This is a genomic window from Sphingomonas naasensis (genome assembly GCF_004792695.1).
Lineage (GTDB): Bacteria > Pseudomonadota > Alphaproteobacteria > Sphingomonadales > Sphingomonadaceae > Sphingomonas > Sphingomonas naasensis.
Map to the genome: position 1 here is coordinate 1 of NZ_SRXU01000010.1, position 55,493 is coordinate 55,493.

A 55,493-nucleotide genomic window follows, 5' to 3' on the forward strand; every position below is an offset into this window, starting at 1 on the left:
CCGTGCGCCGCCGCCCCCGCGCCGCGTCCCGAGCCGGCGGCCCCGCGCGTCTACGAGGATCCGATCGCCGACGCGCCGCCCGAATATGATCCTTTCGCGCCGCCGCCCTCGCGCCGGTCGCGCCCGCGGCGCAATCCCGCGCGCCGCTGGACCGCCGCGGCGGTGGTCGCCGGCGTCTCGATGCTGCTCGGTGCCGGCGCGATCCTCTATTCGGGCGCGCCCGGCATCGCCGCCGGCATCGCCTCGCATTTCGGGCTGGGCATCGGCGGCGAGGCGGAGACGCCGCTGCGCTTCACCGACAAGAGCGTCGAGCTTCGCCCGATGCCCAATGGCAGCGAGGCGTTCGTCGTCTCGGGCAAGGTGATGAACCCCACCGATGCGCAGCAGCGTATCCCCGACATCCGCGTCGAGCTGCGCGACGGCGCGGACCAGCTCGTTTATAGCTGGCGGATCACTCCGGAGAACCGCGCGCTCGGCCCCAAGGGCTCGCTCGACTTCACCGGCGCCAAGCTCGATGTGCCGCCGAACGCCAAGGTCGTCGAGCTCAGCTTCGCGAGCGAAATCGGCGGCTGACCCAGCCGAGCCGGAGGCCGTGCAGCAGCGCGGCCGCCACCATGCCGATCCCCGAGGCGAGGACGAGCCCGTTGGGGCCGTGCCCGCCATGGACGAGCAGCACGCCCAGCCCGCCGGTGACGAGGAAGAAGGCGATGATGCCGTTGACGCCGGCCGCGATCTGGTCGCCTAGCGAGCGCAGCGCATAGACGAACACCACCTGCACCCCGTCGAACAGGATGAACGGCGCCCAGAGCAGGAGCATCGTCGCGGCAAGGCGATGCACCGGCTCGGTGGCGGGGAAGACCGACACCACCGGCAGCGCGAGCGTCACCAGCAGCACCGAGAGCGTGCCGGTCGCCAGCGCGGCGAGCAGCGCTGCGATCGCCGTGCGTCGGGCCGCGTCGTGCGGCGCGCCCTCGCCCACGGCATTGCCGACGCGCACGCCCGCCGCCGAGCCGAGCCCGAGCGCCACGGCGAAAGTGACGTTGTGGATCGAGAAGACGATCTGGAAGGCATGCGCGGTGGTCGTGCCGAGCTGGGTCGATAGCGCGATCAGGATCGAGAAGCCGACCAGCTCGAGCCCCGAGGCGATCGCCGGCACCACTCCGAAGCACGCCAGCCGCCACGCCCCGGCCCAGGAATCGCGGCTGCCGAGCTCGGAAAGGTCGTGCACCCCGCGCTGGGCGGCGCGCGGCAGCGTCCATGCCGCGCCGACCATGCCGATCGCGCCCATCGCCGAGGCGATCGCCGTCGCGGCAGCAGCCCCGGCGGCGCCCATCGCCGGCAGGCCGAGCTGGCCGGTGGCGAAGATCCACGCCAGCAGCGCGTTGATCGGCAGGATCGCCAGATTGACCACGGTGACGCGGCGGGGCCGGCTGACACCTTCGAGGAAGAAGCTCGCCGCGATGATGACCAGCTGAAAGGGATAGGCGAGCGCCATGATCCGCACGACATGCGCCGCTTCGGGCGCGGTGCCGCGGGCGACGCCGAGCGCGATCAGCATCGGTTCGGGCCAGAGGAACAGCGTCAGTCCGCTGAGCAATCCGAGCACGAGCGCGAGCACCATCCCTTGATGGAGCACCCGGCCGGTCTCGCGCAGCGCGCCCGCGCCATCGGCGCGCGAGACGTAGACGAGGATTCCGGTCAGCCAGCCGAGCCCGACGACGATCCCGGGAAAGGTCAGCGATCGGCTCGCGCCGAGCGCCGCCGCCTCACTGGTGCTCACCAGCCCGACCACCGCCACGTCGGTGACGTGGAGGATCGTCCAGTTGAGGCTGGTCAGCACCACGGGCCACGCCAGAGCGAGGATGCGGCGCATCTCGGCGGAGAGGGCGGGGGAGAGCAGCATGGCGGACGCCGCGTGTACGGGCATAAGGCAAATTACGAAAGCGCATCGGAGTGGGTTGCGTGGGCCCAAACGCTTTGCTAGGGGCCGCGCCTTACCAGTCGCCGGGGACCTCCCGGTGAGTTTCACGTGCGGTCGTGGCGGAACTGGTAGACGCGCAACGTTGAGGTCGTTGTGGCCGAAAGGCCGTGGAAGTTCGAGTCTTCTCGACCGCACCAGAAACCCCCGGGCGCCGCAGCGCGGCCCCGATTTTCTCCAGCCCTGGCACAATTTTGCGACAAGTCGCTTGTAGCGAGCCAGTGAACGCGCGCCCGCTCCGGGTGCTGCAGTCGCGTATGGGGAGTGGGTCATGTTGAAATGGGGTTGCGCCGTGAGTGCGCTGATGATCGGCGCGTTGCCGATGACGGCGTACGCGCAGGATCAGGCGGCCCCTGCCGTGCCGGCCGACCCCGCTGCACTAACGCCCGCGCAGACCGCCGCGCAACAGACGCCGCCCCCTGAAGAGGAGGATGTGCCGGTCGAGGACGTGGTGGTGACCGGCCAGCTGCGCGGCGCCGTGCCCGGCGACGTCAAGCCCGAGGTCCAGCTCGGGCCGGCCGATATCCGGGCCTATGGCGCCTCGAACGTCACCGAATTGCTGGCGTCACTGTCGGCGCAGCTCGGCAGCGGTTCGGGCCGGGGCGACGAGCAGCCGGTGATCCTGCTCAGCGGCCGCCGCTCGAGCCTCGCCGAGATCCGCAACATCCCCACCGAAGCGATCGAGCGGATGGACATCCTGCCCGAGGAAGCTGCGCTCCAATATGGCTATGGCGCCAACCAGAAGGTCGTCAATTTCGTCCTGCGGCGCCGCTTCATGGGGCTCACCACCCTGCTCGAAGGCGCGATGCCCACTGCCGGCGGCAATTCGTGGCAGAACGGCAACATCAACCTGCAGAAGATCCGCCGCGACGAGCGGCTCGAGCTTGACGTCAAGTACAGCCAGAATTCGGGCATTCTCGAAAGCGAGCGCGGGGTGACGCGCGCCGGCACGTCACTGTTCGATACGCGGGGCAACATCGTCGGTATCAACGATGGTGAGATCGATCCCGCGCTGAGCGCGCTCGCCGGGACGCCGGTGACGGTGGCGGGCGTGCCCGACGGCGCGGCGGGCGCGATGCCGACGCTGGCGGGCTTCGCCGCCAATGCCAACACGGCCAATGTCGCCGATCTCACGCCATATCGAACGCTTTCCGGCGGCGGCGGCGGCGGTGGCGTGAACGGCGGGCCGGGCTTCTCGGCGACCCCGCAGAAGAAGCTCGAGATCAGCGGCAGCTACACGCCCAGGATTTCGGATAAGGTGAGCGCCAACGCCACCTTCGGGCTGGTGCTCAATCACAGCGATGCGCTGCTCGGCCTGCCCAGCGCGACGCTGCGGCTGCCGACGGGCAATCCGTTCTCGCCCTTCACGCAGGACGTGCGGCTGCTGCGCTATTACGACAATCTCGACCCGCTCGCGCGCAGCACCGACAACCGCGCGCTCAGCGGCGGCCTGACCTTCAACAGCCAGACCTCGCCCTGGCTGGCGAGCTGGGGCTGGTCGCTCCAGGCCAACTATGCGTATGGCGAGAACAATTCGGTCACCACCACCGGGATCGATGCCGCCCAGGCGCAGACGCTGCTCGACGCGCGCGATCCCGGCTTCAATCCGTTCGGGCCGCTGCCGATGTCGCTGGCGGTCAACCGCCCCGACCAGATCTCCAAAGCGGTCACCAACAACGCCAGCATCGATTTCACGACCTTCGGCGCGCTGTTCAAGCTCCCCGCCGGCGATGTCCGCGCCACCTTGCGCGTGCTCGGGCGAAGCGAGGATCAGGACAGTCGATCGTGGATCGCCGGCCGGTTTCAGGCGGGCGACATCTCGCGCGATACGGGCAGTCTGCGCGGCAATATCAGCGTGCCGCTGACCAGCAGCTCGCGCGGCGTGCTCGGCGCGATCGGCGACTTGTCGCTCAACGGCAATGTCGAAATCGAGCAGCTCTCCGATTTCGGCCGGTTGGTCAGCACCGGATACGGCCTCAACTGGTCGCCGATCCGGCAGGTGCGCGCCAATATCAGCGTCACCAACGATCGCGGCGCGCCCACGCCGGCGCAGCTGGGCAACCCGGTGCTGGTGACGCCGAACCGGCGCGTCTTCGATTTCGTGCGCAACGAGAGCGTCGACATCACCGCGATCACCGGCGGCAATCCGCTGCTGCAGGCGGACAATCGTCGGGTGTTCAGGGCAGGCCTCAGAATACGGCCGCTCGACGAAACCAATCTGACGATCAACGCCAACTATACCGAACAGCATTTCCGCAACTATGTGGACTCCTTCCCGGGCGCGACCGTGGAGATCGAGGCCGCCTTCCCGGATCGCTTCGAGCGCGATCTCGACGATCGGCTGATCAGCATCGACTATCGACCGGTCAATTTCGCGCGCCGCGATACATCGCAGCTACGCTGGGGCATCGACTTTTCGATCCCGATCTCCTCACCGCAGGCCAAGCGCATGCAGGAGCGGCGCACCGCCTTCCAGGCGGCGATGGCCGAATCGCGCCGGACCGGCCAGCCGCTGCCGCCCGAATTCACTGCGCAGCTCGAGCAGTTCCGCCGCCTTGGCCAGCAGCAGAGCTTGTTTGGCGGCAACCAGCGTCGCTTCGGGCAGGGGCAAGGCCAGGGCCAAGGGCAGGGCGCAGGCCAGCAACAGGGGCAGGGACAGCAGCAGGGGCAGGGCCAGCCGCCGCAGGATCAGACCCGCGCGCGGGGTGAAGGGCAGGGACCCGGTGCCGGTGGCGGCGGGTTCCGCGGCCCCGGCGGTGGCGGCGGGCGTGGCTTCGGCGGCGGACGCGGCGGCTTTGGCGGCGGCAATATCGTCCGCTTCACGCTCAATCACACCTGGATCTTCAAGGACGAGGTGCTGATCCGACCCGGCCTGCCGGTCATCGACCGGCTCGACGGCTCGTCGGGCCAGAGCATCGCCGCGCATCGGATCGACGCTCTCGCCGCCGTCAAGCGCGACGCCTGGCTGCTCCAGGCCACTGCCTATTGGCAGAGCGGATCGGAGCGGATGACCGGCCCGATCGGCAGCCAGACGAAGCTGAACATGGGCAGCCTCGCCAAGGTCGGTCTGCTCACCGAGTTCAATCCCGGCCAGAACATCGATTTCCTGCTCAGGAACCCGTGGCTGCGCGGATCGCGCATCCAGCTCCGCGTCGACAATCTGTTCGATGCGCGGCAGCGCGTGACCGACGAGAATGGCGAGGTTCCGGCGGCCTTCGCGCCCAATCTGATCGATCCGCTCGGCCGGGTCGTTCGGCTGACCTTCCGCAAGCAGTTCTTCTAGAATGCGGGTGGCCTAGCGTGCCGCCAGCACCGGCTGGCGGATCGGCCGCCCGAAGCGCTCGCCCTTGTCCTGGTCCATGATCCGCCGGTAGAGCAGCGTGATCGACACGCGGCGGTTGCGCGGGTCGGTCGGGGTCTCGACGATCAACGGCTCGCGGTCCGCGACGCCTTCGATCCGCTCGAAGCGCGTCTCGGGCACGCCGCCGCCGAACAGCCGGCGGCGCGTCGCCTCGGCGCGGCCGCTCGACAGCATCCAATTGTTCATGTTGCGCGGGTCGCCATAGCCGAGGCTGTCGGTATGGCCGCGGATCATGATCGGGTTTTCCATCCCGGCGATGCTCTCGCCGATCATCCCGATCAGCGTGCTCGCATCGGGGACCAGCGCGGTCGTGCCGAGATCGAACATCGAATAATTTGCGTCGTCGAGCAGGTCGATGCGCATCCCGTCGCGGGTCGCGACGAAGCGGATATGCTTGGCCAGCTTGGCGAGCTGCTGGTGCGTCCGCATCTTGCTCTGGATCGCCTTGGCGGTCTCGCTGAAATTCTTCTGGTCCTGCGCGGTCAGCGCGCGCTGGTCCTTGAGCGTGCCCTTTTGCCCGGTGCCGACATCGTTGCCGCCGGTCGCGCCGGCGGGGATCGTCATCGATCGCGTGCCGGTCTGCGCCGCTTTGGTCGGATAATTGTCGCGGGAATTGATCGCATCGCCGCCGAGCAGCCCGTTCGAGCCGGCGCTGTTCTGCTTGAAGTCGATCAGCGTCGGCGCGAAATAATCGGCGAGCGCCTTGCGCTGCTTCTCGGTGGTCGCGCCGAGCAGCCAGAGCAGCAGGAAGAACGCCATCATCGCAGTCACGAAATCGGCATAGGCGACCTTCCACGCGCCGCCGTGATGGCCGCCATGGCCCTCGACGAAGATCTTCTTGACGATGATCTTCGGCGGTTGGTTCGATCCGTGGGGCGCACGCGCTGCAGCCATGACGTCAACGCCCGCGCAGGCCGTCGAACACTTCGCCGAAGCCCGGCTGGTTGGCGTGGGCGATGCCCGAGCGCGCCGCCTCGATCACCAGAGGCTGCGGATGGCCGTGGAGCGAGGCGATGATGATCTGCTTGACCGTGTGGTAGATCGCCGCATCGGCATCGATCACCTGCTGGAGCCGGGTCGCGAGCGGTCCGACGATGCCATAAGCGAGCAGCACGCCGAGAAAGGTGCCGACCAGCGCCGAGCCGATCATCCCGCCGAGGATCGTCGGCGGCTTGTCGATCGAGCCCATCGTCTTCACCACGCCGAGCACGGCAGCGACGATGCCGAGCGCGGGCAAGGCGTCCGCGAGGCCCTGCAGCGTCGACTGCGGCCCCTGGACGTCGTGGTGGTGCGTCTTGATCGCGTTATCCATCACTTCCTCGACCGCGTGCACGTCGAGCGTGCCCGACGAGACGACGACGAGACGCAGCGTGTCGGTGATCAGGTTGATCAAGGTGTGATCGGCGAGCAGCCGCGGATATTCGGCGAAGATCGCGGAGGATTTCGGATCCTCGACATGCGGCTCGAGCGCGATCGGCCCTTCGGTGCGCAGCATCTTCATCAGCTTGGAGACGAGGAAGATCGTGTCGAGATAGTCCTGCTTCTTGTATTTCGGGCCCTTGACGACCTTCATGAAGCCGCCGCCCAGCGCCTTCAGCTCCTTCATCGAATTGCCGATGATGAGCGCGCCCAGGGCCGCGCCGCCGATGATCAGCATCTCGTGCGGGAGTGCGTGCATCACCGGGCCGAGCGCGCCGCCGGTGATGACGAATCCGCCGAACACCATGGCGATGAGGACGACGAAGCCGATCACTACAAACATGCGACTGAACTTTCCCCCATGGCCGCGGACCGGCACTCGATTTGGTAAACGACCGCTTCGCCGTGTCTTTCAGCGGAAAAGCGCGGAAAATCCGCGCGCCGCCCGAATCACTTCAGATAATCGAACAGCGACAGGCTGGTGAGCTTGGTGAAGCTCGCCTGAGTCGCCTGCAGGATCGTCAGCGTCTTCTGCAGCTCGGTCGCCGCGGTCGGAATGTCCGTTTCCTCGAGCGATTTGCGCGTCGTCTCGCGCGCCTCGCCGGCGTCGACGAGCCGATCGGCGTCGAGCTCGAGCCGCGCCGCGCGCGCGCCTACCGAGGCGCGGGCGAGCCCGACGGTCTCGATCGACGCATTGATGCCGTTGAGTGCGGCTTCGCCTGCCGCCTTGACGTCGCCGCCGGCGTCGAGCGCATCGGCGAAGGCGCCGATCACCGCGAAGATGTCGCTGGAACCGGCGGCGAAGGCGCGCGGGCCGGTCACGCCCGCCTGGATGCCGATGCCCTCGCCGATCGGGATCGGCGACGGTTCGCCGGTGCCGGCGAAGCTGATCGTGCCGTCGGCCGCCTCGACATAGGCGACGTCGCCGGTCGCGCCGCCGAACAGCGGCTGGCCGCGCACGTCCTTGGTGTTCGCCAGCGCGAACAGCGAATCGCGGATCGCGTTCAATTCCTCGCTGACCGCCTTGCGATTGGCGTCGGACAGGGTGCCCGTCTTGGCCTGGGTGGCGAGCTCGAGCGCGCGCTGGAGCTGCGATTCGACGCTGTCGAGCGCGGTGTCGGTCTGATCGAGCAGCCCCTGCGCCATGTCGATGTTCGCCGCATAGGCACCGTCGTTGGCGGTCTGCTGCTTCAGCCCCTGGAGCCGCAGCCACGTGGCGGGGTCTTCCGACGCGGTCTGGATCCGCTTGCCGGTGGCGATCTGCGTCTGGACCTTGTCGGCCTGCGCGGTCAGCTGCGCCATCAGCGAGGCGGGGCGGCTGTAGAGCTGCGAAGTGGCGATGCGCATGGTCGGCCTCAGCGGATGTCGAGGATGGATTGCAGCGTTTCGCGCGCGACCTGGATCACGCGGGTCGACGCCTGATAGGCTTGCTGGAAGCGGATCAGATCGACCGCTTCCTCGTCGATATTGACCCCCACCGCGGCGCTGCGCTCGGCAATGGCGGAGTCGCGCATCGCGGTCTGCGCCTCGGCGACCGCGGTCCGCGCCGACAGAGCGGCGGCGTTGGCGGTGGTCAGGCTGGCGACGCCGTCCTCGCTCCGCGCGGTGCTGCGCAGCGTCTCGAACCCGGCGAGATTGCCATTGTCGCGCACCCCCGCGCCGCGGCCGGCCGCGGCGATGCCGCGCGGATCGTCGAGGACGAGGCTGAGCTGCGAGGCCGGATCGCCGATCGCGAACATCGGCGCGCCGGGGTTGCCGTCGAGATCGTCGCCCGCGGCTTGCACGGCGTTGACGCCATTGGCGAAGTCGGTGGCGAGCCGGTTGATCTCGGCATGCGCGTCGGCGATGCGCTGCGCGCCCTCGGCGAGGCCGGCAAGCGTGCCGCCGCTGGGCGACACCGCGCTGCTCTGCCCCTGGAAATGCACGGCATAGGCGACCAGCCCCGCATCGCTGCGCGCATAGGTTACCGCACCGGCATTCTCGCCCTCGACCAGCACCGGACCGGCGACGCCGCCGACGCGCACGGTCGCCTTGCCGAAGTCGTCGGTGGTCACCGAGACGTCGGCGATCGCGCTCATCTCCTCGAGCAGCTTGTCGCGCTGATCGAGCAGCGCTGCCTGTCCGCTGGTCCCCGGCGCCGAGCGGCCGAGCCCGGCATTGACCTTGCCCAATGCGCTGGCCAGCCCGTTGAGTTGGGTCGCCGCGGCGCCGGCGCTCGCGTCGAGATCGGCCATCGCGCCGTCGAGCGCGGCGCCGGTCGCGGCGAAGGACGCGGCGACGCTCGACGCGGCCTCGAGCATCGTCGCGCGCGGGGCGCTCGACGCCGGGTCGGCGGCCACCTTCTTGGCGGCGTTGAAAAAGGCCGTCAGCCGCTCGCCGAGCTGGTTGCCGCTCAGCGAGCCCTCGATCCGCTCGAGCCATGTCGCGCCGGTCTCGGTGCGCGCGAGCTCGGCGGTCGCGGTGCGGACCGCGGCGGTCTTGTAGATGTCGGTGGCGCGCGCGATCCCGTTGACCACCACGCCCATGCCCTGCGCGTTGCCGGTGGCCAGCCCGCCGGGCGCAACCACCTCGCGCACCGGCGCGGTGCGGCGCGAGTAGCCGGCCTGGCCGGCATTGGCGATGTTCTCCGAAGTGGTGGTCAGCGCGGTCTGATATGCCCTGAGGCTCGACGCGCCGATCGACAGCATGTCGCTCATGGCGTGCTCCCGTCGGTTGCCGGCGCGGCGGCCTCGACCGGCTGCGCCTTCGAGAGGAATTCGGTCATTGCCTTGCCGATCCCGATCGGCGCGTGCGCGGCCATGCTCTGGGCGAGCTGCTGGTCCTGCATGTCGCGGAACTGCTGGCTCGCCTTGCTGTCGAACAGCCCTTCGCCGAGGCTGGCGGTGCGCATCGACTTGAGCATCATGCCGACGAAGATCGCCTCGAAGCGCTTGCCCGCGGCTTCGAGATTCTCCTTCGACGCAAGCCGCGACGTGTCCATCGACACGCCGCCGGTGCTGCCGGCGATCGGGGCGGCGGCCTGGCTCACAGGATGATCAGCTCGGCCTTGAGCGCGCCTGCTTCCTTGAGCGCCTCGAGGATCGCGACGAGGTCGGCCGGGGACGCGCCGATCGCGTTCACGGCCTTGACCACATCGGCCAGCTTGGGACCGGGCTGCATCAGGAACATCGGCTTCTTCTCCTCCTCGACGTTCACGGTGCTGTGCTGCTCCGTCACGGTCTCGCCCTTACTAAACGGCAGCGGCTGGCTGACATTTTGGGCCTCATCGATACGAACGGTGAGTTTACCATGAGTCACCGCGGCGGGGCTGACCCGGACCGCCGAGTTGATCACCACCGTGCCGGTGCGCGCATTGACGATCACCTTGGCGGGCGCCTCGGCCGCCTCGACGGTGAGATTTTCGATCTCCGACATCAATTCGGCGCGGACATCGGCACCGGCGGGGGCCTGCACCGCGATCGATACGCCGTCGATCGCGCGGGCGCGCGAGGCGCCGAAGCGGCCGTTGATCGCGTCCTGCACGCGCTGCGCCGTGGTGAAGTCGGCGCGGGCGAGGTTGAAGGTGAGAAAGGGCGTGCGATCGAAACCGGTGTCGACCAGCCGTTCGACCGTCGCTCCCTCGGGGATACGGCCGCTCGAGGGCGTGTTGACGACGATCTTCGAGCCGTCGGCGCCGTCCGCGCCGAGCCCGCCGACAGCGAGATTGCCCTGCGCCATCGCGTAGATCTGGCCGTCGGCGCCCTGCAGCGGCGTGAGGATCAGCGTGCCGCCGCGCAAGGATTTGGCCTTGCCCATCGACGAGACGGTGATGTCGAGCTTTTGCCCCGGCTTGGCGAAGGGCGGCAGCTCGGCGGTGATCATCACCACCGCCGCGTTCTTGAGGCTCGGGCTGACGCCCGGCGGCAGCTGCAGCCCGAAGCGCGACGCGACTCCGCGCATCGACTGGACGGTATATTCGAGATTGTCGTCGCCGGTCCCGGGCAGGCCGACGACCACGCCATAGCCGGTGAGCTGGTTGGTGCGGATGCCCTGGAAGCCGCCCAGATCCTTCACGCGCTGCGCCTGCGCGGGCGAGAGCGCAAGCGCGGCGGCGAGGAAGGTGATGACGTAACGGATCATGGATCGGGCTCCGCTCAGAAGGGGCTGATCATCTGGAAGAATCGGCTCAGCCAGCCTTGGCGGCTGGCGCGGGCGACGTCGCCCTTGCCGGTATAGGCGATGCGGGCATCGGCGACGCGCGTGCTGGCGACGCGGTTGTTCGCGTCAATGTCGGCGGTGCGGACGATACCCTTGATCTGGACGAACTCGTCGCCGCGATTGAGCGTCACGCGCTTCTGGCCCTGCACCAGCATCGTGCCATTGGGATAGACCTCGGCGACGGTGACGCTGATCTCGCCCGACAGCGCATTGGCCTGGTCGGCGGTGCCCGAACCGTTGAAGTTGCGGCTGCCACTGACCGTCGCATCGCTCTTGTTGAACAGGTTGAGCGCGCCGGTGGTCGGCGGCGTGAGCGAGAAGCCGCCGCCGCTGTCGAGCTTGGTCGCCGCCGATTTGGACGCGCTGGTGCGTTCGACGAGCACGATCGTCAGCGGATCGCCGACGCGGCGCGCGCGCTGCCCTTCGTAGAGCGCGGCATAGCCGTCGCTCGCCTGGAAGATGCCGCCATTGGCGGGCGCGGCGATCGGGGCCTGGGCGGGAAGCGTGGCGGAGAAATCCTCCTTCGCCTTCTTCTTGCCGATCCCGAGGAACTGCGCATGGGCGGGCTCGGCGCCGAGCGAGAGCGCGGCGACGGCGAGCGCGCCGGTGGCGAGGCCGGTGAGAAACTTCATCAGCGCGTCCTCAGATGTTCTGATTGACATATTTGAGCATCTCGTCGGTCGCCGAGATCATCTTCGAATTGACCTCGTAGGCGCGCTGGGTCTCGATCATGTCGACCAGCTCCTCGACGACATTGACGTTCGACGCCTCGAGCGCGCCCTGCCGGATCTTGGCGCGGCCGGTGTCGCCCGGCGCGCCGAGGCTGGCGGCGCCGCTCGCGGTGGTCTCGATCAGGAAATTGTCGCCGGTCGCCTGGAGCCCCCCCGGATTGGGGAAGGTGGCGACCTGCAGCTGGCCGATCTGGCTCGCCTCGGTCTGCCCGGCGACGGTCGCCGAGACGGTGCCGTCGGCGCCGATCGTGATCCCGGTGGTGCCCTCGGGGATCGTGATCCCCGGCATCACCTGATAGCCGTCGCTGGTCACCATCAGCCCCTCGGCCGAGCGCGAGAAATTGCCGGCGCGGGTATAGCCGAGCTGGCCGCCCGGCATCTGCACCTGGAAATAGCCTTCGCCTTCGAGCGCGAGATCGAGCGACCCGCCGGTGTTCTGGAAGCTGCCCTGCGTCTCGACCCGGGCGGTGCCCTGGATGCGCACGCCGGTCCCGAGGTTGAGCCCCGTGGCATACTTCGTCTCGGCGGTGCTCGCTGCGCCGGGCGCGGTCACCACCTGATAGGCGAGCGTCTGGAACGAGGCGCGATCGCGCTTGAACGCCGTCGTGTTGACGTTGGCGAGGTTGTTCGAGATCACCCGCATGCGCATGTCCTGGGCGTCTAGCCCGGTGCGCGCGATGTGCATTGCCGAGGAACCCATCGTCTAAATCCTTTTCAATCAGGCGGGCATCCGCATCAGCGATGCGGCGCTCTCGTCCATGGTCTTCGCTTCCTTGAGCAGGCCTGCCTGCACTTCGTAGCTGCGCTGGTTCTCGATCATGTCGACCAGCGCTTCGGTGAGGTTGACGTTCGATTGCTCGAGCGCGCCGGCCTGGACCCGCGCGTCGAGATCCTCGGGCAGCACCCCGCCGCCCTTCACGTGGAGCAGATTGTCGAGCCCCTTGGCGGTCTGGCTGCCCTCGGGGCTGGCCAGCTTGATCTTGTCGACCACTTGCGGCTGGGTCGGATCGCCGCCCGGCGGGATGATCGAGATGGTGCCGTCGTCGGCGATGCTGATCGCCTGATGGGGCGGCACGGTGATGGGCCCCCCCGAGCCCATCACCGGGAAACCGTCGCCGGTTTCCAGCACGCCCGAGGCCGCGACCGAAAGGTCGCCGCGCCTCGTATAGGCTTCGCTGCCATCCGCGGCCTGCACCGCGATCCACGAATCCGAGGTCACCGCCACATCGAGCGGCCGCGCGGTCTGGACGATCGTGCCGGCGCGCCGGTCGAAGTCCTGAACCTCTTCCGCGGCGAGCTGGCGCGACTCATAGCCCGACCCCTGCAGCACCAGCCGGTCGAAGCTGACCCGCTCGGCGCGATAGCCCGTCGTCGATGCGTTCGCGATGTTGTTCGCGATCGTCGACTGCGCCGCCATCTGGCTGCGAAGCCCCGACATTGTGGTGTAGACGAGCCGGTCCATGCAGTGTCCCCCTCAGCCTTTCGTCAGCTGCGGATGTTGAAGATGGTCTGCGAGATCTGGCTCGCGGTATCGAGCGCCTTGGCATTGGCCTGGAAGGCGCGCTGCGCGGCGATCAGCCCGACCAGCTCCTCGGTGATGTCGACGTTCGAGCGCTCGATCGCGCCCGCCATCAGCCCGCCGAACCCCTGCGTGCCCGGCTCGCCGAGCCGCGGATCGCCCGACAGGCCCGAGGCCGACCAGGTGCTGCTGCCGAGTTGGCGCAGGCCGGTGGGATTCGAGAAGCTGGCGAGAACGACCTTGCCGAGCGACTGGGTGTCGCCGTTCGAGAAGCTCGCGCGGACGGTGCCGTCCTCGGCGATCGTCACGCCTTCGAGCTGGCCGACCGGCGCGCCGTCCTGCGTCGCGGTATCGACGTTGAACGGCTTGTAGACCTGCGTCGTGGCATTGCCGAAATCGACGGTCAGCACCTGATCGACGGTCGAGCCCGCGGGCAGGAAGCCGGCGAAGGTGGTCGGCCCGGTCGGCGCCGTCATCGCGCCGGTCGAATCGAAGGTCATCGTGATCGGCGTGCCTGCGGCCGGATCGGCGTCCGCGCTCAGCTGCTTGTCGCCGACGAACGAATAGGCTTCCCAGCTGCTCGTCGGATCGCTGCTGCTCGGCGCGCTGGTGCGGACGAAATAGGTCGTCAGCGTCATCGCATTGCCGCTCGGATCGAAGATCGTGGTCTGGGTCGAATGATTGTAGGTCGACGGGTCGAAGCGGTCGAACGCCGCGGTCGGCACGGTCGAATTGGCGTTGAGGTTGAGCGACAGGTTGACGTTCTCGGTCGCCACCGGCGTGCCGCTGGTCTGCGGCAGCTGGAGATTGATCGTCGAGCCGAGCCCGGTCGCGACCACCGCGCCAGAGCCGTCGACCGGATAGACCTGCAGCCGATTGCCCTGCGCATCGACGACGTTGCGGTTCGAATCGACGAGGAAGCTGCCGTTGCGGGTATAGGCGACGCCATTGCCGCTCGCATCGGGGCTCTTCACGACGAAGAAGCCTTCGCCCGAGACCGCGACGTCGAGCGCCGAGGTCGACTGGGTGAAGCCGCCCTGGCTGAACTGCTGGCGGACCGACTTCACCACCGTGCCCGAACCAATCACATTGGTCGGGTTGGTGCTGGCGGTCGACGCAATCACGTCGGCGAACTGGGTCGTCGAGCGCTTGAAGCCGTTGGTCGAGACGTTCGCGAGGTTGTGCGAGATCGTCGACATGTCGGTCTGGGCAGCCTGGAGCCCGCTGAGCGAAGTGAAGAAGGACATTGGGGATTACTCCTTGAAAGCGGGAATCAGCCGACTTGCCAGACGTCGGAGAGACCGATCTGGCCGATGCCGGGCAAAGTGAGCTGGGGCTGGCCGTCGGCGCCCATCGACACGGTCGAGACCGGCGCCCAGACCAGCGGGGCGGCAGTGACGGCGCCGTCAGCGTTGCGTGCGGTGACCTTGACCGTGAACGGGCCGTCGCCGGCGGGATCGCCGCTCTCGGTGACGCCGTCCCAGTCGAACGCGACCGCGCCCTTGTCCTGCGCGCCGAGCACCATGGTCTTGAGCGTCTTGCCGTTCGGATCGCTGATCGTGACGCTCACATCGGTGGCGTCCTCGGCCAGCGCGACCGCGCCGGCGATGCCGCCGCTGGTGCGCGGATAGGCCGTCGAGCCTTCGGTCAGCACGGTCTTGCCGACATAGCCGAGCGCGTCGCCGAGCGAGGTGCCGGCCAGCTTGTCCGAGATCGCCTTCAGCGTCGTGTTCATCTCGGTGATGCCCGAGAGCGACGAGAATTGCGCCATCTGCGCGACCATCTGGGTGTTGTCGACCGGCTCGAACGGATCCTGGTTCTTCAGCTGCGCCGTCATCAGCGTCAGGAAGTCCGCCTGGTCCATCTCGGTCTTGCCGAGGTTCGAGGTGTCGGTGGTCGAGCTGCCCGCGGACGAAGCGCCGTAGCGTTTGATGCCGAGGGTCTGCAGCGTGCTATCGAAATCCATGATCAGCGGCCCAGTTTGAGGGTGTCGACGATCAGCTGCTTGGCAGTCTGCATGACCTCGACATTGTTTTGGTAGGTGCGCGACGATTCGAGCATGTCGACGAGCTCACGGGTCTCATCGACCGCGCTCTCCCAGACATTGCCGTCCTTGTCGGCGAGCGGATTGCCCGGATCGTAGCGCTTGGTCGGCTCGGAGCCGGCGGTGACGACCTGCTCGACATCGACCGTGGACATGCCGCTCGCCTCGTCGAAGGCGCTGCGGAACACCGGCTTGATCGTGCGGTATGCGGCCTCGGCGCTCGACGCGACGGTGCCGGCATTGGCGAGGTTCGACGCGGTGGTGTTCATCCGCACCAGCTGCGCGCTCATCGCGCGGCCAGAGACCTGGAAGATCGAAAGCGGCTGGTTACCCATGCTTATTCTCCCCTCAGCGCGCGCGTGATCGTCGAGATGCGGCCGTTCAGGAACGACAGCGTCGTCTGATAGGCGACGGCATTCTCGGCGAAGGCGGTCTGTTCGGTGGCGAGCTCGACGGTGTTGCCGTCCTGGCTCGGCTGCAGCGGGACGCGGTAGAGCGTCGCCGCGTCGATCGCATTGTCCGCCGAGGCGCCCGGGGTCTCGATCGAGGCGAGCGCCGACTGGAAGTCGATGTCCTTTGCCTTGTACCCGGGGGTCGAGGCATTGGCGATGTTCGATGCGAGCACGCCCATGCGCTGCGAGCGCACGGTCAGCGCTGCGCCGTGTACGCCGAAGAGGCTGTCGTTGGGCATTGCACGTCTCCCGCACAAAAGTTCGGGCGTGTCGCTGCAATGGCCGTGCCAATTTTTCCGCAAAGGGCGCTGGACCGTCGATTTCGCTCTACGCGCGGGCCAGCCGGCAAAGACTTGCCGGTCTTGCGGCAACCGCCTGCCGGGGCGGGGCGGCGTGCAGCCACGCACTGCGCCGCGACGGGAATTGGCCCGCCCTTTGCAACCACGAGCGCATGAACTTGACCGCGCTGCCGGGCATTGGCCCCTTTCTCGACCCGCTCGCGCTCGCCATCGTGCTGGGCGGGACGGTCGTCGCGGTGGTGCTGCGCACGCCGCTCGGCGATCTCGGCCGCGGGCTGTCGGCGCTGCGCACGCTCGCGCGCAGGCGCTTCGACGTCGCGCCATTGCTGGTCCAGATCGCCGCGTTCGGCCGGATTGCCCAGCGCCACGGCGTGATCGCGCTCGATCGTTCGGTGATCGCCGATCCCGATATCGCCGCCGCGGTGGCGGACATTGTCGACGGCGCTTCGCCCGATGGCATCGCCGCGCTGCTCGAGCAGCGCCGCATCGCACGCTTCGAGCGCCATCGCGCCGCCGCCGAGATGTGGAGCGCCGCCGCCGATATCGCGCCCGCGATGGGTATGATCGGCACGCTGATCGGCCTCGTCCAGATGTTCACGGCGATGGCCGATCCCAAGACGATCGGCGCGGCGATGGCGGTCGCGCTGCTCACCACGCTCTATGGCGCCATTGTCGCCTGCCTGATCGCGACACCGGTCGCGTCGCGCCTCAGGCGCCACGCACGCCATGAGTTCCAGGAGCGCGCCCGGCTCGCCGCTCCACTCGCTGCGCTCGCCATGATCCAGCCGCGCCACGGCGCGCGCGAGCGCGCCGCATGAATTGCGAGGACGATCTCGCGCCGCGGCCGATCTGGCTGACCACGCTCGCCGATCTGGCGTTGCTGCTGGTCGGCTTCTTCGTGCTGCTCCAAGCCAATCAGGTCGATCCGAACAAGCTCGCCGCGGGCTTCCGCGCCGGCTTCGGGATCCGCGAGCAGGCGCCGGCGATGCCGGTCGATCTCGCGACGGTGACGGGATTCGCGCCCGGTTCGGCCGAGCTTCCGGATGCGCGTGCGGCGCTCGCCTGGGCGCGTGGCGCCACCATCGATCCGCGCACGCGTCTGCGGATCATCGGCGAAGTCGACGGCAGCGCCGCCGATGTCGATCCGATCACCGGCAGCGGACCGATCCTCGCCGCCGATCGCGCCCGCGCCGTCGCCGCGGCGCTCATCGCCTCGGGTGCTGTCGCGCCGGAGCGTATCGCCCTCGTCACGGCCCGCGGCCAGCGCCGCGCCCTGCTCTCGCTCGGCTATGACGGAGGCCGGCAATGATCTGCCGCCCGGCAACCGAACCTTGCCGCCCCCTTCCGCTCAAGGAGACCATGATGCTGCTGTTCCTCGCCCTTGCCGCGGCGACCCCCGCGGCCGCGCAGGACTTTCAGTCGACACAGGTGCTCGACGCGATCGTCGCGCAATTCACCGGCAAGCCGCTCGGCGAGCAGGGCGGTGCGCGCGCGCCGGTCGACAAGCGCCTCAAGCTCCAGTCCTGCGCGGCGCCGCAGCTCGAATGGCACGGCGCGGCAAAGGATGCGGTGGTGGTCCGCTGCATGGCGCCGGCATGGCGGATCTTCGTGCCCGTCAACGCCGTGCCCCAGCCGCGGTCCGTGCCGGTCGCCGCGGCGCCGGTGCCCGCTGCGCCGGTCAGGGCGGCGCCGGTGATCCGCCGCGGCGATCCGATCACCGTCGAGGCGGGTTCGCCCGGCTTCTCGATCACCCGCGAGGGCATCGCGATGGGCGACGCGCCGGCCGGAGCGCGGCTGCTGGTCAAGGTCGACGAGAAGAAGGCGCCGATCCAGGCGGTGGCGATCGAGTCCGGGCGCGCGCGGCTGCCCTGACGGGGCGAGCTTTTTTTTCTAAAGCCTGCCGCAAGCCTGTCGTTCATGGTGCTGAAGGAACAGCTCCAGGGATAGCAGCAATGGTGGATCCTATCGGCAACAAGGCAGGCGCGGTCGCTGACCGACGCATTGCGCCGGTCGCCCCCACCGCACCGGTGGAGACGGTCAAAGCGGCGTCGAACGAGGTCGCTCCGGTCCAGTCGACCGCTGCGGCGCTGTCGGGCGAGATGGCGGCAAAGCCTCCGGTCGACGCCGAGCGCGTCGCCAAGATCCGCAAGGCGATCGAGGACGGCCGCTTCCCGATCTATCCGACGACGATCGCCGACCGGCTGCTCGCGCTCAAGCTCGAATGGAGCCCCAATGACCCGGCGTGACGCGCTGATCACCGTCATCGAATCGCTGCACGCCGAGATCGCGGCGCTGAAGGCCAATGACGTTGCCGCGCTCGAGGCCGCGACCAAGGCCAAGCTCTCCGGCATCGACAGCGTCGCGCTGTTCGACGGCGAGGCTCCCTCGACCGAGGTCAAGGAGCTCGCCGCCGAGGCGCACCGCCTCAACGAGACCTGTCGGATCTACGTCAATCTGATGGCGGCAAATGTTCGCCGCCGCCTGCAACTTCTTTCCGGCGAGATGGCGCCCGCCTATCGGCCGGGGGGATATGCGATCGCCTGATCGCTGTGTTCCGGCTCGCGCCGGAGCATCATCGCGCCGCATTGTCCCGCTCGCGCCAGAAAATGGCACGCTCCTTGCTGATCGGGTGCCTGACTAAGGCAATCGGATCAGGGATCGATGAGCATCGTATCGGTCAATTCACGGGCAGGCATCCAGACGGCGATTGCCGATGCCAGCCGCAAGACCGGAATCGACTTCAATTATCTGCTGGGCCAGGCGCAGGTCGAGAGCGGCCTGCGTGCCAATGCGCGCGCCGCCACGTCGAGCGCCACCGGCCTCTATCAGTTCATCGAGCAAAGCTGGCTCGGCGTGGTCAAGGATCACGGCGCCGAGCATGGGCTCGGCTGGGCCGCCAATTCGATCCGCCAGACTGCGAGCGGCCGCTATGTCGTGAGCGACCCCGCGGCGCGGCGCGCGATCCTCGACATGCGCAGCGATCCGCAGACCGCGGCGCTGATGGCCGCCGAGCATGCGTCGGACAACAAGACTGCGCTCGAGGATCGGCTCGGCCGGCCCGCCACGGGCACCGATCTCTACATGGCGCATTTCCTCGGCAAGGGCGGCGCGGCGAAGTTTCTCGGCGCGATGGCGCAGAATCCCGAACGGACCGGCGCGGCGATGTTCCCTGCCGCTGCGCGCGCCAATCGCAGCATCTTCTACGCTTCAAACGGCCAGCCGCGCACCTTGAGCGACATCTATTCCCGCTTCGCCGGCAAGCTCGATCAGGGCGCGGCGGCGGTCGGCGCAACCGGGCGCGCCTCGGACGGGCTCGACGATCTCTCGAACGGTCTCGATACGTTCGGCGCAGCGATCGACGGTGCCGAGGTCGTGCTCGGCAACGGCGCGGTCGGCGGCGATCGCCACTGGGTCGAGACCACGCTTGCCCAGCTCAAGTCCGCGCAAGCGGGCACCGAGCGGCTCGCCGCCGCCGATCCGCTCGCGCAAGCGACGGTCAATCCATTCCGGCCGACGCCCGAGACGGCGAAGCTCGCCTATCTGATGCTCGCGCGGCTGGGGGGCTGATCGATGGCCGCTATGACCCTGCCTGCCGGCGTCGCTCCGGCGATGCGAAGCTTCTCGCTGCCTGCCGCGATCCTGCTGCTCGTCGCGCTGATGGTCGTGCCGATCCCGGCCTTCCTGCTCGACGCCTTCTTCATCATGAACATCATGATCAGCCTCGCGGTGCTGATGGTGGCGTTGAACGCGCAGAAGCCGCTCGATTTCTCCGCCTTCCCCACCGTGCTGCTGTTCGCGACGCTGTTCCGGCTGGGCCTCAACGTCGCCTCGACCCGCGTCGTGCTGGTCAACGGCCATGAAGGCACCGCCGCGGCGGGCCATGTCATCGAGGCGTTCGGGACCTTCCTGATCGGCGGCGACTATGTCGTCGGCATCGTGGTGTTCGCGGTGCTGATGATCATCAACATGATCGTCGTGACCAAGGGCGCGGGCCGCGTCTCCGAAGTCAGCGCACGCTTCACCCTCGATGCCTTGCCCGGCAAGCAGATGGCGATCGACGCCGACTTGAACGCGGGGCTGATCACGCCGGACGAAGCCAAGGCGCGGCGTCATGAAGTCGCTACCGAAGCCGATTTCTACGGTGCGATGGACGGCTCGTCGAAGTTCGTGAAGGGCGACGCGGTCGCCGGACTGCTGATCCTCGCGATCAACATCATCGGCGGCCTGATCCTCGGCGTCGTGAGCCATCACATGGCGGTCGGCGACGCCGCGCAGAACTACATCATGCTCGCGATCGGCGACGCGCTGGTCGCGCAGCTGCCCGCGCTGATGCTGTCGATCGCCGCCGCCGCGATCGTCACGCGGGTCAATTCGAAGCATGATCTCGCCGGGCAGATCGGCAGCCAGTTCGGCAGCCACAAGACCTGGGCGCCGGTCGCCGGCATCCTCGCGCTGCTCGGGGTGCTGCCCGGCATGCCGCATCTGGTGATCCTGCCCGCCGCCGCCGGCGCCGGCTTCGCCGCGTGGAAGCTCCGCAACATCGCCAACCGCCCGCCACCGCCTGCGCCCGCCGCCGAGCCCGCCGATCTGTCGCGGATCGGCTGGGAGGAGGTCACCGACAACATGCAGGTGATGCTCGATATCGGCTATGGTCTCGTGCCGCTGGTGGACGAGCGCCGCGGCGGTCCGCTGATGGGCCGTATCACCGGCGTGCGCCGCCAGCTCTCGAAGGATCTCGGCTTCGTCGTGCCGCAGGTCCGCGTGCGCGACGACATCAATCTCGCCCCGTTCACCTATCGGATCATCGTCGGCGGCGTCGTCGTCGGCGAGGACAATGTCTCGCCCGACGAGATGCTCGCGCTCGACACCGGCCAGGCGGTCGGCAAGCTGCCGGGCAAGCCGGTGCGCGATCCGACCTTCGGGCTCGACGCGGTGTGGATCGCCAGCGGCGACGCCGATGCCGCGACCGGCGCCGGCTATCTGGTCGTCGATCCGGGGACCGTGGTGGCGACGCATCTCAACCATGCGCTGCTGCAGAACGCCGCCGACCTGCTCGGCCCCGACGAGGTTCAGGCGTTGCTCGACGGGCTCAAGGAGCGCGCCGCGTCGCTCGTCGCCTCGCTCTGCCCGCAGCCGGTGCCGCTCACCACGCTCACCACCGTGCTGCGCGGGCTGCTGCTGGAGAATGTGCCGCTCAAGGAATTCCGCCGGATCGCCGCGGCGATCGCCGTGGCCGCACAGAAGACGCTCGATGCCGAGGAGATCCTCGAGCTGATCCGTCCCGAGCTCGGGGCGCTGATCATCCAGCGGCTGTGCGGCGTGCGCGAGCCGCTCAGGGTGATGACGCTCGAAGGTCAGCTCGAGGCGCTGCTCAGCCAGGCGGTCCGCTCGGATCCGGCGCGCCGCCACACGATCGAGCCCGATCTCGGCCGGCGCATCGCCGAAGCGCTCCAGCGTGCCGCGGCGCCGCTGATCGGCGAGGCCAAGCCGTTCGCGCTCGTCGTCCAGCCGGCGATCCGCGTCGCGATCCGCAAGCTGGTCAAGACCATCCTTCCCGACACGCCGGTGATGAGCTTCTTCGAGGTCCCCGAGGACAAGGCCGTCGAAGTCGTCGCCGTGATCGGTGCGCCGGAGGCGCTGCCCGCATGAACGCTTTCACCCCGGGGAACCTGAAAGATATGGCTTCTCTCGCATCCGTGCCGCTCACCTACGCACGCGCGCCGTCGCCGCAGCGCGACGCCGAGGCGATGGTTCGCAAGCATCTCCCGCTGGTCCGCCGCATCGCGTGGCACGTTCATGGCTCGATGAGCTCGATCGTCGAGGTCGAGGACCTGATCCAGATCGGCATGGTCGCGCTGATCGAGGCGGTGAGCGGCTTCGAGGATCGTGGCCAGGTCACTTTCGAGCAATATCTGATGACCCGCGTCCGCGGCGCGATGATCGACGAGTTGCGCCGCCAGGCCACGCTCACGCGCGGGGCGATGCGGCGGCGCAAACTCTATCAGGAAACCGTTGCGGCGCTCGCGACCGAGCTCGGCCATGCCCCGAACGACGGCCAGGTCGCCGACAAGCTCGGCGTCAGCCCCGAGAAGTTACGCGCCGAATATGCCAGCGCCGAGGCGGTGCGCTTCGATTCGATCGACGAATGCTATTCGGACGAGAGCCCGTGGTTCATGTCGGAGGAGCCCAATGCCTTCGATCAGTTGGCCGATGGCGATCAGCGCACCGCGCTGATCGCGGCGATCGGCGAGCTGCCCGAGCGCGAGGCGCAGGTGATCCAGCTCTATTATGTCGAGGAATTGAACCTCGAGGAGATCGGCCTGGTGCTCGGCGTCGGGGCCGCGCGGGTCTGTCAGATCAAGGCGTCGGCGCATGCCCGGCTGAAGCGCGCGCTCCAGCGCCGGCTGGGGTAATACTCAAATTCCTCCCTCGCGAAGCGGGGGAGGTGGCACGCGAAGCGTGACGGAGGGGGTTTCTCCGCAGGCGAGATGCTCGCGGAAAGGCCCCCTCCACCACGCCCTGCGGGCGCGGTCCCCCTCCCCCGCTGCGCGAGGGAGGAATGGCGTATCGTAGTCTTGGGGACACACAGCAAAACGGCGGCCTCCCGAAGGAGACCGCCGTCCTGCGCGCGAGGGAGCGCTCAGCGCTTAGAACCGGAACGAAGCGCCGGCACGGAACTGACGGCCGATCAGGCCGGCATAATGCCAGGTCGTCAGGAAGTTCGGCGCGCTGGCATAGGCGGCCGGAGCAGCCGGCGCCCGCGCGTCGAGCAGGTTCAGGACGTTGACGAAGAACGTGAAGTCGTCGTTGACCCGAATGGTCTGGTTGAGATCGACGTTGACGAAGCTGTTGACGTAGCAGAACTTCTCATAGCCAGGCGCAGAGGCCGGAACCTTGTAGAGGTTCGCGGTGCAATCGGTCGACAGACTACCCTGATCGGTCGCCACTTCCTTGATCCGGCCGACATAATAAGCGGTCGCGGTGATCGTGTAGTTGCCGAAATCGAGCGTGTTCTGCCAGTTGCCGCGGATCCGCGGGGTGCCGTTGCCCGACGACAGGTCGTAGGGCCCGAACGTGCCGGCGAACTTCTGGATGCCCGCCGCCGTGTCGCGCTCGTAGCGCAGCACATAGGTCGCTTCGAGGCGGCTCGTGAACTTCACCCCGTCGCCGAACGGCGCGGTGACGGTCGCCGAGAAATCGAGACCTTCGGTCTTGTCCGAGTTCACGTTCACGAACGGCGCGTTGACGATCAGCACGCGGGGCAGCGCGTTGGGGAACAGCGGATCGACGCCGTCGGTCAGGTTGCACGAATAGCCCGGACCGACGCCCGCCACTGCGGCGCACCCTGCGGCCGCTGCCGCCGCCGCCGTCGGATAGCTGTTGCCGGCCACCGAGTAATAGGCGTTGATCGCGGCACCCGCGAGCGGGCCGTTGGCGACGAGGTTGCTCTTCTTGACGTTGTAATAGTCGAGCGTGGCGCTGAACCACTTGGCCGGCTGGAAGATCACGCCGGCGGTGAAGCTGCGCGACTTCTCGGGCTCGAGATCCGGATTGCCGACGAACCCGCGACCCACCGAATATTGGAAGTTGTACGGGTTGCCGCCGTTGCTGCACGCGCCGCTCGAGGTCGACGAACCGCCATGCTGCGCGCAGAACGCACCCGGCGGGGTGATGGTCACGAAGCCGGCATATTGGCTGCGCGGACCGGCTTCTGCGAAGGTCGGCGCCCGGAAGCCCTGCGAATAGGTGCCGCGCACCGCAAATTCGCGAACCGGGGTGAACTTGACGCCGATCTTCGGCGAGAAGCGACCATAGCCTTCCGAATAATGATCGTAGCGGCCCGACAGGTTGAGATCGAGCGACGACAGGATCGGCGCATCGATTTCGGCGAACGCCGCGTACACGGTGTGCGCGCCGAACGCCGACGAGGTGGTCAGGCCATAGGTGTCGAGCGCGGCGTTCTGGTTGTTGTTTTCCAGCTTCTCGCGGCGCACCTGCCCGCCGACCGCCAACTGCAGGGGCCCGCCCGGGAGCTGGGCGATCTGGCCGGTGATCGACGCGTCGAGCGCATAGAGCTCGGAGTGCGACGGCGTCGTCTTGTCGGGTGCGAGGAAGTCGCGCACCGCATCGCTGTTCTGCGTCGGGTTGACGAAGTTGTAGGCGCCCGTGTTGATCACGCTGCGCAGCGCCGCGATGTTGAGCAGGCCGTGCTGGGTGATCTCGAGATTGTCGCGCGCATAGACACCCTCGACCCGCCAGTTCCAACGATCGTCGCCGAAGCTGCCGTTGAGGCCGGCGGTGGCGCGATACACGTCGTTGGTGCGCTCGCTGCCGCCGGCGATGTCGGAGAAGAGATAATAGATGCGCGCCGCGCCCTGGCTCGGATCGGCGGCAAAGGCAGCGGCATAGGGGTTGTTCGGATTGAGCCGGCGGTCGGCCGCCGTGGCGCAGTTGATGCCCGCCGAGCAGACATAGACCGGCAGCACGATGCCCGGGTTGCTCGTCGCGACGAGCGGGCTGCCGCCGAACGGCTGGGTCTGGCGGATCGCCGACGGGAAGGCGCTGGTGATCGAGACGTAGCTACGGCTGAAGCTGCCGGTGATATAGCCTTCGATATTGTCGCTGAGCCGGACGCTCAGACGGCCATTGGCCGAATAGCGCTCCTGCAGCGGCTGGATCTGCCGGTACAGGTCGGTCAGGTCATAGGGGCAGCCGACGCCGCGTGCCGCGCCGGTGGTGATCGCATAGGTCGGGCGTGCGCAGTTGCCGATGCCGAGCGCGGTGTAGGTCGCGTAGGTCTGGCCGGCGTCGTTGATCACCGCGGTTCCGCCGCTCAGCGGATTGTTGAGGTCGGTCTGCGTCGTGCGGACGACATAGGCGGTGGGGGTGTTGACCGTGAGGCCGCTGTCGGCGGTGTTGTTGTCGTTGCCGCCGATGCTGGTCAGGTCCTGCGTGTTGTACGGGAAGCCGCGGCTGTGATTGGAGACGCGACCGTCGCGCTGATACTCGCCGTTGATGTAGACGTTCCAGCCGTCCGCGTCATAATCGCCGATGCCGGCGGTGAGGTTGCCGCGCAGCCGCGACGCGTCGCCGCGCTCGGCCACGCCACCTTCGACGGTTCCGGCCAGGCCGTTGAACTGCTTCTTGAGGATGATGTTGACCACGCCGCCGATCGCGTCGGCGCCATAGGTCGACGATGCGCCGTCCTTGAGCACTTCGACGCGCTCGACGAGGCTGAACGGAATCGAGTTTAGGTCGACATAGGCGTTATGGCCGTCGTCGTTGATCGGGAAGTTGCTCGAGCGCAGGCCGTCGATCAGCACCAGCGTCGACGAGACGCCGAGGCCGCGCAGCGAGACTGCCGCGCCGCCGGCCGAGAAGCCGGTCTGGAAGCCGGTGCCGATCGATCCGGCGCTGTCGGCGGAGATCGAGCGGATCGCATCGGCCATGGTGGTGATGCCGGCGCGCTCCAGAGTCTCGGATGTCAGCACCGTGACGGGCGACGGAGTCTCGGTATCGGTGCGGCGGAACAGCGAACCGGTGACGACGACGGTATCTTCCTGCGTCGCTTCGGCGGCAGGCTGGGCCTCGTCGGTCTGGGTGGTTGCGGGGGTTTGTTGCGCGTCCTGCGCGAAGGCCGGAGCCGCGAGAAGACCGAGCGCCACTGCGAACGGCGCTGCCCCGCGCCGCAGCGATGCCGCGGTCGATCGATGGTGGAACAACATTGAAAATCTCCCTGAACGCCCGCCTCTCTGGCGGGTCGGCTAGGCACACACGGTTTTGCTCCCCCCGCGTACCAATATTTCTACAAGTGACGGCTCGGAAACATTTTGTAAATCGGGCGTACAGCGGAATGCTCGGGGCGTGTGGTATAGATACAACACAGCCGTTGCTTCAGCGCGCGAAAAGCGCGGTTGGCGCCCTTGCGCGGCTATTTGGGGAGGATCGCGCTCCCGACGATGTCGAGCCGCGCGGCGGCGCCCGCAGCGACGGGAAGCCCCGTTCGCGTCGCCGGTTGCCCTCCGCCGATCCATAGATCGACGCGTCCGGGCGAGACGCGGCGCGCGCCGTCGACGCCGACCACACTCAACGCCCGCGAGTCCAGCGTGAAGCCGACGCGACGCGTCTCGCCGCGCTTCAGATGAACGCGCTCGAACCGCTGGAGCGCGCGGATCGGGGCGCCGTCGACGCCGGGATGCGTGACATAGAGCTGGACGACCTCGTCGCCGTCGCGCGCGCCGCTATTGGTGACGTCGACGCTCATCTCGACGCTGCCATTGGCGCTGACCTGCGCGCTGCTCAGCTTCGGCGCGGTGTAGCGGAAGCGCGTGTAGCTGAGGCCATGGCCGAACGGATAGAGCGGCTCGCCGGTGAAGTAGCGATAGGTCCGCCCCGCCATGCGATAGTCGGGGAAGGGCGGGAGCTGGTCGGCCGATTTGTAGAAGGTCACCGGCAACCGCCCCGCGGGGCTGAAATCGCCCGCGAGCAATCCGGCCACGGCGTGGCCGCCTTCGCCACCCGGGTACCAGGCCTCGACGATCGCCGGGATATGCGCATCGGCCCAGTTCACGCTCAGCGCGCTGCCGTTCATCAGCACCAGCACCACCGGCTTGCCGGTCGCGTCGAGGCGCTCGAGCAATTGTTGCTGCGGCGCCGGCAGGTCGAGGCTGGTGCGGTCGCCGCCGGCGAAACCGGGGGCCTTCACCTTCATTTCCTCGCCTTCGATCCGCGCGGAAAGGCCGCCGACGAACAGGACGAGATCGGCGCGCTTCGCCGCCGCCACTGCCTGGTCGCCACCCGAGCCCGGCGTGCTCCACACGAGCTGCTGGCTGCTGCGCTGGCCGCGCTGAAAACCTTCGACCCGCAGCGGATATTTGCGTCCCTTCTCGAGCATGATCGTGCCCGACAGGATCGAAGGCGCGTCGCCGACGCCCCATTCGTCGACCACCAGCTTGTCGCCGACCCAGACGCGATAGCCATTCTCGCTCGCGAAGCGGAAGCCGAACTCGCCGCTCTCGGGGGCGACCAGCGTGCCGGTCCAGCGCGCCGAGGTCTCGCGATCGCCGCGCCACTCGAACCGGGCGTTGGGCTGGACGCTGGTCTCGATCGGAGCGCCCTCCAGGTTGGTGCCCTTGAAGAATTCGGCTCTGAGCCCCGGCGTCGCGCAATCGGCGTCGACGCACAGCGCGGCGTCGGGCACCGGCAGCTCGGCCGGACCGATCAGCCCGGTGCCCTGGACGTACAATATTTCCGATTTGGGATAGCGGGCACGGATGCCGTCGAGCACCGTCACCGGCTTCGACGGCGTGCCGTAGTAGTTGCCGACGAGCGCATCGAAGCTGTCGGCATTGGGCCCGATCACGGCGATCGTTCGCGGATCGCCTTTGATCGGCAGCAGATCGCCCTCGTTCTTGAGCAGCACCATCGAGGCTTCGGCCATCTGGCGCGACAGCGCATGATGCTCGGGGGTGTCATAGTCCTTGGCTGTGATGTGCGCGAAGGGCAGCTGCGGGTCGAACAGCCCGAGCCGGACGCGTGCCTCGAGCAGCCGCCGGAGCGCGTGGTCGACCACCGCCTCGGGCAGTAGCCCCGCCTTGACCGCCGCGACGATGTTCTCCGGCTCCGTGGTCATATTGTTACGATAGTCGCCGCAGATCAGATCCATCCCGGCGCGGAAGCCGAGCGCGACACCCTCGACCGCGGTCCTGGTATAATGGAGCGAATCTGGCCGGTAGATATTGGCGGCGGCGCCGCAATCCGAGACGACATAGCCTTTGAAGCCCCAGCTCTTGCGGAGATAATCCTCCATCAGCCGGCTGTTGGCGCAACCCGGCACGCCGTCGACTGCGTTGTACACGCACATGATCGATTCGACCTTCGCCTCGGTCACGGTCGCGCGGAAGGCGGGGAGATAGGTGTCCTCGAGGTCGTGCGGGGTCGGATGGACGTCCTCGCGGTGTCGGTTGCTCTCGGGGCCGCTATGCACCGCGAAATGCTTCGAGGTCGCCACGGTCTTGAGGAATTTCGGATCGCTGCCCTGCAGCCCGCCGATATAGGCGATGCCCAGCCGCCCTGTGAGGTACGGATCCTCGCCATAGGTCTCCTGCCCGCGCCCCCAGCGCGGATCACGGAAGATGTTGATGTTGGGCGACCAGACGGTGAGCCCGCGATAGAATTCGGAGCCGCCATCGGGCAGGCGGCGCTCGACGAACTTGGCGCGGAACTCGGTCGCGACGGTGTCGCCGACGCGCTGGAGCAACGGCGCGTCCCACGATGCCGCCATGCCGATCGCCTGCGGGAAGACGGTGGCGATGCCGGCACGGGCGACGCCGTGCAGCCCCTCGTTCCACCAGTTATATTGCGGGATGCCGAGCCGCGGGATCGCCGGCGCGGTATGGCCGAGTTGGCGCGCCTTTTCCTCGAGCGTCATCGCCGCGACGGCGTCGCGGGCGCGCTGCTCGGGCGTCGCCGCCGGATCCCTGAGCCGCCCCGCCGCCCCGGTCTGCGCGCTCGCCAGCGGCGCCCATGCGCTCGATGCCAGCAGCGCAGCCGCGATCCACTTTCTCGTCACCGGCAACCTCTCCCAATTCTATTATGGGCCGAGGCTAGCGCATTTCTGGTAGCGCTACCAGTCGTTGCGCGAGGACACACGGGGGACAAAGGAAAACCCCGGCGGTCACGCGGACCGCCGGGGTTCCCCTTGCGCCCTCCCCGTTGGCGGGGGAGGTGACCGGCCGCAGTGCCTGTCAGGGGGGTGACACCCCGACCGGCACGCGGTTAGCGGAGCAGCGACAGGACCGTCTGCTGGCTCTGGTTCGCCTGGGCGAGCATCGCCGTCGACGCCTGGCTCAGGATCTGGGCCTTGGCGAGCGCGGTGGTCTCGGCCGAATAGTCGGCGTCCTCGATGCGGCTGCGCGCATCGCTGAGGTTCGCCACGTTCGAGGTCAGGTTGTTGACGACCGACTCGAGCTGGCTCTGGCCGGCGCCGAGGCCGGCGCGGGCGGTGTTGACCGTGGTCAGCGCGGTGTTGATCGTGGTCAGCGCGGTCGACGCAGCGCCGGCGGTCGAGATGTCAACCGCGACGGCCGCGTCGAGATCGATATCGGCAAAGGTCAGGTCGACCGTGTCCGACGCGTTCGAACCGGTCTGGATCGTGACGACACCCGAGGTGCCGGCGCTGCCGTCGAACAGCTTGACGCCGTTGAACTCGGTGTTGGTCAGGATGCTGGTGATCTGACCGGTGAGCGCCGCGACTTCGGTCTGCAGGTTGGTGCGGTCGTTGCTCGAATAGGTGCCCGAAGCCGACTGGACCGACAGCTCGCGGATGCGCTGCAGCATGTTGGTCACTTCCTCGAGCGCGCCTTCGGCGGTCTGCGCCATCGAGATGCCGTCGTTGCTGTTGCGGATCGCCTGGTTCATGCCGCGGATCGACGCGGTCATGCTCGAGGCGATGGCGAGGCCGGCGGCGTCGTCCTTCGCGCTGTTGATGCGCTTGCCGGTCGACAGGCGCTCCATCGCGGAGCCGAGCAGCTTGTTGGCGCTGTTCGATGCGTTGGCGGCGCGCAGCGCCGCGGTATTGGTTGCGATAACGGTCATGTTCGTATCTCCATGCTCTTCGGCTTCCCGCGTCCCCCCTGAACGGGAGCCCGGAGCCGCCGAGCCAAGGAACGGCCGCACCGCGAACGGCTTAAGCGAAAAAATTCGCCTATCGCGCGCGCGCGTAGACGCGCCCGGACCGCAGAAGTCCGTCGTTACGTAGTTTTACGGCGCGTTAACCAACTTGCCTCCAAAGAGGACCCAATCAGGGGGTCACTCATGCGGTCCATCGTTCCTTCGGCAGCCGTTCTCCGGCAGAAATACGCGACGGTTTCGGCGCTTCGGGCGCAGGGCTTCGCGATCGGATCGTGCGAGGACGGCAAGCCCGGCGCGCAGGATCTGTTCCTCGTCGCCGAGGGCGAAGTTCCGCCGGCGCCGGCACGCACGCTGGTCCTCGGCGAGGGCGATCGCGCCGCGATCCCGTTCCGTGACGGCAATCCCGCGCGGCTTTCCTATGGCAGCGACGATGCCGCGATCGGTGCCGGCTTCGCCAGCGCGATGGCGCGGGGCCCGTACGAGCCCGTTGCCGCCGATCCCGAGAGCCTCGCCCTGCTCGCGCTCGCCGAGCGCGTCGCGGCTTCGGACATCACCGTGCTGATCAACGGCCCCACCGGCACCGGCAAGGAAGTCCTCGCCAAGGCGATCCATATGGGTTCGTCGCGGCGCGACGGGCCATTCGTCGCGATCAACTGCGCCGCGCTGCCCGAGACGATGCTCGAGGCGATGCTGTTCGGCCACCACAAGGGCTCGTTCACCGGTGCCTCCTCGGGCGGCCAGGGCTTTTTCCGCGCGGCCAATGGCGGCACCTTGCTGCTCGACGAAATCGCCGAGATGCCGCTCGGGCTCCAGGCCAAGCTGCTCCGCGCGCTGCAGGAGCGCGAGGTCGTTCCGATCGGCGGCACCCAGCCCGAAAAGATCGACGTCCGCGTCATCGCCTGCGCCAATCGCGATCTGCAGGGCGAAGTCACCGCTGGCCGCTTCCGCGCCGATCTCTACTACCGTCTCGCCGTCTTCCCGCTCGCCACCAAGGCGCTCTCCGAGCGCCCGGGCGACATCGCCGCGCTCGCCGCGGCGATGGTGCTGCGCCACGCGGGCACCCGTTCGACGCTGCCGTGGATCACCGCCGAGGCGGTCGAGATCCTCATCGATCACGATTGGCCGGGCAATGTCCGCGAGCTCGAGAACGTCATCCAGCGCGCGCTGCTGCTCGCCCCGGGCGATACGATCGAGCCCGATCATCTGATCTTCGATCGCCGCCCCGAGATGCGGCAGGAGCGCCCCGAGACGCTCAGCAACATCGTCCAGATGCACGAGTTCCAGGCGATCCGCGAGACGCTGGCCGAGTGCAACGGCAGCCGGATCGAGACCGCGAAGCGGCTCGGAATCTCCGAGCGCACGTTGCGCTACCGCCTAGCCAAGGCGCGCGAACAGGGTGAGGATATCGCCCAGGCGGCGTCGGCATGAGCGGCGTTACTGGCCCCGGGGCGGCGATGAGCGTCGACCGCGTGCTGGCGCTGCGCTCGCAGATCCTCGAGCGCAACGCCGCGCTCTCGCGTGCCCAACAGGCACCCGCGACCACCGCGCCCGCCGAGAGCAAGCCGGCGAGCTTCACCGACACGTTCGAGGATGCCTTCAAGTCGGTCAATCAGGCGCAGGCCCAGGCCGGCGCGCTGTCCGAAGCCTATGAACGCGGCGAGACCGTCGACATCGCCAAGGTGATGCTCGCGCGCCAGCAGGCCTCGGTCGGCTTCGAGGCGACCCTGCAGGTCCGCAACAAACTCCTGTCCGCATACAAGGACATCATGAGCATGCCGGTCTGATCCGATGAGCAACGCACTCGCACCCGCCCATCCCGAAGCTACCGGCATGCCGGCCCGCTTCGATCCGCTCAAGCAGGTTTCGGGCCTGCTCGGCCAGCCTGCGGTCAAGCGCAGCCTGCCGTTGGTCTTTCTCGTCGGGCTCGTCCTCGCCGGCTTCCTCGCCTGGTCGATGGTCGCGACCTCGCCGCAGCGCATCCTGTTCGCCAATGTCACCGATGCCGACAAGGCGGCGATCACCTCGGCGCTGGACGGCGCCAATATCGCGAGCAGCATCGATGGCTCGGGCTCGATCACCGTCGCCGAGGATGATTACCACAAGGCGCGGATGCTGCTCGCCAGCCAGGACCTGCCCAAGGCGCAGCCCGGTGGCTATGCGATCCTCGACAATCTCCCGATGGGAGTCAGCCGCGCGGTCGAGGGCGAACGGCTCCGCCAGGCGCGCGAGACCGAGCTCGCCCGCTCGATCCAGGAGATCGACGCCGTCGCCGAGGCGCGTGTCCATCTCGCCACGCCCGAGGCCTCGGCATTCGTCCGCGATCATGCCAATCCCTCGGCCAGCGTCATCGTCAAGCTTCAGCCCGGCCGCGCGCTCGGCGAGGCGCAGATCCGCGCGATCGTCAATCTCGTCGCCTCGTCGGTGCCGGGGATGCAGCCCGAATCAGTGACGATCGTCGACCAGATGGGCGCCTTGCTCTCGAAGTCGGGCGGCAAGGACGGCGGCGCGAGCGCCGGCGACACCCGGATCGATTTCCAGCGCCGTGTCGAGGACAAATATCGCGAGCAGCTCGCGCAATTGCTGACGCCTTTGGTCGGCGCGGGCAACTTCACCGCCGAGGTGCAGGCCGATGTCGATCTCGACGAGAGCCAGGCGACGCGCGAGAGCTACGACAAGGCGGGCCAGGTGATGCGCGCCGAACAGGGCGCGTGGACCGGAACCTCGAAAGACGGCGCGACGCCGGGCGGCATCCCGGGCACGCTCTCCAACACCCCGCCGCCGCCGAGCCAGCTGGTCGCCCCGAACGCCGGCGGCGCCACTGCGCCGGCCGCGCCCGCCGCCACCGCGGGGGCGACGCCCGCTCCGCAGCCGCAGACCAAGCAGAGCGACAGCTTCACCCGCACCTACGAGACCGGCAAGGAAATCTCGGTCACCCGCGCGGTGCCGGGCAACGTCAAGCGCCTCTCGGTCGCCGTGGTGCTGCGCGAGGAGCCCGGCAAGCCGCGCGCACTCGCCGAGATCAACCAGCTCAACGAGCTGGTCCGCGCCGCGGTCGGCTACAACGCCCAGCGCCAGGATCAGGTGACGGTGATCAGCCGCAAGTTCAGCGCCGCCGCCGAAGCCGGCAAGGACGGCCCTGCCTGGTACGAGGCGGCATGGGTGCCGATGGCCGCGCGCAACGCGACCGCGCTGGTGATTGCGCTGCTCGTGCTGTTCCTCGGGGTGCGCCCGCTCACCAAGGCGCTGCTCAAGAAGCGCGAGGATGCGAGCCAGCGCCCCGGCCTGCCGATCGGCAACCCCCATGCGGAAGCCGCGTCGCCGCCGGTGCCGAGCGTATCGATCGACATGCTCGAGGATCGCGGCAACAGCTATGACGATCGCGTCGGGCTGGTCCGCGGCTTCACGCGCGAGAACCCCGCGCGCGCCGCGCTCGCGGTCCGCGACATGATCAAGGCGGACGCGCAATGAACGCGCTGCGCAACTTCAACGGCGTCGAGCGCGCCGCCGTGCTGATGATGCTCGTCGGCGAGGAGGAGGCCGCGGCCATCCTCCAGAAGCTCGAGCCCGATGAGGTCCGCGATCTCGGCCGGGCGATGTTCACCGTCGCCGATGTCAGCGAAGCCGAGGTCGAGCAGGTTCTCGACGATTTCGTGTTCAAGGCGCGCGGCCGTTCGAGCATTGTCTTCGACCCCAGACCGCAGATCGAGGGAATGATGAATCGCGCGCTCGGCAGCGAGCGGGCCGAGGGCGTGCTCGCCCGGATCATCCCGGCCGAGGCCAATGCCCGGCTCGAGCAGCTGCAATGGTTCGAGCCCGAGGAGATCGCTGCGATGATCGCAGCCGAGCATCCGCAGATCGCCGCGGTGCTGCTCGCCCAGCTCGATCCCGAAGTCGCGGCGCAGGTCTTCGAGCATCTTCCCGCCGACGGGCAGCCCGAGATATTGCGCCGCGTTGCCAAGCTCGGCCCGATCCCGACCGAGGCGATCGACACGCTGCGCGCGATGCTCGATCGGCGGGGCGGCGGCGCGCGCAAGTCGGTCGGGCTCCAGCTCGGCGGCACGCGCGAGGCCGCGAAGATCCTGTCCGGCGCGCGCAAGATCACCGAGCAGCGTGTCATGCCCAAGCTCGCCAAGATCGACCGCGAAGTCGCCAAGGCGATCGAGGAGGCGATGTTCGTCTTCGACAATCTGCTCGAGCTCGACGACAAGAATCTCTCGACGCTCATCCGCAGCGTCGACGCCGATGTGCTCACCAAGTCGCTCAAGGGGGTCGAGGAGGACGTGCGCAATCGCTTCCTCGGCTGCATGTCGAGCCGCGCCGCCGACGGCATCCGCGACGAGATGGAAGCGCGCGGGCCGATGAAGCTCGCCGAAGTGCTCGAGGCGCAGAAGGTGATGATCGCCATCGCGCGCGGGCTGGTGAAGGACGGCACGCTGCAGATGCCGGGCAAGGGCGGCGACGACGACTATGTCTGAGTTCGCCCCCGGCTTTGCCGGCCGCATCGAGGCCGCCGCGCAGATGCTCCACCGCGCATTCGGTGACGGCGGCGCCTTCGCAGCTGCCGATATCGCCAGCATCGGCCGCCGCGGCTTCGCGGAGCCGGCGCCGGCCGCACCACGCCATTTCTCGCCCGCCGACCCGAACGCCAACCCCACCGAGGGCTGGGACCCGTTCGTCGCCGAGGCGCCGGTGAACCCCACCGCCTTTGTCGATCCGCTCACCGCGGCGCATGACGCGGGCTTTGCCGAGGGCCGCGCGGCCGCGCTCGCCGAGGTCGAGGAGGCACGCGCTCGTGAGACGGCGTTGCTCGAACAGGTATCGCAGGCGCTTGCCGCCGGTGCGCATTTCGATCGCGAGCGCATGGCGGGGCATCTCCGCCAGACCGTGCTCCATCTCGTCCAGCGGATGATCGGCGATGCCGGAGTCGCGCCCGATATTCTCGCCGGCCGGATCGCCGCCGCGGTCGATCTGCTCGCCGACGGTGCCGAATCGGCCTTGCTGCGGTTGCATCCCGACGATGTCTCGCTCATCCAGGGCAAGCTTCCCGCGACGATCTTCCCGGTCGGCGATCCGCATGTCGCGCGCGGTAGTTTCGTCATCGAGAGCGCCTCGACGATCGTCGAGGACGGCCCCGAAATCTGGCTCGAGCAGCTCGCCCAGGCGATCGACCGCGTTCCGATTCCGCCGGCATGCTGAACAAGTTCACGGATGACTATCTCGACGGCCTCGGCTGTCGCGACTTCGCGCCGCGCGCGCGGGTATCGGGCCGGCTATCCTCCTATGACGGATTGCTGATGGAAGCGGTCGGCCTCGCGCTCCCCGTCGGCACGGTCTGCGCGATCGGCGACGGCGCCAGCCGGATCGAGGCCGAAGTGATCGGCTTCCGCGGCGGCAAGACCCTGCTGATGAATCTCGGCGGCCCCGCCGCCTTGCTCCCCAACGCTCCCGTGCGACCGACCGGCTCCCCCGGCGAGGCCGAGGTCGGCGCCGCGCTGCTCGGCCGGGTGGTCGACGGGGCCGGCAAGCCGATCGACGGGCTCGGGCCGATCCGGGGCGCCGGCAAATGGCCGCTCGCCGGCAAGCTCCAGTCGCCGCTCGATCGCGGCAGGGTGCTCCAGCCGCTCGACGTCGGCGTCCGCGCGATCAACGGGCTGCTCACCATCGGTCAGGGCCAGCGCGTCGGCATCATGGCCGGCTCGGGCGTCGGCAAGTCGGTCTTGCTCGGCATGATCGTCCGCGCCGCCGAAGCCGATGTCGTCGTGGTCGGGCTGATCGGCGAGCGCTCGCGCGAAGTCGCCGACTTCCTCGAGACCAAGGTGTTCGGCGCCGCCCGCGCGCGCTCGGTGGTGGTGGCGGTTCCCGCCAATCACTCGCCGGTGCTGCGTATCCGCGGCGCCTTGCGCGCCACCGCGATTGCCGAAGCCTTCCGCGCCGAAGGCAAGAAGGTCCTGCTGATCATGGATTCGCTGACGCGCGTCGCGCATGCCGGCCGCGAGATCGGGCTGGCGCTCGGCGAGCCGGCGAGCGCGCGTGGCTATCCGCCCAGCGCGATCGCGATGCTGCCGAGCCTGATCGAGCGTGCGGGCACCTGCGTCTCGACCGGTGGCTCGATCACCGCGATCTACACCGTGCTGGCCGACGGCGATGACGGCAACGATCCGGTCGTCGACAGCGCCCGCTCGATTCTCGACGGCCATATCGTGCTGAGCCGCGCGCTCGCCGAGCGCGGCGTCTATCCGGCGATCGACCTTGGCCCGTCGGTCAGCCGGGTGATGACCGACATCGCCGCGAAGGAGCATGTCCATGCCGCGCGCGTGCTGCGCCGGCATCTCGCCACCTATGAGGAGAATCGCGATCTCGTGCTGATGGGCGCCTACCGGCCCGGCGCGGACGCGGAGATCGACGCGGCGATCGCCTGTCATCCGGCGGTGATGGAATATATCCGGCAGGGATCCGACGAAGTCGTGACCTTGCCCGACGCGGTCGCCGAGCTGACCGGCGTGTTCGGCGATGGCTAGGACCGCCAGGAAGCTCGAACGGCTGCTCCGCGTCCGCACGCTCCAGCTCGATCAGGTCCGCGCCGCCGAAGTGCAGGCGCGGAGCCGGGTCGACCAGGAAGAATCGTTACGGGATCGTATCGATAAGTTGGCAGCCAAAATAGCCCCTGCCGCGACACCTTCGCCAACTTTCGCCACCTCGCTCATCGCCGCCGCCCATTACCGCGATCGCCTCCACCAGTCGGCGCACGCGGCCGAGCGCCGTGTCGCGGTGGCACATCAGGGGCTCGAAAGTGCGCGCGCCGCCACCCGCGAGGCGCATCGCGATCAGAGCGCGATCGAGAAGCTGATCGAGCGCGAGGGCGCCAAAGCGGCGCTCAAGGCGCTGCGCGAACTCGAGGCGCTTCCGGCCACGGCCAAAAAACGGCACGATATTTGCTGAACTGTCCGGTGACCAGTTTCACCGGGGGTTTCGCAGTTGATCCAGCTTTCGTCGCTCGTTGCCGCACTACCGCACGGCCCGGTCCGTCCGGGCGCGCCCGTATCGGGCTCGGCGGGCGGCTTCGCGCTGCCCGCGGCGCATGCTGCGGCGGGCGAGGCCGATGACATCGCCGCGCCCGGCCGGCAAATCCTTGCCGCCCCCGGCAAGACGCTGCCGGAAGGCACGCCCGACACCGACGCGGAAGACGAGGGCGCCGACGTCGACGGCGAAGACATCGCCTTCGCCTGGTTTGCCCTCCCCGTGGCACCCCAGCCCGCGCCGACCACGCCGCTCGCCATGGCCGCCCGCCCGGTGGCGATCGGCCTCGACCCCGACGCGGAGCAAGCGGAAAGCCTTCCCATGCCGCCGCTGCCGATCGCGGGAGACGGTACCGGCGCCGAAACCGTGAAAGCCGAACCGGATGCAGCGGCAATCGAGCTGCACCCAAAACCCGCCGCGCCGGACGCCGCCGAGCAGTCCGCGCCGATCAAGCTTCGCGTGGTCGCCCCGGCGGCGCAGCCCGCGCCGGCGGAAGCACCGTCTCCGGCCGCCGCGCCGCAGCTGGCTGCAGCGCTGCTCGCTGCAGCCCCCGCGGCCGCGACGCCGACCGAAACGCGCCGCACGCTGGTGCAGGATCTGCTGCCCGCCGGCGGGCCGACGCCCTTCGCCGATATCGTTCGCCCGCATGCGATCGCCGCGCCGACCGACATCCAGCAGGGCGTGCTCGACATGCGCCGCCAGGAATGGGCCGGGCAGATGGTCGATCAGCTCGAGGCGATGCGTGACGCGTCGCGCGGCGAAACCAGGCTGAGCCTGTCGCCCGAGGCGCTGGGCAAGGTCGACGTCTCGATCCGCCAGGACGGCGATCGCATCCATGTCCATTTCGCCACCGAGACGCAGGCCGCGCGCCAGCTGCTCACCGATGCCCAGCCGCGCCTGTCCGAGCTGGCCGAGGCGCGCGGCGTCAAGCTCGGACAGACCAGCGTCGACACCGGCGGCGCCGGGCACGGCTCGCCCCGCGAGCGCCAGCCCGAGCTGTCGCCGCAATCCTCCGCACCGCGCGGGCCCGAAGCGGCCGACGCGACCACTACCGCAACCGATGACCGCATCGCCTGAGACCCACGGAGACCATCATGGCCGATACCCCTGACGCAACCGCGCCCGCGCCCCGCAAGAAAAAGGGCGGCAAGCTGCTCATCCTGGTCGGGGTTCCGATCGCCCTGCTCGGCACCGGCGGCGGCGCCGCGGTCTACGGCATGCAGGCCGGCTGGTTCAGCGTGAAGCCCGCCGATGCGCATGACGACGAGCCCCAGCTCGTCCCGAAAAGCGAAGAGAAGCGCACGAGCTCGGCCGGCGGCGGCGAAGGCGGTCACGGCGGCGGCGGCGAGGAAGCCGCGAGCGCCGCGCACGGCAAGCCGACGCCGAAGGGCGAAGGCGGCGACAAATACGCCTCGAGCTACTACCCGCTCGAGAAGGAGTTCACTTCGAATCTCCAGGACAGCGTCCATTTCGTCCAGGTCGGCATCGCCGTGTCGACGCCCTATGACGAGCGCGTCCTCGACAACATCAAGACGCACGAGATCGCGATCCGCTCGCAGGTGCTGATGGCACTGGGCGAGACGAGCGAGGAAGAGGTGTTCACCGCCGAAGGCAAGCGCCACATTCAGGATCGTCTCGCCAAGGCGATCAACGGCGTGCTGAAGGAAAAGGAAGGTTTCGGCGGCGTAAGTAACGTCTACTTTACCAATTTCATCGTTCAGTGAACGGGCATGGTTAACGCCCCTTCAGATCTCGGCACGACCGAACGGCGGGAACGCCCCCGGGCCAGCGCGGAACACGCGCCGGCGCTGGGGACGGCCAGTCTCAATCCGTTCGGCGATCTCGTCACGCTCCAGCATCTTTGCGCGCGGCTGGCCAAGGCGCTGAAGCCGGTGTTCGACGGGATGTGCCGCGCCGATCTGCGTGTCTGGGCCGAGCCGCTCGCCGTCCAGCGCTGGGCCGATTACCGCACCGAGCGCGGCCACGACCTCACCGCATGGCAGCCGCTGACGATGGGCGGCGGCAAGGCCCGCATTCAGCTGGTGCTCGAAGCGAAGCATCTGCTCGAGATGCTCGACGCGTTCTTCGGCGGTGACGGCCAGGCCCCCAATCCGCTGCCGACCGAATTCACGCCCGCCGCCGAGACGCTGGCCGCGCGGCTCGCGGGGGCGATCGCGTCGCCGCTCGAAGCCGCATGGGAGCCGCTTACCCGCGTTGCCTTCCGCGCAATCGAGGGCGCCCAGATCGGCACGCTTCCCGAGATCGCCGCCGGCGATCCGGTGGTGGTCACGCGCTTCGGGCTGGCGATCGGCGAGCGCAAGCCTGCCTTTGTCGACATCCTCTACCCGATTGCGGCACTGAAGCCGCACGGCGGCGCGCTGACGGTCAAGGTTCACGGCGTCCCCGCCGAGGTCGAGCCCGAATGGCGCAGCGGCCTCACCCGTGCGGTGATGGGCGTCAAATTCCCGATCCGCTCGGTGCTCGCCGAGCCGGTCGTCCCGCTCGGGCTGCTGCTCGATCTCAAGCAGGGCGACGTGATCCCGATCGATTTCGGCCCCGAGGTTCCGGTGATGGTGGCGTCGCGCCGCCTCGGCACTGGCCTTGTCGGCACCGCCAATGGCCGCGCCGCGGTCCGGCTCACCCAACTCGAAGAGTTCAGCGAAGAGGATTTCCGATGAACGAGATGGCCGGGGGTTTCCCCGTCGACACTGCCGTGGCGGCCAATTTCCGGCTGCTCCAGGACGTCGATGTCAAGCTGACCGTCGAGATCGGCTCGACCTCGCTGTCGCTGCGCGAATTGCTCGCGCTCGGCGAGGAGAGCGTGATCGAGCTCGACCGCGACGCCAACGAGCTGCTCGACATCTTCGTCAACGGCACGCTGATCGGCCGCGGCGAAGTCGTCACCGTCGGCGAGAAGTTCGGCGTGCGGATGACCGAGCTGGTCAGTCCCGAGAAGCGGACCGCCCGCGCATGATGTGGTCGTACATCCTCAAGCTGGTGATCCTGCTCCCGCTCGTCTGCGGGCTGCTGATCGGCTGCCTCTACGCCTGGCGCAAGCTCGAGGCGCGGCTGCCGAAGAACCAGGGCACGCGGATGGTCCAGGTCAAGGAAACGATGATGCTGGCGCCCGGTCTGCGGCTCGCGGTGGTCGAGTTCGAGGGGCGGAAGCTGCTCGTCTCGGTGAGCCGCGGCGGCGTCACTTTGGTCGACAAGGCGCAAGGCTGATGCTCACCGCCCTCACGGCACCCCGCACGATCGGCGGGCGCGCAGCGCTGTTCGTCGGGTTGCTCGCCTTCTTCATTCTCTTCGCCGCGCCGGCATTCGCCCAGGGCGTGCCGGCGCCGGCACCCGTTCCGACGCCCGGCGTCGGCGACGCGGTCGATCGCGCGCTCGGCGATCTCGGCGGCGGCAATGCGCCGCTCAGCCTGTCGCTGCAGGTCCTCATCATCATGGGTCTGCTCACGGTGCTGCCAGGCATCCTGCTGATGATGACCAGCTTCACCCGGATCATCATCGTGCTCGCGATCCTGCGCCAGGCGCTGGGGCTCCAGCAGACCCCGCCCAACCAGGTGCTGATCGGCCTCTCGCTGTTCCTGAGCTTCTTCATCATGTCGCCGGTGATCAACCAGGCCAACACCACCGCGATCCAGCCCTATGCCGCCGGCCAGATCAGCGCGACGCAGATGATCGCCGGCACCGGCGAGGCGCTGCACGGCTTCATGCTCAAGCAGACGCGCAACCGCGACGTGAAGATGTTCGCCGACATGGCGAAGAGCGGCCCCTATGCGAAGCCGGCCGACGTGCCCTTCTCGGTGCTGCTCCCCGCCTTCGTCACCAGCGAATTGAAGACCGCCTTCCAGATCGGCTTCCTGATCTTCCTGCCCTTCATCGTCATCGATCTCGTCGTCGCGACGGTGCTGATGAGCCTCGGCATGATGATGATGTCGCCGACGATCATCTCGCTGCCGTTCAAGCTGCTGCTCTTCGTCCTCGTCGACGGCTGGGCGCTGACCATGGGCAGCCTTGCCGCGAGCTTCGGGACCTAGCGATGGACGCCGATTATTTCCTCACCGTCGCACGCGAGGCGATGTGGATCATGGCGCTCGCCGCGGCGCCGATCCTGATCCCCGCGCTGCTTTCGGGCCTGATCCTCGGCATGGTCCAGGCGGCGACCTCGATCCAGGAGCAGACACTCACCTTCGTTCCCAAGCTGATCGTCGTCGCGGTGAGCCTCGTCATCTTCGGGGGCATGATTCTCGGGCTGATCGGCGACTTCACCACGAGTATTTTCGAACGCATTCCGGATCTGGTGAAGTGACGCCGCCGGCCGCGCCGCCCTTTCCCGTGCGCCGGTGGAAGCGGGAACCCCGGCTTCCCCGCCGCCCGGGCATCGCGCCGTGTTTCCAGCTTTACGCGCACGCACACTCGCGCCCGCAGCTCCAGGCGAACTGAGATGATGGGCTTCGGCCTCTCGATCGAGCCGCAACTCTGGGCGCTGCTGTTCGCGATGGTGCGGATCGGCGCGGCGTTCATCGCGGCGCCGGTGTTCAGCGCGGTCTCGATTCCGCTGCCCGCGCGGATCGCGCTCACCGGCGCGATCGGCGTGCTGGTGCTCAACACCGTGACGATCACACCGCCGGCCGAGATCTTCTCGCTCACCACGATGCTCGCCATCGCCGCAGAGGCGCTGATCGGGCTGGCGATCGGCTTCGTCCTCCAGATCGCCTTCGCCGCGCCGATGGTCGCCAGCGAAGTCATCGGCATGTCGATGGGGCTGGGCTTCGCCAACGCCGTCGATCCCAATAGCGGCCATGCCACGCCGGCGCTCGGCCAGTTCCTGTCGCTGCTGCTGACTTTGCTGTTCCTCGCGGTCGACGGGCATCTCGTCCTCGTCGACCTCGTCGTGCGCAGCTATGCCGCGATGCCGCCCGGCGCGTGGCTGGCGCCCGAGCGGCTGCTCGGCATCGCGTTGTTCGGCGGCTATGTCTTCCTCGCCGGGCTGCTGCTCGCGCTCCCGGTCGGCTTCCTGCTGCTCTGCCTCAATGTCGTCGTCGGCATGCTCAGCCGCGCCGCGCCGGCGCTCAACCTGTTCGCGGTCGGCCTGCCCGCCAGCCTCGCCATGGGCGTGGTCGCGGTCCTGCTCGCGCTGCCGGCAATGGGCGATTATCTGCTCGTGATCATCCGCGAGGCGCTCGACGCCGCGCCCCGGCTGGTGTTCGGCTGATGGCGGAGAGCTTCGGCGAGAAGACGGAAGCCCCAACAGCCAGGCGCAAGCGCAAGGCCGTCGAAGAAGGCCAACTCCTCAAATCGAAGGATTTCGGCACCGCGCTGGTGATCCTGCTGGGCTGCGCCTGGATGGCGTTTCTCGGCCCGTCGCTGATCGGCGCGTGCAAGGAAGTGATGACCGCGAGCTTTTCGTTCGGGCGCGGCGATGTCGAGCATTTCGAGCCGTGGCGGCCGCTCGCGGCGGCGGGGTGGAAGCTCGCCCCCTCGCTCGCCGGGCTGTTCGCGCTCACCGTGATCGGCGCGATCCTCAGCCAGGCCGGGCTCGGCGCGATCGGCTGGAACAGCAAGCTGTTCGCCCCCAAGGCCTCGCGGATCAATCCGGGGTCGGGGCTCAAGCGCATCTTCGGACCGACCGGCTGGATCGAGCTCGGCAAGTCGCTGCTCAAGGTGGTGCTGCTCGGCGCGATGGGCGCGTGGATGCTGCATTCGATCACCCGTCAGTCGCTCGGGCTGGTCGCCGCGGACCTCAACGGCGCGGTCGGCGCGCTCGGCGGCCAGTTCGTCACCTTGCTGTTCGTGATGGCCGCGGGCCTGCTGATCATCGCCGGGGTGGACGTGCCGATCCAGATGATCCGCCACTTCCGCCAGCTCCGCATGACCAAGCAGGAGGTCAAGGAGGAGCACAAGGAAACCGAAGGCTCGCCCGAGCTCAAGGCGGCGCAGCGCCAGCGCCAGCGCGAGATCCTCAAGGGCGGCTATCGCAAGGCGGTGTCGACCGCGCATGTCGTACTCACCAACCCGACGCACTTCTCGGTCGCGCTGCGCTACGATTCGGGCAAGGACCAGGTGCCGGTGGTGGTCGCCAAGGGCCGCGGCCAGACCGCGCTGGCGATCCGCGAGCTCGCGGCCGAGTTCGAGGTGCCGGTGCTCGAATATCCCCAGCTCGCCCGCGCGGTCTATTACACCAGCCGCGAAGGGCAGGAGATCCGCGACGATCTCTATCTCGCGATCGCGACCGTCCTCGCCTTCGTCTTCGGCGTCAACGCGCGCGCCGGCGGCACGCAACCCGCGGTCACCGTCCCGTCCGGCGCGCTGTTCGACGAGAACGGGCAGAAAATGGCGCGCCCGGCCTAAAGCGCGCGCTTGCGCGGCCGCTTATTGGATCAGGGGGAAGTGATGGCCATCGAATCGATCGCAAAGACGCTGGGAACCGGATCGGGCATCGACATCTCGTCGCTGGTCGGCGATCTCGTCGATGCGACCTTCGCCAACAAGAACGCCACGCTCGAGGCGAAGGGGGAGAAGCTCACCGCGCAGATCTCTGCCGCCAGCGCGCTCAAGAGCAACATGAGCCAATTTTCGAGCGCGCTGTCGCAGCTGACCGCGAGCGGCACGCTTGCCACCCAGCCGACCAGCGGAAACAGCGCCATCGTCACGACCACGCGCCTGCCGGGCGCGACGCTGGCGGGGCTGAGCGCGAGCGTCGAGGTGCGGCAACTCGCCCAAGGGCAGGTTGCCAGCACCGCCGCCTTCTCCGAAGGTGCGGCGACGGTGATCGGCACCGGCACGTTGACGCTGACCTTTGGCACCGCCACCGTCAGCGACGGCGCGATGACCGATTTCACTGCGGGCGCCGCGGCGCCGATCGATATCGCAATCGACGCGCAGCACAACACGCTGCAGGGCGTCGCCGACGCGATCAACGCCGCCAATGCCGGAGTCACGGCCTCGATCGTCACCGACAGCAGCGGCGCGCGCCTGGTGGTCAAGAGCAGCACCGGTGCCTCGCAGGCTTTCGAGCTTTCGGGCAGCGGCGCGCTGGCCAGCCTCGACATCGGCCGCAATGCGAACGGTTCGACGATCAATACCACCGCGCAGAATGCGGCGCTGACGCTCGACGGCGTCGAGGTCACCTATCCGACCAACAGTATCTCCAATCTGATCCCCGGCGTGCGGCTTGATCTCGTCGCCGCCGCGGTCGGCACGAAGGTCTCCATCGGCTCGACGCGGCCGACCACCGCGCTGAGCGATGCGGTCACCAACTTCGTCGATACCTTCAACGAGCTCTACAAGATGGTGCGCGAGGCGGTCGATCCGATCGACGGGCCGCTGCGGGGCGATCCCGCCGCGAAGGACCTGCTGCGCCAGATGAAGGGGCTGACGATCACCAGCCTGATTCCCGGCGCGACCGACGAGATCCCGAGCAGGCTCGCCGATATCGGCGTCGCGACCCAGCGCGACGGCACGCTCCGCGTCGATTCGACCCGGCTCGCCAAGGTGCTGAACAGCTATCCCGACCAGATCGAGGCGATGTTCGCGACCAATGCAGGGCTCACCAAGGCGCTTTCCACGGTCGCCGAGAGCGCGATCGGCAAGACCGCGACGCTCGGCACGCAGAACGAGGTCACCGGACTCAGCGCCAGCGTGCTCAATTACACCAAGGCGCAGGACAGCATCGCCGACGACAAGGCCGACGTGCTCGCCGCGACCGAGAAGCTGCGGACGCGGATGACGCAGCAATTCGCGGCGATGGATTCGAAGGTGGCGGCGTACAAGTCGACCCAGACCTTCCTCGAAAATCAGATCAAGGCGTGGAATTCGGACAATTGATGCGATGACCCGTTACGCCACCGCCCTCGCCAACCCCGCCGCGACTTATCGGCAGATCGACCTTGCCGGGCGCACCACCGGCGCCGACTCGCATCGGCTGGTCGGGCTGCTCTACGAGGAAGGCGTCGCCGCGCTGCGCGCCGCCGCCTGCGCCGCCGAAGGGCGGCAATATGCGATCAAGAGCGAGCGTGTCGCCCGTGCCACCGCGATCCTGTTCGCGCTCGAGGCCGGGCTCGATTTCGACAGGGGCGGGGAGGTCTCGCGCACGCTCGCGACCTTCTATCACGGGCTGCGTCAGGAAGTGCTCCACGCCAGCATCGGCACCGATCCGGCGCCCTTCCGCGAGGCTGCGACCAGCCTCGAGGAGATCGGCAGCGCCTGGGCGAGCGTGCGCGCGTCCTAGAGGTCGAGCTTCTCATAATCCGCGGGCGGCGGGATCCCCTCCATCCGCTCGGAGAGCAGCGGCCGGAAGCTCGGCCGGCTCTTCATGCCGATATACCAGCGCTTGGCCTGTTCGTGGCTCTTCCAGTCGATCCCGCCGAGATAGTCGGCGATCGAGATCTGCGCGGCGGCGGCGAGATCGGCGAGGCTCATCGTCGGGCCGGCGAGCCATGTGCGGTGGTCGAGGAGGTAATCGATATAGTCGAGATGCGCGACCGCGGCCTTCATCGCCTCGCGCAGCGCCTTGGCGTCGGGCGTCATCTTGTGGACGACGCGCTTGATCATCCGCTCGTGGAGCAGGGGCGCGGTGATGTCGCCGTAGAAATGGTGATCGAACCACACGACCAGCCGGCGGATCTCGGCGCGGTCGGTGGCGGTGCCATTGATCATCGCGTTCTTGCTGACGGTCTCCTCGAAGAACTCGCAGATCACCGTCGAATCGATCAGCGTCACCCCGCGCTCGGTATCGACCATCACCGGCACCTGGCCGGTCGGGTTCAGATCGAGAAACTCGTCGCGGCGCAGCCACGGCGATTCGCGCACCGGCTCATAGCCGATGCCCTTCTCGCCGAGCAGCAGACGCACTTTCCGGGAAAAGGGACAGAGCGGGAATTGAAGGAGCTGCCACATGCAGCCCGTATCTACTGGAGACGCGTCGCGCGTCCAGCCGATGCGTCAATTATCGTCGCTATAGGCCTCGATCGCGCCTGCCAGCGGGGCGAGCGCATCGCGCAGCCGGTCGGCGGTCTTTGCCAGCTCGCCCGACATCGCCAACGCGTCTCCCGCAATCGCGCCGGTGGCGGCAACCGCGCGCCGCGTCCGGTCGTGCAGCTTCGCCTCGAAATGCGGATCCCTGCGGCGCTCGAGGTCGCGCAGCGTGTCCGAGGGGCGGATGTCCGCATCGGGATCGGCATAGCGCGCCAGCGGCCCGACCCGCGTATCGAGCACGATGCCGGCGAGTCCGGTCATCGCCATGGCGATGCCTTCCTGCACCATCGGTTCGTTGAGCGCGCGCACGGCATCGGCCTCGCGCTGCGATTGCGCGGCGGCGGGCAGGGCAATGGCGCACAAGACGGCGGCAGCGGAGACCAGACGCATGACATTCTCCCGAGTCGTCAGGAACGGCTTATACATGCTTCCCAACGGCTTAGCACGCGATGAACATGGGCTTGCCCCACGCGCGCGGGCGAGCCACTCTGGGGCGTGTCCGACGACCCATTCGTCACCGTGGCGATCGCCTATAGCCAGCCCCAAGCATTGGTGCTGCTATCGCTTTTCGCGTGGCACGACATCCCCGCCTATGCGCGCAATCTGCAGCATGCGCGAACGGACTGTCCGGTGACGCTCGCGCTGGGCGGCATCCCGATCCGCGTCCTGTCGGATTGCGCCGGGGCAGCGCGCGCGCTGCTCGTCGAGGCTGCCGAGCGCGAGGACGAACGGCCCGCGCCCGCGCCGCTCGCGTGGCGCATCGTCAAGACACTTGCCTTGGGGATGGTCGGTGCGACGCCACCCCCGCGCATCGCGGCGAGCATCGTTCGCTAGTTATTCGGCGGCGACCGCTTCCACGGCGTCGTCGAGCGGGTGCGACAGCCGGGTGAGCATCTCCTTCGGCACCACCTGCCAGAAATGGCCAACCGTGCGGTCCCAATCCTCGAGAATGCCCTGCGACCATTTGCTGTCGGTGGCCTCGGCATGCGCCTCGACCATCGCCCGGAGCTTGCCCTCCCAATGCGCCGAGCTCAGCCGCTGCCAGACGATGCTTTCGGGATTGGCGCGCTGCTCGAAACAGCCATCGGTGTCGTAGATGAAGGCCATGCCGCCGGTCATGCCGGCGCCGAAGTTCATTCCGACCTTGCCGAGCACCACCGCGGTGCCCCCGGTCATGTACTCGCAGCCATTCGCGCCGCAGCCCTCGACCACCACTTCGGCGCCCGAGTTGCGCACCGCGAAGCGCTCGCCGGCCTGGCCCGCGGCGAACAGCCGACCCGAGGTCGCGCCGTAGAGCACCGTGTTGCCGATGATCGTGTTGAGCTGGCTGGCGAGCGGCGAACTCACCATCGGCCGGACGACGATGACGCCGCCCGAAAGCCCCTTGCCGACATAGTCGTTGGCGTCGCCGAACACTTCGAGCGTGATGCCCTTGCACAGGAACGCGCCGAGCGACTGGCCCGCCGAGCCGCGCAGCCGGACATGGACATGGCCGTCGTTGAGCGTCGACATGCCGAACTTGTTGGTCACCGCGCTCGACAGCCGCGTCCCCACCGCGCGGTGCGTGTTGCGCACCGTATAGGTGAGCTGCATCTTCTCGCCGCGCGCGAATACCGGCGCCGCGTCCTTGATCATTTGCGCGTCGAGACTATCGGGAACCTCGTTGCGGAAGGTCGACAGGCTGAAGCGCCGCTCGGCATCGTCGGCATCGACCTTGGCGAGGATCGGGTTGAGATCGAGATCGTCGAGATGCTCGGCGCCGCGGCTGACCTGACGGAGCAGCTCGGTGCGGCCGATCACTTCGTCGAGGCTCTTGAAGCCGAGCTTCGACAGGATCTCGCGGACCTCCTCGGCGATGAAGGTCATCAGGTTGATCACCTTCTCGGGCGTGCCGACGAACTTGGCGCGGAGCCGCTCGTCCTGCGTGCAGACGCCCACCGGGCAGGTGTTCGAATGGCACTGGCGCACCATGATGCAGCCCATCGCGACGAGGCTGAGCGTGCCGATGCCGAACTCCTCGGCGCCGAGGATCGCGGCGATGACGATGTCGCGCCCGGTCTTGAGCCCGCCATCGGTGCGCAGCTTCACCCGGCCGCGCAGGCCGTTGAGCGTCAGCGTCTGGTTGACTTCGGTGAGGCCCATTTCCCACGGCGTGCCGGCATATTTGACGGAGGTCTGCGGGCTCGCGCCGGTGCCGCCGACATGGCCGGCGACGAGGATCACGTCGGCATGCGCCTTGGCGACGCCCGCCGCGACCGTGCCGATGCCCGCCGAGCTGACCAGCTTGACGCAGACTCGCGCGCGCGGATTGATCATCTTCAGATCGTAGATGAGCTGGGCGAGGTCCTCGATCGAATAGATGTCATGGTGCGGCGGCGGGCTGATCAGCGTCACGCCCGGCGTCGAGTGCCGCAGCTTCGCGATGAATTCGGTCACCTTGAAGCCGGGCAGCTGGCCGCCTTCGCCGGGCTTGGCGCCCTGCGCGACCTTGATCTCGATCTCGTCGCAGGCGTTGAGATATTCGGCGGTGACGCCGAACCGGCCCGACGCGATCTGCTTGATCACCGAATTGGCGTTGTCGCCATTCTCGTACGGCTTGTAGCGGATCTTGTCCTCGCCGCCCTCGCCCGACACCGCCTTGGCGCCGATCCGGTTCATCGCGATCGCCAGCGTCTCGTGGGCCTCGGGGGAGAGCGCGCCGAGCGACATGCCGGGGGTGACGAAGCGTTTGCGGATCTCGGTGATCGCCTCGACCTGCTCGATGGCGATGCCTTCGTTGGGGAAGTTGAACTCGAGCAGGTCGCGCAGATAGACCGGGGGCAAATCGCGCACGCCGCGGGCGAATTGCAGATAGCTCGAATAGCTGTCGGTCGAGACCGCAGTCTGCAGCAGGTGCATCAGCTGCGCCGAATAGGCATGCGTTTCGCCGCCATGGCGCTGGCGATAGAAGCCGCCGATCGGCAGCGCCGCGACGGCGCGGTCGAACGCCGCCTCGTGACGCAGCCGTGCCGAGAGATGGAGCGAGGCATAGCCCTCGCCCGAGATCTTGGCGGGCATGCCGGGGAACAGGTCGTTGACCAGCGCGCGGCTAAGCCCGACCGCCTCGAAATTATAGCCGCCGCGGTACGACGAGATCACCGCGATCCCCATCTTGGAGAGGATCTTGAGCAGGCCCTCGTCGATCGCCTTGCGGTGGCGCTTGAGCGCTTCATCGAGGCTCAGCTCGCCGAACAGCCCGCGCGCCTGGCGATCGGCGATCGCCGCTTCGGCGAGATAGGCGTTCACCGTGGTCGCGCCGACGCCGATCAGCACCGCGTAATAATGCGTGTCGAGGCACTCGGCGGTGCGCACGTTGACCGAGGCATAGGAGCGCAGGCCCCGGCGGACGAGGTGCGTGTGCACCGCGGCGGCGGCGAGCACGCCGGCAATCGCCACCTTGTCGGGACCGATATGCTCGTCGGTGAGGAACAATTCGGTGCAGCCGGCGCGGACCGCCTGCTCGGCTTCGTAGCGGATGCGCTTGATCGCGACGCGCAGCTCCTCGGGGTCGTCGCCCGCGGGGAAGGTGCAGTCGATCTCGGCGCATTGCGAGCCGAAATGGCCGCGCAGGCGATACCAGTCCGCATTGGTGAGCACCGGGCTGTCGAGCACGAGCACCCGGCCCTGCGTCCCCTCGGTGTCGAGGATGTTGGCGAGGTTCCCGAAGCGCGTCTTGAGCGTCATCACCTGCCGCTCGCGCAGCGAATCGATCGGCGGGTTGGTGACCTGGCTGAAATTCTGCCGGAAGAACTGGCTGATCAGCCGCGGCTTGTCCGAGATCACCGCGAGCGGCGTGTCGTCGCCCATCGAGCCGATCGCTTCCTTGGCGGTCTCGACCATCGGCGAGAGGATCAGCTCCATGTCCTCGAGCGTCTGCCCCGCCGCGACCTGGCGGCGGGTGAGCTCGGCGCGGTCATAATAAGGCGTCGCCTGCGGCGCGGGGAGGTCGTCGACCGAGAGGAACTCGCCGATCATCGCGGCATAATCGGCCTCGGCGGCGATGCGGTCCTTGATCGCCGCGTCGTCGAGCAGCACGCCCATTTCGAGATCGACGGCGATCATCTGCCCCGGGCCCATCCGGCCCTTGGCGACGACGCTCGATTCGGGAATCTGGACCATGCCGGTCTCGGAGCCGACGATCAGCAGCCCATCGGAGGTCTGGGTGTAGCGCAGCGGCCGCAGCGCGTTGCGATCGACCCCGGCGACTGCCCAGCGGCCGTCGGTCATCGCCAGCGCCGCGGGGCCGTCCCACGGCTCCATCACGCTCGCGAGATATTTGTACATGTCGAGATGCGTTTTGGGCGTGTTCTCGTCCCACGCTTCGGGGACGAGCATCAGCTTGGCGGTCGGCGCGTCGCGGCCCGAGCGGCAGATCGCTTCGAACACCGCGTCGAGCGCGGCGGTGTCCGACGCACCTGCCGGGATCACCGGCTTGATGTCTTCCGAGCGCTCGCCGAACGCGATGCTCGCCATCTTGATCTCGTGGCTGAGCATCCAGTTCTTGTTGCCGCGGATCGTGTTGATCTCGCCATTGTGTGCGAGGCAGCGGAACGGCTGCGCCAGCCACCATTGCGGGAAGGTGTTGGTCGAGTAGCGCTGGTGGAAGATCGCCACTCGGCTGGTGAAGCGCTCGTCCTTGAGATCGGGGTAGAAGTCGCCAAGGCTCTCGGCGAGGAACAACCCCTTGTAGATGATCGAGCGCGTCGACAGCGAGCAGATGTAGAAACCGCTGATCTGCGCGGCGATCACCGCCTTCTCGATCCGGCGACGGATCAGATAGAGGTTCTTCTCGAACTCGGCGGCATCGACCTCGGCGGGCATCGGGCCGGCGATCATGATCTGCTCGATCTCGGGGCGCGTCGCCTGCGCCTTCATCCCGATCACCGAGACGTCGACCGGCACCTGGCGCCAGCCATAGATGGTGTAGCCGGCCTCGATGATCTCCGATTCGACGATCGTGCGGCAGGCTTCCTGCGCGCCGAGATCGGTGCGCGGCAGGAAGATCATCCCCACAGCGAGGCGATTCGGCAGCACACGGTGCCCGCCCGCGGCGATCGCGTCGTCGAAGAAGCGCACCGGCAGATCGACATGGATGCCCGCGCCGTCGCCGGTCTTGCCGTCGGCATCGACCGCGCCGCGGTGCCACACTGCCTTCAATGCATCGATCGCCGACTGGACGACGCGGCGCGACGGCTGGCCGTCGGTTGCCGCGACGAGGCCGACGCCGCAGGCATCGCCTTCGAATTCGGGGCGGTACATGCCTTCGCGGGCGAGGCGTTCGCGTTCGGCGGTCTGGTTCGGGTCGGTCATCATCTTATCCTCGAAGCGCGATCTCGCGCGTCAGTCCTTCACGCCGGCGGCGGCGAGGCTCGTTCTGGCATTGGCCGCGCAGGCATCATATTCTGCGAACATCTCGGTCGGCGCGTCGGCCATCGCCTTGCGCGTGACTTCCATGAAGCGCTCGATCGGATAGCGCTCGACGAACGGCTTCATGTCGGCCTTGTCGCCTGCGGCGAGCAGCCGCGCATAATCGGGTCCCGAATAAAATTCGGTGAGCTTGTCGAGCTCGGCGTCGGTGAGCATCTCGGCCGACTTGCGTAGCGCGCGCATCGGGAATTCGCGCGATGCCTTGTCGACGCACGCAACGCGCGCCGCGATCGCCGCGCGGACCGCAGCTTCCTTGCCCGGGTTGGCGGCGACGAGGCGCTTGATGTCCGCGGCGTCGGCTTCGGTCTCGCCATCGCCTTGGCCGGCACCGGGCCGGGTGCTCGGCGGCAGCGCGGCGAGCAGCCGATCGACGTGCGCCGCATGGTCGGGCGCGGGCACCCCCTGCCCGGCAAGGACGAGAAGGACGGAGAGCAGGATCATCGCCCGCGCCTCATGCCGCCTGCGCCGGGACGCTCGCCCCGGCGCGCGCCTTCATCCACGCATGCATGTGCGCCGCCACGTCGCGGCCGTCGCGGATCGCCCAGACGACGAGGCTCGCGCCGCGGACGATGTCGCCCGCCGCGAACACGCCGTCCAAGCTGGTCATCATCGTCTTGCCGTCGGTGCGCAGCGTGCCCCAGCGGGTTACGCCAAGCCCTTCCGCGCCGAACAGCTTGGGCAGGTCCTCGGCCTCGAAGCCGAGCGCCTTGATCACCAGATCGGCCTGCAGCTGGAAGCCGCCGCCGGGATCGACCTCGGGCGCGCGACGGCCCGAGGCATCGGGCGCGCCGAGCCGCATCTTCGACGCGCGCACGCCGGTCACCTTGTCGCCGCCGTCAAAGGCGTCCGGAGCCGACAGCCAGACGAACTCGACGCCCTCCTCCTCGGCATTGGCGACTTCGCGCTGCGAGCCGGGCATGTTGGCGCGGTCGCGCCGATAGAGGCACTTCACCGAGGCGGCGCCCTGGCGGATCGCCGTGCGTACGCAGTCCATCGCGGTGTCGCCGCCGCCGACCACCACGACATGCTTGCCCGCGGCATCGAGACCGCCATTGTCGAATTCGGGAACCGCATCGCCGAAGCTCTTGCGGTTCGACGCGGTGAGATAGTCGAGCGCCTCGACAATGCCCGCGGCGCCGACGCCCGGCGCCTTGATCGCGCGCGCCTTGTAGACGCCGGTGGCGATCAGCAGCGTGTCGTGCCTCGCGCGCAGCGTGTCGAGGGTCGCCTCGCGACCTACCTCGAAGCTGGTGTGGAAGACGATGCCGGCCTCTTCGAGGCGCGCGACCCGGCGCATCACGACTTCCTTCTCGAGCTTGAAGCCCGGAATGCCATAGGTCAGCAGTCCGCCGGCGCGATCGTGCCGGTCGTAGACGTGCACGTCATAGCCCATCTCGCGCAGATATTCGGCGGCGCTCAGCCCGGCTGGTCCCGCGCCGATGACACCGACCGACTGGCCCCGCGCGGGACCGACCCGGACGGGCTCGACCCAGCCTTCTTCCCACGCCTTGTCGGTGATGAATTTCTCGACCGAGCCGATCGTCACCGCGCCATGGCCAGAGAATTCGATCACGCAATTGCCTTCGCACAGCCGATCCTGCGGGCAGATGCGGCCGCAGATCTCCGGCATGGTCGAGGTGCTGTTCGACAGCTCATACGCCTCGCGCAGCCGGCCCTCGGCGGTCAGACGGAGCCAGTCGGGGATATGGTTGTGCAGCGGGCAATGCACCGAGCAATAGGGGACGCCGCATTGCGAGCAGCGCCCGGCCTGCGCCTCGGCGTCGGGCACCGCGTAGCGGTCCGCGATCTCGCGAAAGTCTTCCGCGCGGAGTTCTGCCGAGCGCTTTGCGGGGTATTGCTGCCCGCGCGCCACGAATTTGAGCATCGCATCGTCTGCCATGCCGCGCGCCCTACTCAAGGCCGCGGCAAAGATAAAGCAGCAATACTGACCTATATCGTCGGTTTTCGCTTTAATGCGGCGCGAAACGCAAAAATGTTGCGCGTTTTAAGGTCCGATATGGCCCTACCGTGCCGAAAGCCAAGCCAATGCCGCTGCTCCCGCAATGATTCGGTACCATGCAAAGGGTGCGAATCCGTGTTTGGTCACGATGGCGAGGAACGCCTTCACCACCACCAGTGCCACTACGAAACTCACGACGAAACCGATCGCGATCAGCTCGAGCCCATCGCCGGTGATCGCGTCGCGATGCTTGTAGAGCTGGAGCACGGTGGCGCCGGTCAAGGTCGGCAGCGCGAGGAAGAAGCTGAAATCGGCGGCGGTGCGGCGGTCGATGCCGAGCGCCATCGCGCCCATGATCGTCGCGCCCGACCGGCTGACGCCCGGGATCATCGCAAGGCACTGGACCAGCCCGATCTTGATCGACTGGCCGGTGGAGACCCCCGCGATGCCGAGGACGTTCTCGGTCCGCACGAGTCGCTCGATCACGAGAATCGCGACGCCGCCGACGATAAGCGCCCACGCAACGACCACGGCGTTCTCCAGCAAGGCGTCGATCTGGTCGCCGAAGGCGAGGCCGAGGATCACCGCGGGGATGAAGGCAATCAGCAAATTGCGGACAAACGCCACCGACGCCGCTTCCCGGCGCAGCAGCCCTTTGAAAACCGCGAGGAAGGTCCGCCAGTAGAGCACGACGATCGCGAGGATCGCGCCGGGCTGGATCGCGATGTTGAACACCGCCCATTGCGCGGCGTCATAGCCCATCAGCTCGCTGGCGAGGATCAGATGTCCGGTCGAGGAGACCGGGAGAAACTCGGTGATGCCTTCGACGATGCCGAGCAGGATCGCGACGAGAAATTCGGTCATGCGGGTAGGGGCCTCTCGTTCACGCGGCGGCCGGCGCCGCGCCGGCCCGAGGGATGGGCTGGATCAGGCGACCGGATCGAGCTGGCCGAAGCGGCCGTGGCGGCGGAAGCGCACCAGCCATGCCGGCGCCACCGTGGCCAGCGGAGTCGGCGTGATCCCGAACGCCGCGAAGCCCTCGGCGCCGGCGGGGACGATATTGTCCTGCTGGAGCATGCGCCACTGGTCGGTGGTGATCGGGGTGCCGGGGACCATCGCGACGAGCCCGCCCAGCGCGTCGGGCAGCTCGACGAAATGCGCGTCACGGCCGATCGCGCCGGCGATCCAACGATAGAGGTCGCGCAAGGTCAGCACATCGGGGCCGCCCAGCGTGTAGACATGGCCGCCATGCCGCGCCGGATCGGCGATCGCCTTGACCACGACGGTGGCGACGTCGGTGACATAGGCGGGCTGGAAGCGCGCCTCGGCGCGCAGCACCGGCACCACTGGCGCGCTGGCGATCATGCCGGCGAAGCGATTCACGAAATTGTCCTCGCGTCCGAACAGCACCGAGGGTCGCAAAATCGTCGCGGCGGGAAAGGCTGCCTGCACGGCCTGCTCGCCCTGCGCCTTGGAGCGGCCATAGGCGGCGCGCGAATCGGCATCGGCGCCGAGCGCCGAGACATGCACCAGCGCCGCGACGCCGGCGGCGCGCGCCGCCTCGGCGACGTTGCGGGCGCCATCGACATGGACCTTGGTCATCGCGCTGCCGAAAGTGCCGGCGAGGTTGACCACCGCGTCCGATCCCTCGATCGCGCGGGCGATCGTATCGGGCCGGGTGACGTCGGCCGCGGCGAACTGGGTCTGGCCGAGCCCGCCCAGCGGCTTGAGGAACCAGGCGTCGCGCGGCCGCTTCTGCGCGATTCGCACCCGTGCGCCGGCGCGATAGAGTTCCTGCGCGACATAGCGCCCCAGAAATCCGCCGCCGCCGATCAGCGTTACCAGCCTGTCCTTCATGCCTGCCTCTTGAGCCTCGTGCGAGCCGCACCCCATGCCGCGTGGCCGCGCAAACGGCAAGCCGCCTGCGCTGTGCGAATTGCCGCGCGCGCCCGGTTGACAGCCACGCGACCCTCCAATAGAGCGCGCCGCCTACCCCGTGCCCAGATGGCGGAATTGGTAGACGCACCAGCTTCAGGTGCTGGCGGTCGCAAGGCCGTGGAGGTTCGAGTCCTCTTCTGGGCACCACTTTTCCCATCCACTAGCGTCCATGAGCGTCGCGTAAGTGGCTGGGGGAAAAGCCTTTTTCCAAATATCTTTCCGGCGAGATTTGGGCGGGTTCGCCGACATACCACCAGTTTTGGTGGCATATTTCGGCAGTGGATTCGCCCGTTTTCGGACGGAGATACCCCATGGCTCTTACGGCCCTTGCGATCAGAAATGCGCAGCCTCGAACGAAGGCTTACAAGCTCAGCGACGAGCGCTCCCTCTTCCTTCTGGTGATGCCGAACGGCGCCAAATACTGGCGCTTCCGCTATCGCTTCCTCGACAAACAGAAGACGCTCGCGATCGGCGTATGGCCCGAGGTGAGCCTTG

General features: G+C 68.1%; 54 protein-coding genes and 2 tRNA genes (1 of these 56 running past the window's edge). 32 read left to right on the forward strand and 24 right to left on the reverse strand.

Translation table 11 applies throughout. The annotated features are described in order from the left end of the window. The coding region (locus E5A74_RS18505) for a DUF3426 domain-containing protein (protein WP_135987125.1) at window positions 1-573 on the forward strand (573 nt) is incomplete at its 5' end. On the opposite strand, the gene E5A74_RS18510 is transcribed toward E5A74_RS18505, so the two are convergent. Then, the gene (locus tag E5A74_RS18510) at window positions 545-1,903 is read right to left on the reverse strand and encodes an MATE family efflux transporter (RefSeq protein ID WP_135987126.1); all 1,359 of its coding nucleotides are present in this window, start codon (window positions 1,901-1,903) and stop codon (window positions 545-547) included. The genes E5A74_RS18505 and E5A74_RS18510 overlap by 29 nt on opposite strands. A gap of 128 nt (window positions 1,904-2,031) precedes the next feature. Here E5A74_RS18510 and E5A74_RS18515 point away from each other — a divergent pair. Together E5A74_RS18515 and E5A74_RS21010 are read left to right on the forward strand one after the other, a co-directional pair. Further along, window positions 2,032-2,118, forward strand: a tRNA-Leu gene (locus tag E5A74_RS18515). A gap of 152 nt (window positions 2,119-2,270) precedes the next feature. Then, a complete protein-coding gene (locus E5A74_RS21010; protein ID WP_166745740.1) occupies window positions 2,271-5,261 on the forward strand; it encodes a TonB-dependent receptor in 2,991 nt (996 codons plus the stop codon). 12 nt (window positions 5,262-5,273) lie between these two features. Here E5A74_RS21010 and E5A74_RS18525 read toward each other — a convergent pair whose 3' ends face one another. The 13 genes from E5A74_RS18525 to flgB form a co-directional block, all read right to left on the reverse strand. After that, entirely contained in the window at window positions 5,274-6,233 is a 960-nt protein-coding gene (locus E5A74_RS18525) for a flagellar motor protein MotB (protein WP_135987127.1), read from the reverse strand. Between the two features lie 4 nt (window positions 6,234-6,237). After that, the gene (gene motA / locus E5A74_RS18530; protein ID WP_135987128.1) at window positions 6,238-7,101 is read right to left on the reverse strand and encodes a flagellar motor stator protein MotA; all 864 of its coding nucleotides are present in this window, start codon (window positions 7,099-7,101) and stop codon (window positions 6,238-6,240) included. Between the two features lie 107 nt (window positions 7,102-7,208). Next, complete coding sequence (gene flgL / locus E5A74_RS18535) at window positions 7,209-8,105, reverse strand: flagellar hook-associated protein FlgL (RefSeq protein ID WP_135987129.1); 897 nt, start codon at window positions 8,103-8,105, stop codon at window positions 7,209-7,211. 8 nt (window positions 8,106-8,113) lie between these two features. Then, entirely contained in the window at window positions 8,114-9,454 is a 1,341-nt protein-coding gene (gene flgK / locus E5A74_RS18540; RefSeq protein WP_135987130.1) for a flagellar hook-associated protein FlgK, read from the reverse strand. Continuing rightward, window positions 9,451-9,786 carry a rod-binding protein gene (locus E5A74_RS18545; RefSeq protein ID WP_338111819.1) on the reverse strand — a complete coding sequence of 112 codons (336 nt, stop codon included), beginning with the start codon at window positions 9,784-9,786 and terminating at the stop codon, window positions 9,451-9,453. Before E5A74_RS18545 ends, flgK begins: the two co-directional genes overlap by 4 nt. After that, window positions 9,783-10,877, reverse strand: coding sequence for a flagellar basal body P-ring protein FlgI (locus tag E5A74_RS18550; RefSeq protein WP_135987131.1), 1,095 nt, complete (start codon window positions 10,875-10,877; stop codon window positions 9,783-9,785). Before E5A74_RS18550 ends, E5A74_RS18545 begins: the two co-directional genes overlap by 4 nt. Before the next feature lie 14 nt (window positions 10,878-10,891). After that, window positions 10,892-11,587: a flagellar basal body L-ring protein FlgH gene (locus E5A74_RS18555; RefSeq protein ID WP_240699881.1), complete on the reverse strand. Its 696-nt coding sequence runs from the start codon at window positions 11,585-11,587 to the stop codon at window positions 10,892-10,894. Window positions 11,588-11,597: 10 nt separating this feature from the next. Further along, window positions 11,598-12,386 (reverse strand): flagellar basal-body rod protein FlgG, encoded by a 789-nt coding sequence (flgG, locus tag E5A74_RS18560; protein WP_135987133.1) that lies wholly within the window; start codon window positions 12,384-12,386, stop codon window positions 11,598-11,600. 18 nt (window positions 12,387-12,404) lie between these two features. Next, entirely contained in the window at window positions 12,405-13,148 is a 744-nt protein-coding gene (gene flgF, locus E5A74_RS18565) for a flagellar basal-body rod protein FlgF (protein ID WP_135987134.1), read from the reverse strand. A 23-nt stretch (window positions 13,149-13,171) separates the two neighbouring features. Continuing rightward, window positions 13,172-14,452: a flagellar hook protein FlgE gene (locus E5A74_RS18570; protein WP_135987135.1), complete on the reverse strand. Its 1,281-nt coding sequence runs from the start codon at window positions 14,450-14,452 to the stop codon at window positions 13,172-13,174. A 26-nt stretch (window positions 14,453-14,478) separates the two neighbouring features. Continuing rightward, window positions 14,479-15,171: a flagellar hook assembly protein FlgD gene (locus tag E5A74_RS18575; RefSeq protein WP_135987136.1), complete on the reverse strand. Its 693-nt coding sequence runs from the start codon at window positions 15,169-15,171 to the stop codon at window positions 14,479-14,481. 2 nt (window positions 15,172-15,173) lie between these two features. Next, on the reverse strand, window positions 15,174-15,584 hold the full coding sequence (gene flgC / locus E5A74_RS18580; protein ID WP_135987137.1) for a flagellar basal body rod protein FlgC: 411 nt from the start codon (window positions 15,582-15,584) through the stop codon (window positions 15,174-15,176). Window positions 15,585-15,586: 2 nt separating this feature from the next. Beyond that, window positions 15,587-15,940 carry a flagellar basal body rod protein FlgB gene (gene flgB, locus E5A74_RS18585; protein ID WP_135987138.1) on the reverse strand — a complete coding sequence of 118 codons (354 nt, stop codon included), beginning with the start codon at window positions 15,938-15,940 and terminating at the stop codon, window positions 15,587-15,589. Window positions 15,941-16,152: 212 nt separating this feature from the next. Here flgB and E5A74_RS18590 point away from each other — a divergent pair, with 212 nt between their 5' ends. The 8 genes from E5A74_RS18590 to E5A74_RS18625 all read left to right on the forward strand — a co-directional run bounded on the left by E5A74_RS18590 (window position 16,153) and on the right by E5A74_RS18625 (window position 22,413). Then, window positions 16,153-16,818 (forward strand): motility protein A, encoded by a 666-nt coding sequence (locus E5A74_RS18590; RefSeq protein WP_135987139.1) that lies wholly within the window; start codon window positions 16,153-16,155, stop codon window positions 16,816-16,818. Next, window positions 16,815-17,309, forward strand: coding sequence for a flagellar motor protein MotB (locus tag E5A74_RS18595; RefSeq protein WP_206365916.1), 495 nt, complete (start codon window positions 16,815-16,817; stop codon window positions 17,307-17,309). Before E5A74_RS18590 ends, E5A74_RS18595 begins: the two co-directional genes overlap by 4 nt. A gap of 50 nt (window positions 17,310-17,359) precedes the next feature. Continuing rightward, the gene (locus tag E5A74_RS18600; RefSeq protein ID WP_135987140.1) at window positions 17,360-17,872 is read left to right on the forward strand and encodes a flagella basal body P-ring formation protein FlgA; all 513 of its coding nucleotides are present in this window, start codon (window positions 17,360-17,362) and stop codon (window positions 17,870-17,872) included. An 80-nt stretch (window positions 17,873-17,952) separates the two neighbouring features. Continuing rightward, window positions 17,953-18,246, forward strand: a complete 294-nt coding sequence (flgM, locus tag E5A74_RS18605) for a flagellar biosynthesis anti-sigma factor FlgM (protein ID WP_135987141.1) — start codon at window positions 17,953-17,955, stop codon at window positions 18,244-18,246. After that, window positions 18,233-18,544: a flagellar protein FlgN gene (locus E5A74_RS18610; protein WP_135987142.1), complete on the forward strand. Its 312-nt coding sequence runs from the start codon at window positions 18,233-18,235 to the stop codon at window positions 18,542-18,544. Before flgM ends, E5A74_RS18610 begins: the two co-directional genes overlap by 14 nt. A gap of 117 nt (window positions 18,545-18,661) precedes the next feature. Continuing rightward, entirely contained in the window at window positions 18,662-19,567 is a 906-nt protein-coding gene (locus E5A74_RS18615; RefSeq protein WP_135987143.1) for a lytic transglycosylase domain-containing protein, read from the forward strand. Between the two features lie 3 nt (window positions 19,568-19,570). Beyond that, on the forward strand, window positions 19,571-21,649 hold the full coding sequence (flhA, locus tag E5A74_RS18620; protein ID WP_135987144.1) for a flagellar biosynthesis protein FlhA: 2,079 nt from the start codon (window positions 19,571-19,573) through the stop codon (window positions 21,647-21,649). Window positions 21,650-21,678: 29 nt separating this feature from the next. Further along, window positions 21,679-22,413 (forward strand): sigma-70 family RNA polymerase sigma factor, encoded by a 735-nt coding sequence (locus E5A74_RS18625; RefSeq protein ID WP_135987145.1) that lies wholly within the window; start codon window positions 21,679-21,681, stop codon window positions 22,411-22,413. A 234-nt stretch (window positions 22,414-22,647) separates the two neighbouring features. Here E5A74_RS18625 and E5A74_RS18630 read toward each other — a convergent pair whose 3' ends face one another. From E5A74_RS18630 to E5A74_RS18640, 3 genes are all read right to left on the reverse strand, one after another. Beyond that, on the reverse strand, window positions 22,648-25,725 hold the full coding sequence (locus tag E5A74_RS18630; RefSeq protein ID WP_135987146.1) for a TonB-dependent receptor plug domain-containing protein: 3,078 nt from the start codon (window positions 25,723-25,725) through the stop codon (window positions 22,648-22,650). A gap of 206 nt (window positions 25,726-25,931) precedes the next feature. Continuing rightward, on the reverse strand, window positions 25,932-28,571 hold the full coding sequence (locus E5A74_RS18635; RefSeq protein WP_206365917.1) for a glycoside hydrolase family 3 protein: 2,640 nt from the start codon (window positions 28,569-28,571) through the stop codon (window positions 25,932-25,934). Window positions 28,572-28,777: 206 nt separating this feature from the next. Next, on the reverse strand, window positions 28,778-29,596 hold the full coding sequence (locus E5A74_RS18640) for a flagellin N-terminal helical domain-containing protein (RefSeq protein WP_135987147.1): 819 nt from the start codon (window positions 29,594-29,596) through the stop codon (window positions 28,778-28,780). 219 nt (window positions 29,597-29,815) lie between these two features. On the opposite strand from E5A74_RS18640, the gene E5A74_RS18645 reads away from it, so the two are divergent. From E5A74_RS18645 to E5A74_RS18730, 18 genes are all read left to right on the forward strand, one after another. After that, window positions 29,816-31,060, forward strand: coding sequence for a sigma-54 interaction domain-containing protein (locus E5A74_RS18645; protein ID WP_135987148.1), 1,245 nt, complete (start codon window positions 29,816-29,818; stop codon window positions 31,058-31,060). After that, window positions 31,057-31,416, forward strand: a complete 360-nt coding sequence (gene fliE, locus E5A74_RS18650) for a flagellar hook-basal body complex protein FliE (protein WP_135987149.1) — start codon at window positions 31,057-31,059, stop codon at window positions 31,414-31,416. Before E5A74_RS18645 ends, fliE begins: the two co-directional genes overlap by 4 nt. Before the next feature lie 4 nt (window positions 31,417-31,420). After that, window positions 31,421-33,100 (forward strand): flagellar basal-body MS-ring/collar protein FliF, encoded by a 1,680-nt coding sequence (fliF, locus tag E5A74_RS18655; RefSeq protein WP_135987150.1) that lies wholly within the window; start codon window positions 31,421-31,423, stop codon window positions 33,098-33,100. Beyond that, a complete protein-coding gene (fliG, locus tag E5A74_RS18660; protein ID WP_135987151.1) occupies window positions 33,097-34,107 on the forward strand; it encodes a flagellar motor switch protein FliG in 1,011 nt (336 codons plus the stop codon). The genes fliF and fliG overlap by 4 nt, the downstream gene beginning before the upstream one ends. Beyond that, window positions 34,100-34,828: a FliH/SctL family protein gene (locus E5A74_RS18665; RefSeq protein ID WP_135987152.1), complete on the forward strand. Its 729-nt coding sequence runs from the start codon at window positions 34,100-34,102 to the stop codon at window positions 34,826-34,828. The genes fliG and E5A74_RS18665 overlap by 8 nt, the downstream gene beginning before the upstream one ends. After that, the gene (locus E5A74_RS18670; RefSeq protein ID WP_135987153.1) at window positions 34,822-36,150 is read left to right on the forward strand and encodes a FliI/YscN family ATPase; all 1,329 of its coding nucleotides are present in this window, start codon (window positions 34,822-34,824) and stop codon (window positions 36,148-36,150) included. Before E5A74_RS18665 ends, E5A74_RS18670 begins: the two co-directional genes overlap by 7 nt. Next, window positions 36,143-36,571 (forward strand): hypothetical protein, encoded by a 429-nt coding sequence (locus E5A74_RS18675; RefSeq protein WP_135987154.1) that lies wholly within the window; start codon window positions 36,143-36,145, stop codon window positions 36,569-36,571. The genes E5A74_RS18670 and E5A74_RS18675 overlap by 8 nt, the downstream gene beginning before the upstream one ends. 36 nt (window positions 36,572-36,607) lie before the next feature. Further along, a complete protein-coding gene (locus E5A74_RS18680) occupies window positions 36,608-37,726 on the forward strand; it encodes a flagellar hook-length control protein FliK (RefSeq protein WP_135987155.1) in 1,119 nt (372 codons plus the stop codon). 17 nt (window positions 37,727-37,743) lie between these two features. Beyond that, complete coding sequence (locus tag E5A74_RS18685) at window positions 37,744-38,373, forward strand: flagellar basal body-associated FliL family protein (protein WP_135987156.1); 630 nt, start codon at window positions 37,744-37,746, stop codon at window positions 38,371-38,373. A 6-nt stretch (window positions 38,374-38,379) separates the two neighbouring features. Continuing rightward, window positions 38,380-39,327 carry a FliM/FliN family flagellar motor switch protein gene (locus E5A74_RS18690; protein ID WP_135987157.1) on the forward strand — a complete coding sequence of 316 codons (948 nt, stop codon included), beginning with the start codon at window positions 38,380-38,382 and terminating at the stop codon, window positions 39,325-39,327. Beyond that, the gene (gene fliN / locus E5A74_RS18695) at window positions 39,324-39,623 is read left to right on the forward strand and encodes a flagellar motor switch protein FliN (protein ID WP_135987158.1); all 300 of its coding nucleotides are present in this window, start codon (window positions 39,324-39,326) and stop codon (window positions 39,621-39,623) included. Before E5A74_RS18690 ends, fliN begins: the two co-directional genes overlap by 4 nt. Then, on the forward strand, window positions 39,620-39,874 hold the full coding sequence (locus tag E5A74_RS18700; protein WP_135987159.1) for a flagellar biosynthetic protein FliO: 255 nt from the start codon (window positions 39,620-39,622) through the stop codon (window positions 39,872-39,874). Before fliN ends, E5A74_RS18700 begins: the two co-directional genes overlap by 4 nt. Next, window positions 39,874-40,695, forward strand: coding sequence for a flagellar type III secretion system pore protein FliP (gene fliP, locus E5A74_RS18705; protein WP_135987160.1), 822 nt, complete (start codon window positions 39,874-39,876; stop codon window positions 40,693-40,695). The genes E5A74_RS18700 and fliP overlap by 1 nt, the downstream gene beginning before the upstream one ends. Before the next feature lie 2 nt (window positions 40,696-40,697). Beyond that, a complete protein-coding gene (fliQ, locus tag E5A74_RS18710) occupies window positions 40,698-40,967 on the forward strand; it encodes a flagellar biosynthesis protein FliQ (protein ID WP_135987161.1) in 270 nt (89 codons plus the stop codon). Between the two features lie 135 nt (window positions 40,968-41,102). Next, entirely contained in the window at window positions 41,103-41,873 is a 771-nt protein-coding gene (gene fliR / locus E5A74_RS18715) for a flagellar biosynthetic protein FliR (RefSeq protein WP_135987162.1), read from the forward strand. Next, window positions 41,873-43,009: an EscU/YscU/HrcU family type III secretion system export apparatus switch protein gene (locus E5A74_RS18720; protein WP_135987163.1), complete on the forward strand. Its 1,137-nt coding sequence runs from the start codon at window positions 41,873-41,875 to the stop codon at window positions 43,007-43,009. The genes fliR and E5A74_RS18720 overlap by 1 nt, the downstream gene beginning before the upstream one ends. Window positions 43,010-43,051: 42 nt before the next feature. Beyond that, window positions 43,052-44,485, forward strand: coding sequence for a flagellar filament capping protein FliD (fliD, locus tag E5A74_RS18725; RefSeq protein WP_135987164.1), 1,434 nt, complete (start codon window positions 43,052-43,054; stop codon window positions 44,483-44,485). Window positions 44,486-44,489: 4 nt separating this feature from the next. Then, window positions 44,490-44,888, forward strand: coding sequence for a flagellar export chaperone FliS (locus E5A74_RS18730; RefSeq protein WP_135987165.1), 399 nt, complete (start codon window positions 44,490-44,492; stop codon window positions 44,886-44,888). On the opposite strand, the gene E5A74_RS18735 is transcribed toward E5A74_RS18730, so the two are convergent. Continuing rightward, the gene (locus E5A74_RS18735; RefSeq protein ID WP_135987166.1) at window positions 44,885-45,556 is read right to left on the reverse strand and encodes a glutathione S-transferase family protein; all 672 of its coding nucleotides are present in this window, start codon (window positions 45,554-45,556) and stop codon (window positions 44,885-44,887) included. The two genes, E5A74_RS18730 and E5A74_RS18735, sit on opposite strands and share 4 nt — an antisense overlap. A 45-nt stretch (window positions 45,557-45,601) precedes the next feature. Beyond that, entirely contained in the window at window positions 45,602-46,024 is a 423-nt protein-coding gene (locus tag E5A74_RS18740) for a hypothetical protein (protein WP_135987167.1), read from the reverse strand. A gap of 105 nt (window positions 46,025-46,129) precedes the next feature. Between E5A74_RS18740 and E5A74_RS18745 the strand changes: the two genes are divergently transcribed. Next, on the forward strand, window positions 46,130-46,468 hold the full coding sequence (locus E5A74_RS18745) for a hypothetical protein (RefSeq protein WP_135987168.1): 339 nt from the start codon (window positions 46,130-46,132) through the stop codon (window positions 46,466-46,468). Here the strand turns inward: E5A74_RS18745 and gltB are convergent, their stop codons facing one another. From gltB to E5A74_RS18770, 5 genes are all read right to left on the reverse strand, one after another. Beyond that, window positions 46,469-50,983 carry a glutamate synthase large subunit gene (gltB, locus tag E5A74_RS18750; protein WP_135987169.1) on the reverse strand — a complete coding sequence of 1,505 codons (4,515 nt, stop codon included), beginning with the start codon at window positions 50,981-50,983 and terminating at the stop codon, window positions 46,469-46,471. A 30-nt stretch (window positions 50,984-51,013) separates the two neighbouring features. Next, a complete protein-coding gene (locus E5A74_RS18755) occupies window positions 51,014-51,541 on the reverse strand; it encodes a hypothetical protein (protein ID WP_135987170.1) in 528 nt (175 codons plus the stop codon). Between the two features lie 10 nt (window positions 51,542-51,551). Continuing rightward, a complete protein-coding gene (locus tag E5A74_RS18760; RefSeq protein WP_135987171.1) occupies window positions 51,552-53,000 on the reverse strand; it encodes an NAD(P)-dependent oxidoreductase in 1,449 nt (482 codons plus the stop codon). A gap of 123 nt (window positions 53,001-53,123) precedes the next feature. Then, complete coding sequence (locus E5A74_RS18765; protein WP_135987172.1) at window positions 53,124-53,924, reverse strand: undecaprenyl-diphosphate phosphatase; 801 nt, start codon at window positions 53,922-53,924, stop codon at window positions 53,124-53,126. Between the two features lie 63 nt (window positions 53,925-53,987). Beyond that, the gene (locus tag E5A74_RS18770; RefSeq protein ID WP_135987173.1) at window positions 53,988-54,917 is read right to left on the reverse strand and encodes a complex I NDUFA9 subunit family protein; all 930 of its coding nucleotides are present in this window, start codon (window positions 54,915-54,917) and stop codon (window positions 53,988-53,990) included. A gap of 141 nt (window positions 54,918-55,058) precedes the next feature. Here E5A74_RS18770 and E5A74_RS18775 point away from each other — a divergent pair. Together E5A74_RS18775 and E5A74_RS18780 are read left to right on the forward strand one after the other, a co-directional pair. Next, window positions 55,059-55,145: transfer RNA gene (locus tag E5A74_RS18775), tRNA-Leu, on the forward strand. Between the two features lie 164 nt (window positions 55,146-55,309). Then, window positions 55,310-55,493: the beginning of a tyrosine-type recombinase/integrase gene (locus tag E5A74_RS18780; RefSeq protein WP_135987174.1), read on the forward strand. 1,079 nt of this gene lie beyond the right edge of the window; the window shows 184 of its 1,263 coding nt (coding positions 1-184); the start codon lies at window positions 55,310-55,312; its stop codon lies off the right edge, out of view.

Excerpts from the sequence above, each read along its gene's own strand:
- fliN (WP_135987158.1), top strand. The coding sequence starts at position 39,324 with ATGAACGAGATGGCCGGGGGTTTCCCCGTCGACACTGCCGTGGCGGCC.
- E5A74_RS18615 (WP_135987143.1), top strand. The coding sequence starts at position 18,662 with ATGAGCATCGTATCGGTCAATTCACGGGCAGGCATCCAGACGGCGATT.
- fliG (WP_135987151.1), top strand. The coding sequence starts at position 33,097 with ATGAACGCGCTGCGCAACTTCAACGGCGTCGAGCGCGCCGCCGTGCTG.
- E5A74_RS18690 (WP_135987157.1), top strand. The coding sequence starts at position 38,380 with ATGGTTAACGCCCCTTCAGATCTCGGCACGACCGAACGGCGGGAACGC.
- E5A74_RS18740 (WP_135987167.1), bottom strand. The coding sequence starts at position 46,024 with ATGCGTCTGGTCTCCGCTGCCGCCGTCTTGTGCGCCATTGCCCTGCCC.
- flhA (WP_135987144.1), top strand. The coding sequence starts at position 19,571 with ATGGCCGCTATGACCCTGCCTGCCGGCGTCGCTCCGGCGATGCGAAGC.
- E5A74_RS18665 (WP_135987152.1), top strand. The coding sequence starts at position 34,100 with ATGTCTGAGTTCGCCCCCGGCTTTGCCGGCCGCATCGAGGCCGCCGCG.
- E5A74_RS18755 (WP_135987170.1), bottom strand. The coding sequence starts at position 51,541 with ATGATCCTGCTCTCCGTCCTTCTCGTCCTTGCCGGGCAGGGGGTGCCC.
- flgF (WP_135987134.1), bottom strand. The coding sequence starts at position 13,148 with ATGGACCGGCTCGTCTACACCACAATGTCGGGGCTTCGCAGCCAGATG.
- fliD (WP_135987164.1), top strand. The coding sequence starts at position 43,052 with ATGGCCATCGAATCGATCGCAAAGACGCTGGGAACCGGATCGGGCATC.
- flgM (WP_135987141.1), top strand. The coding sequence starts at position 17,953 with ATGGTGGATCCTATCGGCAACAAGGCAGGCGCGGTCGCTGACCGACGC.
- fliQ (WP_135987161.1), top strand. The coding sequence starts at position 40,698 with ATGGACGCCGATTATTTCCTCACCGTCGCACGCGAGGCGATGTGGATC.
- E5A74_RS18525 (WP_135987127.1), bottom strand. The coding sequence starts at position 6,233 with ATGGCTGCAGCGCGTGCGCCCCACGGATCGAACCAACCGCCGAAGATC.
- E5A74_RS18735 (WP_135987166.1), bottom strand. The coding sequence starts at position 45,556 with ATGTGGCAGCTCCTTCAATTCCCGCTCTGTCCCTTTTCCCGGAAAGTG.
- E5A74_RS18730 (WP_135987165.1), top strand. The coding sequence starts at position 44,490 with ATGACCCGTTACGCCACCGCCCTCGCCAACCCCGCCGCGACTTATCGG.
- flgK (WP_135987130.1), bottom strand. The coding sequence starts at position 9,454 with ATGAGCGACATGCTGTCGATCGGCGCGTCGAGCCTCAGGGCATATCAG.
- E5A74_RS18630 (WP_135987146.1), bottom strand. The coding sequence starts at position 25,725 with ATGTTGTTCCACCATCGATCGACCGCGGCATCGCTGCGGCGCGGGGCA.
- E5A74_RS18510 (WP_135987126.1), bottom strand. The coding sequence starts at position 1,903 with ATGCTGCTCTCCCCCGCCCTCTCCGCCGAGATGCGCCGCATCCTCGCT.
- flgL (WP_135987129.1), bottom strand. The coding sequence starts at position 8,105 with ATGCGCATCGCCACTTCGCAGCTCTACAGCCGCCCCGCCTCGCTGATG.
- E5A74_RS18590 (WP_135987139.1), top strand. The coding sequence starts at position 16,153 with ATGAACTTGACCGCGCTGCCGGGCATTGGCCCCTTTCTCGACCCGCTC.
- E5A74_RS18675 (WP_135987154.1), top strand. The coding sequence starts at position 36,143 with ATGGCTAGGACCGCCAGGAAGCTCGAACGGCTGCTCCGCGTCCGCACG.
- flgB (WP_135987138.1), bottom strand. The coding sequence starts at position 15,940 with ATGCCCAACGACAGCCTCTTCGGCGTACACGGCGCAGCGCTGACCGTG.
- E5A74_RS18640 (WP_135987147.1), bottom strand. The coding sequence starts at position 29,596 with ATGACCGTTATCGCAACCAATACCGCGGCGCTGCGCGCCGCCAACGCA.
- flgC (WP_135987137.1), bottom strand. The coding sequence starts at position 15,584 with ATGGGTAACCAGCCGCTTTCGATCTTCCAGGTCTCTGGCCGCGCGATG.
- fliP (WP_135987160.1), top strand. The coding sequence starts at position 39,874 with ATGCTCACCGCCCTCACGGCACCCCGCACGATCGGCGGGCGCGCAGCG.
- E5A74_RS18760 (WP_135987171.1), bottom strand. The coding sequence starts at position 53,000 with ATGGCAGACGATGCGATGCTCAAATTCGTGGCGCGCGGGCAGCAATAC.
- E5A74_RS18575 (WP_135987136.1), bottom strand. The coding sequence starts at position 15,171 with ATGGATTTCGATAGCACGCTGCAGACCCTCGGCATCAAACGCTACGGC.
- E5A74_RS18765 (WP_135987172.1), bottom strand. The coding sequence starts at position 53,924 with ATGACCGAATTTCTCGTCGCGATCCTGCTCGGCATCGTCGAAGGCATC.
- flgG (WP_135987133.1), bottom strand. The coding sequence starts at position 12,386 with ATGGGTTCCTCGGCAATGCACATCGCGCGCACCGGGCTAGACGCCCAG.
- E5A74_RS18600 (WP_135987140.1), top strand. The coding sequence starts at position 17,360 with ATGATGCTGCTGTTCCTCGCCCTTGCCGCGGCGACCCCCGCGGCCGCG.
- E5A74_RS18625 (WP_135987145.1), top strand. The coding sequence starts at position 21,679 with ATGGCTTCTCTCGCATCCGTGCCGCTCACCTACGCACGCGCGCCGTCG.
- fliE (WP_135987149.1), top strand. The coding sequence starts at position 31,057 with ATGAGCGGCGTTACTGGCCCCGGGGCGGCGATGAGCGTCGACCGCGTG.
- E5A74_RS18700 (WP_135987159.1), top strand. The coding sequence starts at position 39,620 with ATGATGTGGTCGTACATCCTCAAGCTGGTGATCCTGCTCCCGCTCGTC.
- gltB (WP_135987169.1), bottom strand. The coding sequence starts at position 50,983 with ATGACCGACCCGAACCAGACCGCCGAACGCGAACGCCTCGCCCGCGAA.
- fliF (WP_135987150.1), top strand. The coding sequence starts at position 31,421 with ATGAGCAACGCACTCGCACCCGCCCATCCCGAAGCTACCGGCATGCCG.
- fliR (WP_135987162.1), top strand. The coding sequence starts at position 41,103 with ATGATGGGCTTCGGCCTCTCGATCGAGCCGCAACTCTGGGCGCTGCTG.
- E5A74_RS18595 (WP_206365916.1), top strand. The coding sequence starts at position 16,815 with ATGAATTGCGAGGACGATCTCGCGCCGCGGCCGATCTGGCTGACCACG.
- E5A74_RS18685 (WP_135987156.1), top strand. The coding sequence starts at position 37,744 with ATGGCCGATACCCCTGACGCAACCGCGCCCGCGCCCCGCAAGAAAAAG.
- E5A74_RS18570 (WP_135987135.1), bottom strand. The coding sequence starts at position 14,452 with ATGTCCTTCTTCACTTCGCTCAGCGGGCTCCAGGCTGCCCAGACCGAC.
- E5A74_RS18670 (WP_135987153.1), top strand. The coding sequence starts at position 34,822 with ATGCTGAACAAGTTCACGGATGACTATCTCGACGGCCTCGGCTGTCGC.
- E5A74_RS18770 (WP_135987173.1), bottom strand. The coding sequence starts at position 54,917 with ATGAAGGACAGGCTGGTAACGCTGATCGGCGGCGGCGGATTTCTGGGG.
- motA (WP_135987128.1), bottom strand. The coding sequence starts at position 7,101 with ATGTTTGTAGTGATCGGCTTCGTCGTCCTCATCGCCATGGTGTTCGGC.
- E5A74_RS18720 (WP_135987163.1), top strand. The coding sequence starts at position 41,873 with ATGGCGGAGAGCTTCGGCGAGAAGACGGAAGCCCCAACAGCCAGGCGC.
- E5A74_RS18550 (WP_135987131.1), bottom strand. The coding sequence starts at position 10,877 with ATGATCCGTTACGTCATCACCTTCCTCGCCGCCGCGCTTGCGCTCTCG.
- E5A74_RS18555 (WP_240699881.1), bottom strand. The coding sequence starts at position 11,587 with ATGAAGTTTCTCACCGGCCTCGCCACCGGCGCGCTCGCCGTCGCCGCG.
- E5A74_RS18645 (WP_135987148.1), top strand. The coding sequence starts at position 29,816 with ATGCGGTCCATCGTTCCTTCGGCAGCCGTTCTCCGGCAGAAATACGCG.
- E5A74_RS18610 (WP_135987142.1), top strand. The coding sequence starts at position 18,233 with ATGACCCGGCGTGACGCGCTGATCACCGTCATCGAATCGCTGCACGCC.